Genomic DNA, 43,000 nt, shown 5'->3' with positions numbered 1-43,000 from the left:
CTGCTCGTCTATCTCCTCGCCAACCTCGTGCTGTCCTTCTTCAACGAGGGCGACGAGCCGACCATCTCGTACACCGAGTTCAGCAAACAGGTCGACGCCGGCAACGTCTCGAAGATCTACTCCAAGGGCGACGCGATCCAGGGGCAGCTCAAGAAGGAGCAGGAGAAGCCGGGTGACGAGAAGGGGAAGTACACCAAGTTCACCACCCAGCGCCCCGCCTTCGCCGACGACAAGCTCTGGGACGACCTGACCAAGCACGACGTCACCGTCACCGCCGAGCCCGTCGTCCAGGAGCGCAGCTTCCTCTCGAACCTGCTGATCTCGCTCGCCCCGATGCTGCTCCTCGTGGCGCTGTGGATCTTCATCGCCCGGCGCATGGCCTCGGGGATGGGCGGCGGGGGAGGCATGCTGGGGCGCAAGACGCCGCCCAAGCCGGTCGAGCTCGAGCCCGGCGCGAAGCGCACCACGTTCGAGGACGTGGCGGGCATCGACGAGGTCGAGGGCGAGCTGAACGACGTCGTCGACTTCCTCAAGAACCCCGACGCCTACCGCACGATGGGCGCCAAGATGCCGCGCGGGGTGCTGCTCGCGGGGCCGCCGGGCACCGGCAAGACCCTGCTCGCCCGGGCCGTCGCGGGCGAGGCGGGCGTGCCCTTCTTCTCGGCCTCCGCCTCCGGCTTCATCGAGATGATCGTGGGCGTGGGCGCCTCGCGCGTACGGGAACTCTTCGCCGAGGCCCGCAAGGTCGCCCCGTCGATCATCTTCATCGACGAGATCGACACCATCGGACGCGCGCGGGGCGGCGGCAGCGGCATGGGCGGTCACGACGAGCGCGAGCAGACGCTGAACCAGATCCTCACCGAGATGGACGGTTTCTCCGGGGCGGAAGGCGTCATCGTGCTCGCCGCCACCAACCGCGCCGACGTCCTCGACCCCGCCCTCACCCGGCCGGGCCGCTTCGACCGCGTCGTCAACGTCTCGCCCCCCGACCGCGGCGGACGCGAGGCCATCCTCCGCATCCATACGAGGGCCATCCCGCTCGCCGACGACGTCGACCTCGCCCAAGTCGCCCGTACGACACCGGGCATGACCGGCGCCGAACTCGCCAACCTCGCCAACGAGGCCGCCCTCCTCGCCGTCAAGCGCAAGCAGAAGACGGTCACCCAGTCCGACCTCTCCGAAGCGATGGAGAAGGTCCAGCTGGGCGCCGAGCGGCCGCTGGTCATGCCGGACGAGGAGCGTCGGCGTACGGCGTACCACGAGAGCGGGCACGCGCTGCTCGGCATGTTGCAGCCCGGCGCCGACCCGGTCCGCAAGATCACGATCGTGCCGCGCGGCCGCGCCCTCGGCGTCACGCTGTCGACCCCGGACTCCGACAAGTACGCCTACACGGAGGAGTACCTCCGCGGCCGCATCATCGGCGCCCTAGGAGGCATGGCCGCCGAACACGTCGTCTACGGAGTCATCACCACCGGCGCCGAGAACGACCTGGAGCAGGTCACCAACATCGCCCGCGGCATGGTCGGCCGCTGGGGCATGAGCGAACTCGTGGGACGCCTGTCCGCGCTCCCGAGCGACGCCCAGCAGGCCTACGGACTCTCCGCCGCCCCGCAGACGCTCGACACGATCGACGGCGAGATGCGGCGGATCGTCGACGAGTGCTACGAGAACGCCTGCCGCCAACTGCGCGACCACCGGGACCAGCTGGACGCGCTGGCCGCGGCGCTCCTTGAGAACGAGACCCTGGAGGAGGCGGACGCGTACCGCGTCGCGGGCATCGTGCGGACCACCAAGAGCGGCTAGCCCGCGGCCGGCGGCCACTTTGCGGCTCAGGGCGTACGCGCGATCAGGTACCGGAAGACGTTCGGCATCCACACCGTCCCGTCCCGGCGCCGGTGCGGATGCAGCGCCTCCGTCAGCTCCTTGTCGACCTGCGCCTTGTCCGTCGCGCCGACCGCCGCGTCGAACAGGCCCGTCGAGAGCAGCCCCCGGACCGCGCTCTCCACATCCGCGTACCCGAACGGGCACGCGACCCGCCCCGAGCCGTCCGGCTTGAGTCCCGCCCGCTGGGCGACGTCCTCCAGATCGTCCCGCGCCGCCGGGCGCCAACTGCCCGCACTACGCAGGGGATCGGCGAGCTTGGTCGCCACCTTCATAACGCTGGACGTGGCACAGCGCTCCGGAGGACCCCATCCGGCGAGTACCACCACGGCGCCGTGTCCGGCGAGCGGGGCCGCCGCCTCCAGGAGGCCGGTGAGTCCTTCGGAGTCGCCTGCCATGCAGCCGATCGGCTGGAACGCGGTGACGAGGTTGTACGCGGGCACGCCCGGGCCCGCCGCGTCCGCGGGGCCGCCTTCGACGAGCCGCGCGTCGGTACGCGCGCGTGCCTGCGAGGCGGCCTCCGGAGAGAGCCGCTCGCGCGCGAGGGCGAGCCGTTCGGGAGCCGACGCGTCGACACCGGTGACCGCGGCGCCCCGGGACGCCGCCATCAGCAGGGCGAGCCCGGATCCGCAGCCGAGGCCGAGCAGCCGGGTGCCACCGCCCACGTCGAGCCGTTCGTACACCGCTTCATAGAGCGGGACCAGCATCCGTTCCTGGATCTCCGCCCAGTCACGCGCGCGTGCACCGAGGTCCACACGGGGCGCCGAGCCCGCGCGAGGGAGGTGCGACTGCACGAGTGTTGGTGTCATCGAAAGCGCCCCAATCCGCCGAGAGTTATAGCCGTGCCGGTGATCAACGGTTTCGTCCGCCCCCGTGCAGTGCGCTCGCACTCTCCCCCGTATGCCAGAGAACTCCGCATCCGTCGCGGCGTCCAGGGGTTGTGGGCCAATGCTTGTGCGCCTCTGATGGCCGGTCCCGTAGGGCGGGGCGGTGCGGGACGCCGATGAGACCCCGGGTAACGTCGGCCGAAGGCGGCCCCGGTCCAGGCCGGAGGCGGCGCGAGCCCCGGAGTGAGGGCATTGCCTACGCGCCGGGGCGTACGCGCCGCTACGTACCGGCTTGATGCGAGCTGTGAGGCTTCTCCGCAGATCAGCGCACCCGCCCTCGTCCGGACGCATCAATGGCAACTGACGGGTACGTGCAAATTATTTGGGATGCCCCGGAATGGAACCCCCGGGGCACTCGGCTCGTTGTCACGACGTGAGCACGACACCACCTGTTCTCGCCGCAGAGCTGGCACAGGCGTGGGCCGACATTCAGCGGCACCACCCCGAGCTGCCCGATCTTGCCGCGCCCGAATCCCTGATCGGAGAGTCGTCGTCCGCCTGCGGCGCCGAGCTCTCCTTCGAGCGACTGCTTCACGAGGCAGTCCATGGCATCGCCGCCTCGCGCGGCGTACGCGACACCTCACGCGCCGGCCGCTATCACAACCGGCGGTTCCTGGCGATCGCCGAGGAGCTTGGCCTCGACCATCCCGAGGAGCCACATCCGAGCAGCGGCTTCTCCCTGGTCACGCTCAACCCCGACGCCAAGCGGCGGTATCGCCCGACGATCGAGCGGCTGCAGCGTGCCCTGAAGGCACACACCGCCGCGACGACCGCGGACACCGCGCGCAGCTTCCGGGGCCCGGCCGCCCGGCACGGCTCCTCCGGAGGCGGCGTGCGTGTGAAGGCGGTCTGCGACTGCGGGCGCAATGTCCGCGTGGTCCCGTCCGTGCTCGCCCAGGCGCCCATCATGTGCGGCGGTTGCGGCAAGCCCTTCCGCATCCCGGAAGCGGTCGGTGCGGGCGTGGGCTGAGCAGGAGCGGGGCGCCCGGACCGGGTGCGGGTGCCCCGGCGACGTATGGCACAATGGCTAGCTGTACTCGACAGTCGCATAGGACCCCTCTCTCCTCCGGCTGACGCGTCCATCGGGCACTCGAGTACCGCAACCCCACGCGGCATCCCGTCGTGCCCACCCACGTCAAGACCAGGAGACACCACTCCCGTGGCAGTCAAGATCAAGCTGAAGCGTCTGGGCAAGATCCGTTCGCCTCACTACCGCATCGTCGTCGCCGACTCCCGTACCCGCCGTGACGGCCGGGCCATCGAGGAGATCGGCCTGTACCACCCGGTGCAGAACCCCTCGCGCATCGAGGTCAACTCGGAGCGTGCCCAGTACTGGCTGTCCGTCGGCGCCCAGCCGACCGAGCCGGTCATGGCGATCCTCAAGCTCACCGGCGACTGGCAGAAGCACAAGGGCCTGCCGGCCCCGGCGCCGCTGAAGGTCGCCGAGCCCAAGGACAAGCGCGCCGCGTTCGATGCCTTCACCAAGGGCCTCGAGGGCGACGACGCCAAGGGTGAGGCCATCACCCAGAAGGCCAAGAAGGCTGACAAGAAGGCGGACGAGGCCGAGGCCACGTCCACCGAGTCGACCGAGGCCTGAGCATGCTCGAGGAGGCTCTCGAGCACCTCGTGAAGGGCATCGTCGACAACCCCGACGACGTGCAGGTGGCCTCGCGCAACCTGCGCCGCGGGCGCGTCCTCGAGGTCCGGGTCCACCCGGACGACCTCGGCAAGGTGATCGGCCGTAACGGCCGCACCGCGCGCGCTCTGCGTACCGTCGTGGGCGCCATCGGCGGCCGCGGTGTCCGCGTCGACCTCGTCGACGTGGACCAGGTTCGCTGAACCGGGTTCCCGGAACCACAGCAGCACCGGCGCGGGCCGGGGAGGGCTTCAGGGCCTTCCCCGGCCCGTCGTCGTTGGATGAGGAGAAACGCAGTGCAGTTGGTAGTCGCCCGCATCGGCCGTGCCCACGGCATCAAGGGTGAGGTCACCGTTGAGGTCCGCACCGATGAGCCGGAGCTGCGGCTCGGCCCCGGCGCCGTCCTCGCCACGGAGCCCGCCTCCATCGGCCCGCTGACCATCGAGACCGGCCGGGTGCACAGCGGCCGTCTCCTGCTGCGCTTCGAGGGCGTACGCGACCGCACGGGTGCCGAGGCGCTGCGCAACACCCTCCTGATCGCCGAGGTGGACCCGCAGGAGCTCCCCGAGGAAGAGGACGAGTACTACGACCACCAGCTCATGGACCTCGACGTCGTCACCAAGGACGGCGAGGAGGTCGGCCGCATCACCGAGATCTCGCACCTGCCCTCGCAGGACCTCTTCATCGTGGAGCGCCCCGACGGCAGTGAGGTGATGATCCCCTTCGTCGAGGAGATCGTCACCGAGATCGACCTGGAGGAGCAGAAGGCCGTCATCGACCCGCCGCCCGGCCTGATCGACGACCGCGCCGAGATCGCCTCCGCACGGGACGCCGAGGCGGCCCAGGACGAGCCGACCGCGGAGGGCCAGGCGTAATGCGGCTCGACGTCGTCACGATCTTCCCCGAGTACCTGGAGCCCCTGAACGTCTCCCTCGTGGGCAAGGCACGCGCGCGTGGGCAGCTCGACGTGCGGGTGCACGACCTCAGGGAGTGGACGTACGACCGCCACAACACGGTCGACGACACCCCCTACGGCGGCGGGCCCGGCATGGTCATGAAGACCGACCCCTGGGGCGCGGCCCTCGACGACGTGCTCGCGCAGGGGTACGAGTCCGGGGCCCACGGCCCCGTCATGGTCGTCCCCACGCCCAGCGGCCGCCCCTTCACCCAGGAACTCGCCGTGGAGCTCTCCGAGCGCCCCTGGCTGGTCTTCACGCCCGCGCGCTACGAGGGCATCGACCGCCGCGTCATGGACGAGTACGCGACCCGTATGCCCGTCTACGAGGTGTCCATCGGCGACTACGTCCTCGCGGGCGGGGAAGCGGCCGTCCTGGTCATCACGGAGGCGGTGGCCAGGCTGCTGCCCGGCGTCCTCGGCAACGCCGAGTCCCACCAGGACGACTCCTTCGCGCCCGGCGCCATGGCCAACCTCCTCGAAGGCCCCGTCTACACCAAGCCGCCCCAGTGGCGCGGTCACGGCATCCCCGACGTCCTGCTCAGCGGCCACCACGGCAAGATCGCGCGCTGGCGGCGGGACGAGGCGCTGCGCCGCACCACGCGCAACAGGCCCGACCTCATTGAGCGTTGCGACCCCAAGGCCTTCGACAAGAAGGACCGCGAGATGCTCTCGATCCTGGGATGGCGGCCGGGGCCCGACGGCCGATTTGGGCGGGACCCCGAGGCCATGGAAGAATAGGCCGCTGCTGTACGTCCAGCGTGCGCCCCTGCCACAGGGGGAAAGACGCCCGCCCGACGCGATCAGCTACCGAAATCTCATCTCCCCGTACCGCTGATGACCTGTGGCATCAGCGAAGAAAGCAGACGATCATGGCTAACCTGCTCGACTCCGTCGACAGCGCGTCGCTGCGCAGCGACATCCCGGCGTTCCGCCCGGGTGACACCGTCAACGTCCACGTCCGCGTCATCGAGGGCAACCGCTCCCGTGTGCAGCAGTTCAAGGGCGTAGTCATCCGCCGCCAGGGTGCCGGCGTGCGCGAGACCTTCACGGTCCGCAAGGTCTCCTTCTCCGTCGGCGTCGAGCGCACCTTCCCGGTGCACACCCCGATCGTCGAGAAGATCGAGCTCGTCACCCGCGGTGACGTGCGTCGCGCGAAGCTGTACTACCTCCGTGACCTGCGCGGCAAGGCCGCGAAGATCAAGGAGAAGCGCGACAACTGAGCTTCCGCGCGGGTCCACAGCCGGGCCGGATAGCATCTGGCCCCGATGGACACCGAAGCACAGCACACGGAGCGCGACCGCTCCTCCTCACCCTCCGATTCCGGAGACGTCCCGCACGTCGCCGAAGCATCCGAGGAGACGGAGGAGCGGTCGCGCTCCGTTTTCATGTCGCTCCTCGCCTGGCTCCCGGGCGGCGGGCTCACGCTGACGTTCCTGCTGTGCGTGGGGGCCCTGCTCCTCGTCAGCGCCTTCGTGGTGCAGCCCTTCCAGATCCCCAGCGGCTCCATGGAGCCCGCGTTCCGGGTCGGTGACCGGGTGCTCGTCAACAAGTTGGCGTACCGTTTCGGGTCCGAGCCGCAGCGGGGTGACGCGGTCGTCTTTGACGGCAGCGGCTACTTCGGAGACGCCGACTACATCAAGCGGGTCGTGGGCACCGGCGGAGACCGGGTGGTCTGCTGCGAGGGGGGAGGCATCAAGGTGAACGGCGTACCCGTCGACGAGCCCTACCTGTACCCGGGGGACAGACCCTCGGCGGTGCCCTTCGATGTCGTCGTCCCCGAAGGCAGCCTGTTCCTCCTCGGCGACCACCGCAGCGACTCGCGTGACTCCCGAGACCACCTGGGGGAGCCCGGTGGCGGCATGATCCCCGTGGAGGAGGTCATCGGCCGCGCCGACTGGATCGCCTGGCCGATCGGCCACTGGACCTCCCTGGAGCGTCCCGACAGCTACGCGCGCGTGCCCGAACCGGGCGGCGCGCATGGGTAACCGCGGGCGGACACGCGCCGCGGGCCACCGTGCCGACACCCGGCTGCCCACCGGTACGCGGCCCACCAGCGGGCCCGTGCTGCCGGGCCGGGCCGACCGGCGCAAGCTCGCGAAGAAGGTCAAGCGGCGCAGGCGGCGCTCGGCGATCAAGGAGATACCACTCCTCATAGGTGTGGCACTGCTCATAGCCCTCGTCCTGAAGACCTTCCTGGTGCAGGCCTTCGTGATCCCCTCCGGCTCCATGGAGCAGACGATCCGCATCGGGGACCGGGTCCTTGTCGACAAGCTCACCCCCTGGTTCGGGTCGAAGCCGGAGCGCGGCGACGTCGTCGTCTTCAAGGACCCCGGCAACTGGCTCGAAGAGGAACAGGGCAAGAAGAAGGACGACCCGGTCGTCGTCAAGCAGGTCAAGGAAGGCCTGACCCAGATCGGTCTGCTGCCCTCCGACAGCGAGCGGGACCTGATCAAGCGCGTGGTCGGCGTCGGCGGCGACACGGTTAAGTGCTGCGACAAGAACGACAAGGTCACCGTCAACGGAGTACCGCTCGACGAGCCCTACATCCACCCCGGCGACAAACCCTCGGCCTTCGAGTTCGAGGTGAAGGTCCCCAAGGGGCGCCTGTTCATGATGGGCGACCACCGCAGCGACTCGGCCGACTCCCGCTTCCACCGCACGGAGAAGTTCGCCGGCACGGTCTCCGAGGACCAGGTCGTCGGGCGCGCCCTCGTCATCGCCTGGCCCTTCGGCCACTGGAGCAAACTGGAGGAGCCGGACACGTACGCCTCGGTGCCCGACGCGCGTACGGGGTCGGACAACGCCACAGGCGTGTCGCATAGGGTGGTTCCCGGCGATCGATACGGATTGATCCGACTCCCGACCCCTGCGGAACTCCCGCTCGTTATGGGAGTGGTGGGCCTGCATCGCATCTGGGGCAGGCGGCGGCACGGACTGAGGAGTGGATGTGGGGGATTTGGCGGTCGGCGCACGATCCGGACACGAGGGGCCCGAGGAGCGACCGGGACGATCCGACGAGCCGGGCGTCGAGGCCGCCGCGGGCGGTGCGCACCCCGGGAGTGACCCCGGGGACGGCGACGGGGCGAAGGGCGAGCAGGACGCCAAGCAGCCGAAGAAGCAGCGCTCCTTCTGGAAGGAGCTGCCGCTCCTCATCGGCATCGCGCTGGTCCTGGCGCTGGTGATCAAGTCCTTCCTGGTCCAGGCGTTCTCGATCCCCTCGGACTCGATGCAGAACACCCTCCAGCAGGGCGACCGCGTCCTCGTCGACAAGCTGACGCCGTGGTTCGGCTCCGAGCCCGAGCGCGGCGAGGTCGTCGTCTTCAAGGACCCGGGCCACTGGCTGGACGGCGAGCCCACGCCCGACCCGAACGCGGTGCAGCGGGTCCTCGGCTGGATCGGCCTGATGCCGTCCGCCGACGAGAAGGACCTCATCAAGCGCGTCATCGCGGTCGGCGGGGACACCGTGGAGTGCAAGGGCACCGGACCGGTGAAGGTCAACGGCAAGGCGCTGAACGAGCCGTACGTCTTCCCGGGGAACACCCCGTGCACCGTCGACGACCAGGGCGGCCAGTTCAAGAAGACCATCCCCAAGGGCAAGATCTGGGTCATGGGCGACCACCGGCAGAACTCGCTGGACTCCCGCTACCACCAGAACCAGCCCGGCGGCGGCGCCGTCCCCGTGGACAACGTGGTGGGCCGCGCCATCGTGATCGCCTGGCCGCCCACCCGCTGGGCGACGCTCCCCAAGCCGGACACCTTCGACCAGCCCGGCATCAACGCCCTGGCCGGCGCGGCCCCCGGCGCCCTCGGTCTGGCCGGTGCCGTGCCGCTCGTGCTGTGGCGCAGGCGTCGGCTGACGGTCGCGGCCGCGCGCGGCGCGAGGGTGTCCGGCGGTAGTACCGCCGGGTAGGGTGCCGTCCCAGATCGCCGATCTTCCGCCGCCCGTACGCACGGGCGGCGGGGTCGTCTCCGAGACGGGGGAGCACCGGGATGAGCAGGACACGTCGTACGGACGAGGGCCGGGTCAGGCTCGGCAGCGTGCTGTCGGGCGTCGCCGTGGCCCTCGGCTGTGTGCTCTTCCTCGGCGGGTTCGCCTGGGGCGCGGTGCTCTACCAGCCGTACACGGTGCCCACCGGCTCGATGACGCCGACGATCGGCTCGGGCGACCGGGTGCTCGCGCAGCGCATCGACGGGGACGCGGTGCGCCGCGGTGACGTCGTCGTCTTCGAACAGTCGAGCTGGGGCGACCTGCCGATGGTCAAGCGTGTGGTCGGCATAGGCGGGGACAAGATCGCCTGCTGTGAGAACGGCAGGCTGACCGTCAACGGCAAGGAAGTCGCAGAACCGTATCTCCCGAAGGGCCAGGGCGCCTCGGCCACTGGCATCCCCACCACGACGGTCCCCAAGGGGCGCCTGTTCCTGCTGGGCGACGAGCGCAGCGGCTCCCTGGACTCCAGCGTGCACCTGGGCGACGGGGACCACGGCTCGGTGCCGCGCGACGCGGTGAAGGCGCGGGTCGACGCGGTGGCCTGGCCGATGGGCGAGTCCGGCATGCTGGAGCGCCCGGAGGGCTTCGCGGAGATGCCGGGCGGTATCTCCGAACCCGGACCGCTGCGCCTGGTGGTGACCGCGATCGCGGTGGGCATGGTGCTCATCCTCGGCGGCGCCGCGTACGGCCCGGTGGCAAGGCTCCTTGGGCGCGGCCGCGGCAGGAGCCGTACGGGGGAGGCCGTCGGTGCCCGCTGAAGAGGCGGGGGCCGCTTCCGGGGAGGCCGAGGCGTCGCTGACGGGGCGTCCGCTGCGCAGGGTCGCCCGTGTGGTGCTCCTCGACCCCGACGACCGCATCCTGCTGCTGCACGGCCATGAGCCCGGCGACCCCGCTGACGACTGGTGGTTCACGCCGGGCGGCGGCCTGGAGGGCGACGAGACGCGGGAGCGGGCCGCCCTGCGCGAGCTGCGCGAGGAGACCGGCATCACGGAGGTCGAGCTGGGCCCGGTGCTGTGGCGCAGGGTCTGCTCCTTCCCCTTCGCCGGGCGCCGCTGGGACCAGGACGAGTGGTACTACCTGGCGCGTACGTCACAGACGGCGACCGCGGCCGAGGGGCTGACGGAGCTGGAGCGCCGCAGTGTCGCCGGAGCACGTTGGTGGACGTGCCGGGAACTGACCGAGGCTCATGAGACGGTGTACCCGACCAGGCTCGCCGAGCTGTTTCGCAGACTGCTCGACGAGGGGCCCCCGGACCGGCCCGAGATCCTCGACACGGAAATCGCGTAGGGGCTCGCGGGGCTGACGCACAATAGGGGGACGCACGGCTGAAGGGGAACATGCCATGAGCGCCGAGGACCTCGAGAAGTACGAGACCGAGATGGAGCTGAAGCTCTACCGGGAGTACCGCGATGTCGTCGGTCTGTTCAAATACGTGATCGAGACCGAGCGGCGCTTCTACCTCACCAACGACTACGAGATGCAGGTGCACTCGGTGCAGGGTGAGGTTTTCTTTGAGGTGTCCATGGCGGATGCCTGGGTGTGGGACATGTACCGGCCCGCGCGGTTCGTGAAGCAGGTGCGGGTGCTCACGTTCAAGGACGTGAACATCGAGGAGCTGAACAAGAGCGATCTTGAGCTGCCGGGGGGCTGAGGTGCCCGGCGCCGGATTGCGGGGGTGCTGAGCCGCTGAGTTCACTCGGTGGGGTGGCGGAGTTTTCCACAACCGGCGAGTAGTGCACCAAGATCCAATAGCTCCGGGCCGATCCGTGACTGTGGGTGCCGGAGGTGGTGCCGACATGAACGCACGGGGAGCACTCGGCAAGTACGGCGAAGACCTGGCCGCGCGGCGGCTGGTGGACGCGGGGATGACGGTCCTGGAGCGCAATTGGCGCGCGGGCAGGACCGGCGAGATCGACATCGTGGCGATGGACGGCGAGGCCCTTGTCGTCTGCGAGGTCAAGACGCGCAGGGCGGGCCTGGCCGGCTCCGCGCTCTTCGAGCATCCGATGGCGGCCGTGGGCCAGATCAAGGCGGAGCGGCTGCGGCGGCTGGCGGAGCGCTGGATCGAGGAGCGTGGCGGCCCACCACCGGGCGGCGTCCGCATCGATCTGGTCGGCGTGCTGATCCCGCGCCGCGGTGCCCCCGTGGTCGAGCACGCCCGGGGGGTGGCGTGATGGGATTCGCGCGCACGTGCTCCGTGGCGCTGGTCGGCGTCGAGGGCGTGGTCGTCGAGGTGCAGGCCGATCTGGAGCCGGGCGTGGCCGCGTTCACGCTGGTCGGGCTGCCGGACAAGAGCCTGACGGAGAGCCGGGACCGGGTCAGGGCCGCCGTGGTCAACTCGGGCGGGGAGTGGCCCCAGAAGAAGCTCACGGTGGGGCTGAGCCCGGCGTCGGTCCCCAAAGGCGGCAGCGGCTTCGACCTCGCCGTCGCGTGCGCGGTCCTCGGGGCGGCCGAGCGGATCGATCCCAGAGTGCTCGCCGACATCGTGATGATCGGTGAACTGGGGCTCGACGGGCGGGTTCGCCCGGTCCGCGGAGTGCTGCCGGCGGTCCTTGCCGCGGCGGACGCGGGGTACGAACAGGTGGTCGTCCCGGAGTGCACGGCCGCGGAGGCCTCGCTGGTGCCGGGGGTCTCGGTCCTCGGGGTGCGCAGCCTGCGGCAGCTCATCGCGGTGCTCACCGACGAGCCGGTGCCGCAGGAGGAGCCGGACGAGCCGGGGCGGCCCGACCCGATGCTCGCCGGGCTCTGCGTGCCCGGCACCGGTGTGGGCACGGGCCTCGGCGGCGCGACGGACGACGCCCACGCGCTGGACCTGGCCGATGTCGTCGGGCAGGCCTCGGCGAGGACCGCCGTGGAGGTGGCGGCCGCCGGAGCACACCACCTCTTTCTGCAAGGGCCGCCGGGCGCGGGCAAGACCATGCTCGCGGAGCGGCTGCCGGCGATCCTGCCCCGGCTGACCCGCGAGGAGTCCCTGGAAGTGACGGCGGTCCACTCGGTGGCGGGCATGCTCCCGCCGGGCAAGCCGCTGGTGGACCTCGCGCCGTACTGCGCGCCGCACCACTCCGCGACGATGCAGTCGCTCGTGGGCGGCGGCAAGGGACTGGCACGGCCAGGAGCGGTCTCGTTGGCTCATCGAGGGGTGCTTTTCCTTGACGAGGCGCCGGAGTTCAGCAGTCAGACCCTGGACTCCCTGCGCCAGCCGCTCGAGTCCGGCCATGTGGTGATCGCTCGCAGCGCGGGGGTGGTGCGGCTGCCCGCGAAGTTCCTGATGGTGCTCGCGGCCAATCCCTGTCCCTGCGGGCGGCACACCCTGCTCGGCGACGGCTGTGAGTGCCCGGCCTCCGTGGTCCGCCGCTATCAGGCCCGCCTCTCCGGGCCACTGCTCGACCGGGTCGACCTGAAGGTCGAGGTGGAGGCCGTCACCCGGTCCGAACTGGCCGGGTACGGCACGAAGGGTGAGTCCACGCGGACCGTCGCCGACCGGGTGCGCGCCGCGCGCGAGAGAGCGGCGGCCAGGCTGTCCGGCACCGGCTGGCGGACCAACAGCGAGGTCCCCGGGCACGCGTTGCGCACCCGATGGCCCGCCGCCCCGGGAGCGCTGGACGCGGCCGAGCTGGACCTGGAGCGCGGCTTCCTGACCGCCCGTGGGCTCGACCGCGTCCTGCGGGTGGCGTGGACCGTGGCGGACCTCGCGGGGCACGACCGGCCCTGCGCGCAAGACGTCGCCCTGGCGCTCCAGCTGCGCACGGGGATCTCGCGCGGGGTGCCGATGTCGCTCGGGGTTTCGAGGTGAGCCTCGGGCCGCCGACGGACGAGGAGCGGCTGGCCCGGGTCGCCTTGACGCGGGTCATCGAGCCCGGGGACGTGGTCGGGGGCAGGTGGCTGCGGGAGGCCGGGGCCGTCGAGGTGCTGCGCAGGATCGGTGGGGAGGAGGAGCGGTTGCCGGGGGTGACGGCGCGGCGGTGGGAAGGGCTGCGGGCGCGGGCCGCCCGAGTGCGGCCGGAGCGGGATCTGGCGGCGGCGCGGGACGTCGGGGCGCGGTTCGTCTGCCCGGGGGACGCGGAGTGGCCGCTGCCGCTCGACGATCTCGGGGACGCCCGGCCGATCGGGCTCTGGGTGCGCGGACAGCCGTCATTGCGGATATGGGCGGTGCGGTCGGTGGCCGTCGTCGGAGCCCGGGCCTGCACGCAGTACGGCGCGCATATGGCCGCCGACCTCGGCGCCGGGCTCGCGGAGCGCGGCTGGGTCGTCGTCTCCGGCGGGGCGTACGGCGTGGACGGCGCCGCACACCGCGGGGCGCTTGGGGCGGGTGGTGCCACCGTGGCCGTGCTGGCCTGCGGCGTGGACCGGCCCTATCCTCGCGGGCACACCCAGTTGATCCGACGGATCGCGGAACAGGGTCTGGTGGTCGGGGAGTTGCCGCCGGGGGACCATCCCACGCCGAGCCGGTTCATCCTGCGGAACAGGGTCATCGCCGCGCTGACCCGGGGGACGGTGGTGGTGGAGGCCGCCTACCGCAGCGGGGCGCTCGCCACCGCCCGCGCCGCCCAGGAGTTGGGGCGCTTCGCGATGGGGGTGCCGGGGCCCGCGACCAGCGGGCTCTCCGCGGGCGTGCATGAACTGCTGCGGGGTGACGGCGCCCTGGTGACCGACGCCGCGGAAATCGTCGAGCTGGTCGGTGACATGGGTGAGCTGGCCCCTGAGCGGCGGGGGCCCGTCCTGCCGCGCGATCTGCTCGCTCCGGGGGCGGCCCGGGTCCTTGCCGCCCTGCCCGCGAGGGGCCGGGTGACGGCGCGGGAGATCGCGGTGGGGGCGGGGACGACAGAGGACGACGCGGTAGGGCGCCTGTACGAACTTCAACCGTTGGGGTTCGTCGAACGACACGGCGACGGCTGGCAGTTGACACGCCAGGCGTTTGGGTCCGTCTTCGCCGCTGGAGGTGAATCGTGACCGAGCGTGTTGCGCCGGACGGATGACGCCCGACAGCCTTGGGAAATCGCGCAGTTGATACGGCGGCCTCGTCACACAGTGCGACGGACGCGACCCCGCGGGGTGCTCAGCGGAACGTATCTGCGCACGCGCGATCCCATAGTCTTCGCACACTGCGACCTTTCAGTCACGCTACGCTCACAAGGATTCCGACGCGGACAGGCAAATCAGCGGACAGGCAATCAGACGGACGACCTCATTCACCCCACGCACACCCCCCACCGCGCGGGCGCGAGCGGCAGCCGCGAATCCGCCGCCCCGCGCGACCTCATCGACCCACGCGACCTCACCAGTTCACGGCAGAACGGCTCAAGGCGACGAATGCCCCAGCACACCTCAGGGTCCGACCGGGCGGCGGTCCCTCCCGCCGCCCGTAGCGGCGAGCGGGAGCGGCCTCCCGCCCCCTCGTCGCTGGACGAGTTGTGGCGGTCGTACAAGGCGACAGGCGACGGGCGGCTGCGGGAGCAGCTGATCCTGCACTACTCGCCGCTGGTGAAGTACGTCGCGGGCCGGGTGAGCGTGGGGCTGCCGCCCAATGTGGAGCAGGCGGACTTCGTCTCGTCCGGGGTGTTCGGTCTCATCGACGCGATCGAGAAGTTCGACATCGAGCGGTCGATCAAGTTCGAGACCTACGCGATCACGCGTATCCGTGGCGCCATGATCGACGAACTGCGGGCGCTCGACTGGATCCCGCGGTCCGTGCGGCAGAAGGCACGCAACGTCGAGCGTGCCTACGCCACCTTGGAGGCGCAGCTGCGGCGCACCCCCTCGGAGGGCGAGGTCGCCGCGGAGATGGGAATCGCGCTGGAGGAACTGCGCGCGGTTTTCAGCCAGTTGTCGCTGGCGAACGTGGTGGCGCTCGAGGAGTTGCTGCACGTCGGCGGGGACGGCGGCGACCGGCTGAGCCTCATGGACACGCTCGAGGACCACGCGGCCGACAACCCCGTGGAGGTCGCCGAGGACCGGGAGCTGCGCAGGCTGCTCGCACGGGCGATCAACACACTGCCCGAGCGCGAGAAGACCGTCGTGACGCTCTATTACTACGAAGGGCTCACGCTCGCCGAGATCGGCAATGTGCTCGGGGTGACCGAGAGCCGGGTGAGTCAGATCCACACGAAATCGGTGTTGCAGCTGCGGGCGAAGCTGGCCAGTTTTGGCCGCTGAGGTCGCGCGGGGAGTGAGCTGAATCGTCCCTGCCCGCGGCATGTGCGCGCGGCAGCGACTCCCGCGCGGGGCCCGCCGTCCGTAAAGTGGAGCCGTGCCAAGGATTCGAGCGGCCTCTGTGGCCGAGCACCGGTCGATGCAGCGCGGGGCCCTGCTGGACGCCGCGAGGTCCCTGCTGTCCGAGGGCGGTACGGAGGCGTTGACCTTCCCCGCTCTCGCGGAGCGCACCGGGCTCGCCCGGTCGTCCGTGTACGAGTACTTCAGGTCGCGGGCGGCCGTGGTCGAGGAGCTGTGCGAGGTCGACTTCCCCGTCTGGGCCGCGGAGGTCTCGGCGGCGATGGAAGGGGCGCGGTCCCCCGAGGGCCAGGTCGAGGCGTATGTGCGGCGGCAGCTGGCCCTGGTGGGGGACCGGCGCCACCGTGCCGTGGTCGCCATCTCCGCCAGCGAGCTGGACGCCGGGGCCAGGGAGAAGATCCGGGCCGCGCATGGCGGGCTCATCGCGATGATCGTCGAGGCGCTCCAGGCCCTGGGGCACGAGCAGCCCCGGATGGCGGCGATGCTGCTCCAGGGGATCGTGGACGCGGCCGTGCGGCGGATCGAACTGGGCGCCGCGGAGGACCCCTCCGCCATCACGGAGGCGGCGGTCTCGATGGCTCTGCGCGGGGTGCGCGGCTGAGGTCCCTGGGCCCGTGAGGCCCCGCTCACGACGTCGGTGGTCCGGTCAGTGGGAGCAGGCGGGACGGGCCGGGGTGCAGTAGCCGGGGCGGGAGCAGGGCCAGCGGGTCCAGATAGGCGTCGGCTCTGCGCAGGCCCCAGTGGAGGCAGGCCTCTGGGCAGTGGCCCGTCGGGCGTTCCAGGGTGCCGACCTGTTCGCCCGCGGTGACCTCGGCGCCCTTCTTCAGCGTGGCGCGCACCGGCTCGTACGTCGTGCGCAGCGAGGGCGCTCCGGTGCCGTCCAGCTCCACCGAGACCACGCCTCTGCCCGCCACCCGGCCCGCGAAGGAGACCCGGCCGGGTGCCACCGCCCGCACCGGGGTGCCCGGGGGCGCGGCGAGGTCGACGCCCCGGTGGCCCGCGCCGTACTCGGTCGAGGGTGGATCCCACGCGCGTACGAGAGCGGGGCGGGTGCCCGCGGGGGCGGCCACCGGCCAGGTCGTGGCCACCGGGGAAACCGGGGGCGGGCTCGGGAGTGGGTTCAGGGCGGTCGCCAGCAGTGCGGTCAGTGTCGTCAGGAGCAGTTCCAGGCGCATGGCAGAACCGTCCCGCGTCCCGGCGTTCCGCAGGGATCATGGTCGGGATCTGTGGAGTACCGGCCGGTTGTGGAAAGCCGTGTCACCCGTCGGGGGGAAAGTGGCGAGCGGATCCGTCACCAGGTCACGGGCAGCGGCGTCATCCGGCGCCCCGCGGGTCCCGTACACTTCTTGTGGCGATCCGGGTCACCGGGTCGACTTCGCACGCCCCGACATCAGGCCCTCACAGGCCGGTGTCAGCGCCCCTCGGTCCCTAGGTCTCTAGTGGCAAGGCGCACAGCGGGCGTCAGGCGCGAGTGCCGTCCGGCACACGCGGCACAACCGAGAATCTCAAGGAGAGCGGCCATGGCCGTCGTCACGATGCGGGAGCTGCTGGAAAGCGGCGTCCACTTCGGTCACCAGACCCGTCGTTGGAACCCGAAGATGAAGCGCTTCATCTTCACGGAGCGCAACGGCATCTACATCATCGACCTGCTCCAGTCGCTGTCGTACATCGACCGCGCCTACGAGTTCGTCAAGGAGACCGTCGCCCACGGCGGCACGGTCATGTTCGTCGGCACGAAGAAGCAGGCGCAGGAGGCCATCGCGGAGCAGGCCACCCGCGTCGGCATGCCCTACGTCAACCAGCGCTGGCTGGGCGGCATGCTCACCAACTTCTCGACCGTCTACAAGCGTCTGCAGCGCCTCAAGGAGCTCGAGCAGATCGACTTCGAGGACGTCGCCGCTTCCGGTCTGACCAAGAAGGAGCTTCTCGTGCTCTCGCGCGAGAAGGCCAAGCTGGAGAAGACCCTCGGTGGTATCCGCGAGATGTCCAAGGTGCCCAGCGCCGTCTGGATCGTGGACACCAAGAAGGAGCACATCGCGGTCGGTGAGGCCCGGAAGCTCAACATCCCGGTCGTCGCCATCCTCGACACCAACTGCGACCCCGACGAGGTCGACTACAAGATCCCCGGCAACGATGACGCGATCCGCTCCGTCACCCTGCTCACCCGCGTGATCGCCGACGCCGTCGCCGAGGGCCTCATCTCCCGCTCCGGCGTCGCCACCGGTGACTCGAAGCCGGGCGAGAAGGCCGCCGGCGAGCCGCTCGCCGAGTGGGAGCGCGACCTCCTCGAGGGCGAGAAGAAGGCCGACGACGCCGAGGCCCCCAAGGCCGAGGAGCCGAAGGCCGCCGAGGCCGAGGCCGAGGTTCAGAAGTCCGCCGAGACGGAGAAGGCCGCCGACGCCGAGCAGGCCGAGGCTCCCGCCGCCGCCGCGGACGCCGAGCAGGCCTGACCTCACAGGTTCGGTAGTTGACGGCGGGGGCCCGATCGGCCCCCGCCGTTCACCCGTAGACCTCCGTAGATCTTTCAAGACTTCGAGAGAGAATTTCGATCATGGCGAACTACACCGCCGCTGACGTCAAGAAGCTCCGTGAGCTCACGGGCGCCGGCATGATGGACTGCAAGAAGGCGCTCGACGAGGCCGAGGGCAACGTCGACAAGGCCGTCGAGGCGCTCCGCATCAAGGGCCAGAAGGGCGTCGCCAAGCGCGAGGGCCGCTCCGCCGAGAACGGCGCCGTGGTCTCCCTCATCGCCGACGACAACACCTCCGGTGTCATCGTCGAGCTGAAGTGCGAGACGGACTTCGTCGCCAAGGGCGAGAAGTTCCAGGCCGTGGCGAACAACCTCGCCGCCCACATCGCCAAGACGTCCCCGGCCGACATCGAGGCGCTGCTCGCCTCCGAGATCGAGGCCGGCAAGACCGTCCAGGCGTACGTCGACGAGGCCAACGCCAACCTCGGCGAGAAGATCGTCCTGGACCGCTTCGCGCAGTTCTCCGGCGCCTACGTCACCGCGTACATGCACCGCACGATGCCCGACCTGCCCCCGCAGATCGGTGTCCTCGTCGAGCTGGACAAGGCCGACGCCGACGTCGCCAAGGGCATCGCGCAGCACATCGCCGCCTTCGCGCCGAAGTACCTCTCCCGCGAGGACGTCCCGGCCGAGGTCGTCGAGTCCGAGCGTCGCGTCGCCGAGGAGACCACCCGCGCCGAGGGCAAGCCCGAGGCCGCGCTCCCGAAGATCGTCGAGGGTCGCGTCAACGGCTTCTTCAAGGAGGCCACCCTCCTCGGCCAGCCGTACGCGCTGGACAACAAGAAGTCGGTCGAGAAGGTTCTCGCCGAGGCCGGTGTCTCCCTGAAGCGCTTCTCGCGCATCAAGGTCGGCATCTGAGTCCGTACCGCGATCGACGGTAGACCCCGCTAGGGTCGACAGCGGTCGCCCGCGTGGGGAACCCCGCACAGGGAGCCCATACGCGATGTACGACCGCAGGATCTGACGAGGAGGCCACTGCCGAGCATGGGATGCGAACGACACCCCACCGGCAGTGGCCTTCTTCGTATGTGTGTCAAGTAAGAGAAGCGAGAACACCATGACCACCAAGGCCGACTCGAAGAGTGACGACGACAAAGGCGCCGGACGCTTCCTGCTGAAGCTCTCCGGCGAGGCGTTCGCCGGCGGGGGCGGCCTCGGGGTCGACCCCGACGTGGTGCACGCCATCGCGCGCGAGATCGCGGCCGTGGTCCGCGACGGCGCCCAGATCGCCATCGTCATCGGCGGCGGCAACTTCTTCCGCGGCGCCGAGCTCCAGCAGCGCGGCATGGACCGGGCCCGCTCGGACTACATGGGCATGCTCGGCACGGTCATGAACTGCCTCGCCCTCCAGGACTTCCTGGAGAAGGAGGGCATCGACAGCCGCGTGCAGACCGCCATCACCATGGGCCAGGTCGCCGAGCCGTACATCCCGCTGCGCGCCGTGCGCCACCTGGAGAAGGGCCGCGTGGTCATCTTCGGCGCCGGTATGGGCATGCCGTACTTCTCCACCGACACCACCGCCGCGCAGCGCGCCCTGGAGATCGACGCCGAGGCGCTGCTCATGGGCAAGAACGGCGTGGACGGCGTCTATGACTCCGACCCGAAGACCAACCCCGACGCGGTGAAGTTCGACGCCCTCGGCTACGGCGAGGTCATCACCCGCGACCTCAAGGTCGCCGACATGACCGCGATCACGCTGTGCCGGGACAACAAGCTGCCCATCCTCGTCTTCGAGCTGCTCTCCGAAGGCAATATCGCCCGGGCCGTCAAGGGTGAGAAGATCGGCACTCTCGTGGGTGACCAGGGAAGCCGGGCCTGACCCCGGAGACCTGGGTCAGTCTCAAGAGACGGACGCGAGACGTCACTTGAGAGGGATGGACAAAGCCCTGCCGGTCGGACACCGTGCAGGAAAGACACGCGACGCAGCCGGCCGCCCCGTGCTAGCCGGGCCTACTCAGACACGCAGGAGCAAGTGGTGATCGAAGAGACCCTCCTCGAGGCCGAGGAGAAGATGGAGAAGGCCGTCGTGGTCGCCAAGGAGGACTTCGCCGCGATCCGCACCGGCCGTGCGCACCCGGCGATGTTCAACAAGATCGTGGCGGACTACTACGGCGCGCTGACGCCGATCAACCAGCTGGCCTCGTTCTCGGTGCCGGAGCCTCGGATGGCCGTGGTGACCCCGTTCGACAAGAGCGCGCTGCGCAACATCGAGCAGGCGATCCGCGACTCCGACCTCGGCGTCAACCCGAGCAACGACGGAAACATCATCCGGGTGACGTTCCCCGAGCTGACGCAGGACCGCCGCAAGGAGTACATCAAGGTCGCCAAGACCAAGGCCGAGGACTCCAAGGTCTCGATCCGCTCCATCCGCCGCAAGGCCAAGGAAGCCTTCGACAAGGCGGTCAAGGACGGCGACATCGGCGAGGACGAGGGCCGTCGTGCCGAGAAGGACCTCGAGGACCTCACGTCGAAGTACGTCACCCAGGTGGACGAGCTGCTCAAGCACAAGGAAGCCGAGCTGCTCGAAGTCTGAGGCTCAGTCCGAGGAATCAGGAATCCGATCCGTGAACGACTCTTCCTGGGGGGCGCGGCCCACAGCCGGGTACTGGGTGCCGCCCGACCAGGGGTCTGGTCAGGGGGCGCCCCCGGCAGGTCCCGCGTACGATGCGCAGGACGTGCTGCTGCCGTCCGTGACGCAGCCGATGCCCGTCGTGCCCGACACCCCCGCGCCCCCGCAGGAGCCCATGCCCAGCGCCTCCCAGCCCGCCCCGGCAGCGCCGCAGCCAGCGCCGAAGAAGAGCGCGGGCCGTGATCTCGGTGCGGCCATAGGAGTCGGTGTGGGCCTCGGCGCGGTGATCATCGCGTCGCTCTTCATCGTCAAGGCCGTCTTCATCGGCGTCATAGCGGTCGCCGTCGTGGTCGGCCTCTGGGAACTCACCTCCCGCCTCGAGGAGCGCAAGGGCATCAAGGCGCCGCTCGTGCCGCTCGCGGTGGGCGGCGCGGCGATGGTCGTCGCCGGGTATGTCCGGGGGCCCGAGGGCGCGTGGGTCGCGATGGCGCTCACCGCGCTCGCGGTCCTGGTCTGGCGCATGACCGAGCCTCCCGAGGGCTATCTGAAGGACGTCACGGCAGGCGTCTTCGCGGCCTTCTACGTTCCCTTCCTCGCGACGTTCGTGGCGCTGATGCTCACCGCGGACGACGGGGCGTGGCGGGTGCTCACGTTCCTGCTGCTCACCGTCGTCAGCGACACCGGCGCGTACGCGATCGGCTGGCGCTTCGGCAAGCACAAGCTGGCGCCGCGCATCAGCCCCGGCAAGACCCGTGAGGGCCTGTTCGGCGCGGTGGGGTTCGCGATGGGCGCGGGCGCGCTGTGCATGGAGTTCCTGATCGAGGACGGCGTGTGGTGGCAGGGGCTGCTCATCGGCCTCGCGGTCGCGGCGAGCGCCACGCTCGGTGACCTCGGCGAGTCGATGATCAAGCGGGACCTCGGCATCAAGGACATGGGCACGCTGCTGCCGGGCCACGGCGGCATCATGGACCGGCTCGACTCCCTGCTGCCGACGGCGCCGGTGGTCTGGCTCCTGCTCGTGGTCTTCGTCGGGTCGGGCTGACCGACCGATTACCGGTCTGACCTGCGCAGATGTAGGTAAGGGGCTCGTTGTCCACAGGGCGGCGGGCCCCTTGTCGTATGTCTGCGACACTGGAAGGACCATGCCTGTACCCGGAGAACTCACCTTCGTCGCGCCCCGCGGAGCCAAGAAGCCGCCGCGGCACCTCGCCGACCTCACGCCCGCCGAGCGCAAGGAAGCCGTCGCCGCCATTGGCGAGAAGCCGTTCCGCGCCAAGCAGCTCTCGCAGCACTACTTCGCGCGGTACGCCCACGACCCGGCCGAGTGGACCGACATCCCCGCCGGTGCGCGCGACAAGCTCCGGGAAGCACTGCTGCCCGACCTGATGTCCGTGGTGCGGCACATCAGCTGCGACGACGACACCACGCGCAAGACGCTGTGGCGCCTCTTCGACGGGACGCTCGTCGAGTCGGTCCTGATGCGCTACCCCGACCGGGTGACCATGTGCATCAGCTCCCAGGCGGGCTGCGGCATGAACTGCCCGTTCTGCGCCACGGGCCAGGCGGGTCTCGACCGGAACCTGTCGACGGGCGAGATCGTCCACCAGATCGTCGACGGCATGCGCGCCCTCAGGGACGGCGAGATCCCCGGCGGGCCCGCTCGTCTGTCGAACATCGTCTTCATGGGCATGGGCGAGCCGCTGGCCAACTACAACCGCGTGACCGGCGCCATCCGCCGCCTCACCGACCCCGAGCCGGACGGCCTCGGTCTCTCGCAGCGCGGGATCACGGTGTCGACGGTGGGGCTCGTGCCCGCCATCCACCGGTTCTCCGACGAGGGCTTCAAGTGCCGCCTCGCGATCTCGCTGCACGCCCCGGACGACGACCTGCGCGACACCCTCGTACCGGTCAACACGAAGTGGAAGGTGCGGGAGGTCCTCGACGCGGGATGGGAGTACGCGGCCAAGTCCGGGCGCCGTCTCTCCATCGAGTACGCGCTGATCCGCGACATCAACGACCACGCGTGGCGCGGTGACCGCCTGGGCCGGCTGCTCAAGGGCAAGCCGGTGCACGTGAACCTGATTCCGCTGAACCCGACGCCGGGTTCGAAGTGGACGGCGTCGCGGCCAGAGGACGAGAAGGCGTTCGTGGAGGCCATCGCCGCCCATGGGGTGCCGGTGACGATCCGGGACACCCGGGGCCAGGAGATCGACGGGGCGTGCGGTCAGCTCGCGGCCGCCGAGAGGTAGTCTGGCGGTCGTACGCCTCGTACACACGATCGCGTACGGCACGTACCCACATCTGCATATTCCGACAGGGGAGCGCCACAGCGCTGAGAGTGCGGCACCTTGGACAGGTGGGCCGCAGACCCTCTGAACCTCGCCCAGGTCATTCTGGGTAGGAAGTTCGGGCATTACTCAAGCTGTTGCGCCCTGCCCGCAGGCGTTTCGCCGGCGGGCAGGGCCGCGTCTCTTCCTGGACACCCAGGAGGACATTCCAGTGAGCACCAAAAAGGTCACGTTCACCGCCGTCGCGGTGGGCATCGGGCTCGTCGCCGTCTCGGCGTGCGGCGGCTCCGGCGGCGATTCCACCAAGGGCGACTCCAAGAGCGTCACGCTCGTCACGCATGACTCCTTCAACGTCTCCAAGGACGTACTGAAGGACTTCGAGAAGCGGTCCGGGTACCAGGTCAAGGTCCTCAAGGACGGTGACGCGGGCGCCGCCGTGAACAAGGCGATCCTCTCCAAGGACAACCCCCAGGGCGACGTCTTCTTCGGCGTCGACAACACGCTGCTCTCCAGGGCGCTCGACCACGGGCTCTTCCAGTCGTACGAGGCCAAGGGCTCGGACAAGATCAAGCCCGAGTACCGCGTCGACCAGGGCAAGCACCGGGTGACGCCCGTGGACAGCGGCGACATCTGTGTGAACTACGACAAGAAGTACTTCGCCGACAAGAAGCTGGCGCCGCCGAAGTCCTTCGACGACCTCCTCGAGCCGCGGTACAAGAACCTGCTGGTCACCGAGAACGCCGCGACCTCCTCGCCCGGGCTCGGATTCCTGCTCGGCACCGCCGCGAAGTACGGCGACAAGGGCTGGGAGAGGTACTGGAAGCGGCTCGATGCCAACGGCGTCAAGGTCGTCGACGGCTGGGAGCAGGCCTACAACGAGGAGTTCTCCGGGTCCGCGGGCGGCAAGAAGGCCAAGGGCGACCGGCCGCTCGTCGTCTCCTACGCCTCCTCGCCGCCCGTCGAGGTGCTGTACGGCAAGCCGCAGCCGAAGGAGGCCCCGACCGGCGTCGCGACCGGCACGTGCTTCCGTCAGGTCGAGTACGCGGGTCTGCTCAGCGGCGCCGGGAACACCAAGGGCGGCAAGGCCCTCCTCGACTTCCTCGCGGGCGAGGAGTTCCAGGCGGACATGCCGCTGAACATGTTCGTGAACCCGGTGCGCGAGGGCACGAAGCTGCCCGAGCTGTTCACCGAGCACGGCGTGAGGGTCGACAAGCCGCAGACCATGGACCCGAAGAAGATCGCCGAGAACCGCGAGCCGTGGATCAAGTCGTGGACCTCGCTCGTACGGAAGTGACGAAGCCCCGCTCCCGCGCGGGCTTCGGCCGGGGGAGCGCGGCGCGGCTCGGTCTGCTGGCCCTGCCCGTCGCGTTCTTCGCGGTCTTCTTCGCCTATCCGGTCACAGCGATCGTCGCGCGAGGTCTGCACGTCGACGGGGTCTGGCGGTTCGGGCGGATCGCGGAGGTCCTTGGGCAGTCCGACATCCGGCACGTCCTGTGGTTCACGACCTGGCAGGCGCTCGCGTCGACAGCGCTCACGCTGGTGATCGCGCTCCCCGGCGCGTATGTCTTCGCGCGCTTCGACTTCCCCGGCAAGCAGGTGCTGCGGGCGGTCGTGACCGTGCCGTTCGTGCTGCCGACAGTCGTCGTCGGGACCGCGTTCCTCGCGCTGATCGGGCGGGGCGGGCTCCTCGACGAGCTGGGGGGCGTACGGCTCGACACGACCGTGTGGGCGATCCTGCTCGCGCACGTGTTCTTCAACTACGCGGTCGTCGTGCGCACGGTCGGCGGGCTCTGGTCGCAGCTCGACCCGCGGCAGGAGGAGGCCGCGCGGATGCTCGGCGCCTCACGCTGGACGGCCTGGCGGACCGTGACGCTGCCCGCGCTCGGGCCTGCCGTCGCGGCCGCCGCGCTCATGGTCTTCCTCTTCACCTTCACCTCCTTCGGTGTCGTGCAGATCCTCGGCGGGCCCGCGTACTCCACGCTGGAGGTGGAGATCTACCGGCAGACCGCCCAGCTCCTCGACCTGCCGACGGCCGCCGTCCTGACGCTCGTGCAGTTCGCGGCGGTCGGCCTGATCCTGGCTGTCCACGCGTGGACGGCGCGGCGGCGCGAGAGCGCGCTGAAGCTGGTCGACGCCTCGGCCGTGGCCCGCCGCCCGCGTGGGGCCGGACAGTGGTCGCTGCTCGGCCTGGTCGTGGCCACGGTCGCGCTGCTGATCCTGCTGCCGCTCGGCGTGCTCATCGAGCGCTCCTTCGACGGTCCCGACGGCTACGGACTCACGTACTACAGGGAGCTGACCTCGGCCGAAGGCGGTGCCTTCCTCGTGCCGCCGATCGAGGCGGTCTGGAACTCACTCCAGTACGCGCTCGTGGCCACGGCCCTCGCGGTCGTCATCGGCGGGCTCGCGGCCACCGCCCTGACCCGGAGAGCCGGTCGCCTCGTACGAGGGTTCGACGCGCTGCTCATGCTGCCGCTCGGGGTCTCCGCGGTGACCGTCGGCTTCGGCTTCCTGATCACGCTGGACGAGCCGCCGCTCGATCTGCGGGCCACCTGGATCCTGGTGCCGCTCGCCCAGGCGCTGGTCGGCGTGCCCTTCGTCGTACGCACCATGCTGCCCGTGCTGCGCGCGGTCGACGGGCGGCTGCGCGAGGCGTCGGCCGTGCTCGGCGCCTCGCCGCTGCGGGCGTGGCGGGAGGTCGACCTGCCGATGGTGCGGCGGGCGCTCCTGATCGCCGCCGGGTTCGCCTTCGCCGTGTCGCTCGGTGAGTTCGGGGCGACCGTCTTCATCGCGCGGCCCGACAACCCGACGCTGCCGGTCGCCGTGGCGCGGCTGCTCGGGCGGGCCGGGGACCTCAACTACGGCCAGGCGATGGCCCTTTCGGCGATCCTCATGGTGGTGTGCGCGGTGTCGCTGCTGCTCCTGGAACGCATCCGTACCGAACGCACCACGGGAGAGTTCTGATGGGTCCGCAGCCAACTCCGGCCGCCTTGCTGAGACTGCGTGAGGCGACGGTCCGGTTCGGGGCGCGGGCCGTGCTCGACGCCGTGGACCTGGAGGTCGCCGAGCACGAGATCGTCTGCGTGCTCGGGCCGAGCGGCAGCGGCAAGTCGACACTGCTGCGGGCGGTCGCCGGGCTCCAGGCGCTGGACGCGGGGCGGGTCGAGCTGGGCGGACGCGACCAGCGTGGGGTGCCCGCGCACAAGCGGGGCGTCGGCCTGATGTTCCAGGACCACCAGCTCTTCCCGCAGCGCGATGTGGCGGGCAATGTCGCCTTCGGGCTGCGCATGCACGGCGCCTCGCGGGGCGAACAGGCCGACAGGGTGGCCGAATTGCTCGAACTGGTCGGGCTGCCGAAGGCGCAGCGGCGCGCGGTCGCCTCGCTCTCCGGGGGCGAGCAGCAGCGGGTCGCCCTCGCGCGGGCGCTGGCGCCCCGGCCCCGCCTGCTGATGCTGGACGAGCCGCTGGGCCAGCTCGACCGCTCCCTGCGCGAACGCCTCGTCGTCGAACTGCGGGAACTCTTCGGCGAGTTGGGCACGACCGTGCTGGCCGTCACGCACGACCAGGGCGAGGCCTTCGCGCTCGCCGACCGGGTCGTCGTCATGCGGGACGGGCGGATCGCCCAGTCCGGCACGCCGCTCGAGGTGTGGCAGCGGCCTGTGGACGAGTTCGTCGCGCGGTTCCTGGGCTTCGACAACATCGTCGGGGCGACGGTCACCGGCGACACGGCGGACACGGTGTGGGGCAAGATCCCCGTGCCGGCCGGCGTCCCCGCGGGGCGGTGCGAGGTGCTTGTGCGGCCCGCCGGGGTGCGGCTCGTCGGCGCCGACGAGGGGCTGCCGTGCGCGGTGACGGCGCGCACCTTCCGCGGCACCCATGTCGCCGTGCACCTCCAGCCCAAGGAGGGCCCGCGCCTGGAGGCGGCGTGCGCGCTGCGCCGAGCGCCGGGGGTCGGGGAGACGGTCGGGATCACCTTCGACGCGGAGGACGTGGTCGTCCTCGGGGGCGGGGGCGACTCCGGGGACACGGCGCTCCGGAAGGGCTGATGGCGTACGCCCGCGCGGAAGGGCCGGGCGTGGGTGCGGCGGGAGTGGGCCGGGGGCTGTCCTACTAGGCGCTCGCGGGGCTGCTCGAGGCGTGAGCCACGCCCGAGAGCAGGGCGTCCAGCGCGGCCGGTGCCTCCTCCACCCGGTCGACCAGCGCGATCCGCGACTCCATGGACCTGCCGCGGGCCAGCGACTGGAGCAGGGGCCAGACCGGGAGGTGGGCCGTCCAGTGCGCGCGGTCGACCAGGACCATCGGGGTGGGCTCGCCGCGCGACTCGTAGTAGTTGGGGGTGGCGTTGTCGAAGACCTCCTGGACCGTGCCCGCGGCCCCCGGCAGGAAGACGACGCCCGCGTTCGAGCGGGCCAGCAGGCCGTCCTCGCGGGTGGCGTTGGCGAAGTACTTTGCCAGGTGGGACGCGAAGGCGTTCGGCGGCTCGTGGCCGTAGAACCAGGTGGGGATGCCCACCGACGCGCCGCCCGAGGGCCAGCGCTCGCGGACCGCGAAGGCCGCCCGTGCCCACTCGGTCACCGAGGGCGAGAAGGACGGGGCCTTGGCGAGGAGTTCCAGGGCCTCGTCGAGCATGCCGTCGGCGAAGACGGAGGCGTACGCGCCGAGGTTCGCCGCCTCCATCGCGCCGGGACCGCCGCCCGTCGCGACGGTGAACCCGGCGCGGGCCAGCGCACGGCCGAGGCGCGCGGCGCCCGCGTACGCTTCCGTGCCCCGTGCCATCGCGTGGCCGCCCATCACGCCCACCACGGCCGCCCCGGCGAGCAGTTCGTCCAGGGCGTCGGAGATCGAGTCGTCGTGTATCGCGCGCAGCATCGAGGAGAAGACGTCGCCGTCGGCCTTCGTCCGCTGGAACCAGTCGTACGCACGGGCGTCCGGCGTCGCGTCGTACCCGCCGTCGGCGAGGCCCGAGAAGAGGTCGCCGGGGGTGTAGAGCAGCCCGCGGTAGGGGTTGAACGGCAGGCCGGGGACGGGCGGGAAGACCAGCGCGCCCGAGACCCGCACCTTCGCCGCCGCGTCCTCGCGCATGGGGCAGCCGAGGAAGACGGCGCCCGCGACATCGGCGGTGAGGAGGGCCGAGGTGCGCTCGGTCAGGTCGACGGCCTGGACGCGGCAGCCGGCGAGCGCGCCGCGCCGCCAGACCTCGTCGAACTCGGCGAGGGTCTCGATCTCACGGTCCTCACCGGTGGGCGGGGCGAAGGCGGGTTCGTCGGTCGGCTGCATCCGCCCATACTAGGAGTCCCGTCTGAAGCGGCCGGGTGCGGGAACTTGGGTCCTTGGACGTCACGGATCGCGGTGCGACAGGGCATCGTGGCCCCGCGGGCGCGGCCGGCGGGCTCACTGCGTATTTTTGTACGGCCGTGAGCAGACGGTGAAGATTGTGGAAGTCGGTTGACGGCCCCGACAGGCGCGTGTGGTGTCTGTCGGGGCGGTCCTTTGTCGTGGTATCCGAGCGAAAGAGGTCATCATGGCTGAGGCGGCGGTCGAGAAGGGGCGCTCGGTGCCACGATCGCGGTCCTCTCGTGGGGGCGGCGGGGTGGGCGAGCCGGAGCTGCGGCAGTTGCTGGCGGGACTCACGGCCGTACGGGACGGGGACTTCGGCACGAGGCTGCCGGACGAGGGCGACGGACTGATCGGTGAGATCGCCGACGTCTTCAACGGCATGGTCGACCAGCTGTCGCTCTTCACCTCCGAGGTGACCCGCGTGGCCCGGGAGGTCGGCACCGAGGGGACCCTCGGCGGGCAGGCCATCGTGCCCGGTGTCTCCGGGACGTGGGCGGATCTCACCGATTCCGTGAACGCCATGGCGGGCAATCTGACGACCCAGGTCCGGGACATCGCCCAGGTGGCGACCGCGGTGGCCAAGGGCGACCTGTCGCAGAAGATCGACGTGGACGCCCGCGGGGAGATCCTGGAGCTGAAGGACACCGTCAACACGATGGTCGACCAGCTCTCCGCCTTCGCCGACGAGGTGACCCGCGTCGCCCGCGAGGTCGGCAGCGAGGGCCAGCTCGGCGGCCAGGCTCAGGTGCCGGGCGTCGGCGGCGTCTGGCGGGACCTCACCGACTCGGTGAACCTGATGGCGGGCAACCTCACCGGCCAGGTCCGCAACATCGCGCAGGTCACGACGGCCGTGGCCAAGGGCGACCTGTCACAGAAGATCACCGTCAACGCCCGCGGCGAGATCCTGGAGCTGAAGAACACCATCAACACGATGGTCGACCAGCTCTCGTCCTTCGCCGACGAGGTCACCCGCATGGCGCGTGACGTGGGCACCGAGGGCATCCTGGGCGGCCAGGCCGACGTCAAGGGCGTCTCGGGCACCTGGCGGGACCTGACGGACTCGGTCAACAGCATGGCGGGCAACCTGACGGCCCAGGTGCGCTCGATCGCCCAGGTGGCGACCGCGGTGGCCGGGGGCGACCTGTCGCAGAAGATCAAGGTGAACGCCCGCGGGGAGATCCTGGAGCTGAAGGAGACCATCAACACGATGGTCGACCAGCTCTCCGCCTTCGCCGACGAGGTCACCCGCGTCGCCCGCGAGGTCGGCACCGAGGGCAACCTCGGCGGCCAGGCCACCGTCCGCGGGGTCTCCGGCACGTGGAAGGACCTCACCGACAACGTCAACGTCATGGCGTCCAACCTGACGGGCCAGGTGCGCTCCATCGCCCAGGTCGCCACGGCGGTGGCGCGGGGCGACCTCTCGCAGAAGATCACCGTCGAGGCGAAGGGCGAGGTCGCCGCGCTCGCCGGGGGCATCAACACCATGGTCGACACCCTCTCGGCCTTCGCCGACGAGGTCACGCGCGTGGCGCGCGAGGTCGGCACCGAGGGCCAGCTCGGCGGCCAGGCCCGCGTCCCCAACGTGGCGGGCACGTGGAAGGACCTCACCGACAACGTCAACTCGATGGCGAACAACCTGACCAATCAGGTGCGCAACATCGCCCTCGTCACCACCGCGGTGGCCAACGGCGACCTGTCGAAGAAGATCGACGTGGACGCCCGCGGCGAGATCCTGGAGCTGAAGACGACCATCAATACGATGGTCGACCAGCTCTCGGCGTTCGCCGCCGAGGTGACGCGCGTGGCACGCGAGGTCGGCAGCGAGGGCAGACTCGGCGGCCAGGCCGAGGTCGAGGGAGTGTCGGGCACCTGGAAGCGCCTGACCGAGAACGTGAACGAACTGGCAGGCAACCTCACCCGGCAGGTGCGCGCCATCGCCGAGGTGGCGAGCGCCGTGGCCGAGGGCGATCTGACGCGCTCCATCACCGTCGACGCCTCCGGCGAGGTCGCCGAACTCAAGGACAACATCAACACCATGGTCGAGTCGCTCCGCGAGACGACCATGGCCAACCAGGAGCAGGACTGGCTCAAGTCCAACATCGCCCGCATCTCCGGGCTGATGCAGGGACACCGGGACCTCGCCGTCGTCGCCGAGCTGGTGATGGACGAGCTGGCCCCGCTCGTGGGCGCCCAGTACGGAGCCTTCTACCTCGTCGAGGAGGCGGCCGGCTCCGCCGAGCTGGCTCTGGTCGGCTCCTACGGCCGGCCCATCGACAGCGTCGGCCGCCTGCGCTTCCGGCTCGGGGAGTCCCTGGTGGGGCAGGCGGCGCGCAGCAGGCGGCCCATCGCCGTCAACCACCTTCCGGCGGACTACGTCAGCATCTCGTCCGGGCTCGGCCAGGCCGCGCCGGGCAGCTTGATGGTCGTACCGATCCTCGTCGAGGACCAGGTCCTCGGCGTCATCGAGCTGGCGTCGTTCGAGCAGTTCACCCCCGTACACCGGGACTTCCTCGAACAGCTGATGGAGACGCTGGGGGTGAACGTCAACACCATCGTCGCCAACGCGCGCACCGACGAACTCCTTGGGGAGTCGCAGCGCCTTACGGCCGAACTCCAGGAGCGCTCGGCGGAGTTGCAGGTCCAGCAGGACGAACTCCAGCGCTCCAACGCCGAACTGGAGGAGAAGGCGGCCCTGCTCGCCGCCCAGAACCGCGACATCGAGACGAAGAACCTGGAGATCGAGCAGGCCCGCCAGGAACTGGAGGCGCGGGCGCAGCAGCTCTCCCTCACCTCGAAGTACAAGTCGGAGTTCCTGGCCAACATGAGCCATGAGCTGCGCACCCCGCTGAACAGCCTGCTCATCCTCGCCCAGCTGCTCGCGCAGAACCCGACCCGCAACCTCACCGCGAAGCAGGTCGAGTACGCGGGCATCATCCACTCGGCCGGCTCCGACCTGCTCCAGCTCATCAACGACATCCTCGACCTGTCCAAGGTCGAGGCGGGCAAGATGGACATCAACCCCGAACAGGTCGCGCTGCACAAGCTGCTGGACTACGTCGAGGCGACCTTCCGGCCCATGACGACCCAGAAGAACCTCGACTTCACCATCAGCACCGCCCCCGACGTGCCGTCCGACCTGCGCACCGACGACTCGCGGCTGCGCCAGGTCCTGCGCAACCTGCTCTCCAACGCGGTCAAGTTCACCGAGCGAGGCAGCGTCGAACTCCGTATCGAGAGGGCCGGGGAGAGCGAGGTGCCGACCTCCGTCCGGCGTGGCGAGGCGATGCTGGCCTTCCGGGTGAAGGACACCGGCATCGGCATCGCCGAGCACCAGCTCGAAGCCATCTTCGGCGCGTTCCAGCAGGCCGACGGCACCACGAGCCGCAAGTACGGCGGCACCGGCCTCGGCCTGTCCATCAGCCGGGAGATCGCCCACCTCCTGGGCGGCGTGGTCGTCGCCGCGAGCACGCCGGGGCAGGGCAGTACGTTCACCCTCTACCTGCCCGTGACCCGCACCGAGTGGGAGGCCTCGGCCGAGGCCAAGCCGATCGCCCGGGCCACGCCCGTCCGTGCGGCGGACGCGGGGCAGGCCGCCCAGGCCGCCCCGGAGCCCCGCCGCAAGCGCCGGCTGCTCGTGGTCGAGGGGCGATCGCGTGGCCTGCTGTCCCTGGTCGCCGAGAGCGCGGTCGCCGACCTGTCCGGCAGCCAGGAGCTGTCCGCGAAGTCGGCGGAGGCGGGCATCGAGGTCATCACGGCGGTCGGCGCGGTGGAGGCGGCCGAGAGCCTGGCCGCTGGCGCCTGCCACTGCGTCGTACTCGAACTGGACATGCCGAAGGACGAGGCGCTGCGGTTCCTCGACGCGATGGACGGCGACACCGCGGTGACCTCGGTGCCCGTGCTCGCGCACAACAGCCGCCGCCTGGACCCGGCACACGAGCAGCGGCTCCAGTCCCGTTCGCACGCGCGCCCCCTGGAGCTGATCTCCAGCCTGGACGAGCTGCGCGAGCGCATCGCGCTGCACCTCTCCGCCGAGCAGCCCGGGGACGTGGTCCCGCTGGTGCGGGGGGAGGAGATCGGCGATCCCCTCCCGTCGGCCGTCGGCGGCGGTTTCTCCGGGCGGGTCGTGCTGGTCGTGGACGACGACGCCCGCAACCTCTACGCCATCAGCGGCATCCTGGAGATGCACGGCATGCGGGTGCTGCACGCCGAGAACGGCCGCAAGGGCATCGAGACCCTGCGCAGGAACCCGGAGATCGACCTGGTTCTGATGGACGTGATGATGCCCGAGATGGACGGGTACGCGGCGACCACGGAGATCAGGCAGGACCCGGCCTACGCGGCACTGCCCATCATCGCCGTGACGGCGAAGGCGATGCCGGGCGACCGGGAGAAGAGCCTGGCGTCGGGGGCCAGTGACTACGTCACCAAGCCCGTCGACGCCAATGACCTCATCGCTTGTATCGGGCGCTGGCTCGGTGAGGAGTCGGTGGCGCGATGACCACCTCGAAACCCCTTGAGGGCGCCGCTGCCGCACCGGATCCCGGCGGCGCCGCTGCCGCGAACCCCGACGGCTCGGCTGTCGCACCGGGCCCCGACGGTTCCGTTGCCTCGCCCGGCCCCGACGGCTCCGCTGCCGCCCCCGGCCCCCACGTACCCGAACCCCGCGCGGAGAGCACCGACGTGGGAAGGCTCGCGGCGACGGTGGAGCGGCTGCGCGGTGAGATCGCCGCCGCGCAGGCGGCGGCCGACGGCCGTGCCCTGATCGAACTCGCCAAGGGCGTGCTGATCGAGCGGCTGCGGTGCGGCCCCACCGTGGCCGCGCAGCAGCTGGCCTCGCTGGCCGAGGAGGCGGGCCTCTCCCCGCTCGAACTGGCCGCGGAGATCGTCAACCAGTCGTCCCAGGACCAGCTCACCGAACTCGCCAGCGAGTTCGCGAGCCGGGCCAACGACGACCCGCCCCCGGAGCAGCCCGAGCCCTCCATCGGCGTCCGTCTGCGTACGGCGGAGAGCGGCGCCCTCGCCGCGGGCGACACCCAGGCGGCGGCCTCCTCGCTCCTGGCGCATGCCCTGGCCCCGCTGGGCGCTGTCGCGGTCGCCGTGTGGAGCGCGGGAGCCGACGCGTCGCTGGCCCTCGCGGGGCACGCGGGCTTCAGCGAGGGCGAGGCCGACCGGTGGCGTTACGTGCCGCCGGGCGTCTCCACCCTGGCCCGCCGTGCGCTGATGGAGCGCCAGCACGTGCACATCACGGACATGTCCGCCGAGGGGCTGCCGTCCATCGGCCGGGGACGCCACCCCCGCGGCGGGCGCGTCGCGCTCCCGGTGGGCACCGGCGGCCGGGTCAACGGCGTCCTGGAGATCTGCTGGCCGGATCCGCTGGAGCCGCAGCCGCCGCAGATCCTGCGCCAGCTCGACGCACTGGCGGAGCTGTGCGCCCACACCCTGGAGAGCCGCCCGGACGTGACGGCCCCGCCCTCGGTGGAGACGTGGGTGCCCAGGCCCGACCTCTCCGAACTGGTGGAGCTCGCGGAGGGCCTGTACGACCCCGCCCTGGTCCTCGTGCCGTACGTGGGCGCGGACGGGCGGTTGACGGACTTCCGTGTCCACCACGTCAACAGCAGCTTCGTCGACCCCGCGGGCCGCCCGCGCAGCGCGGTGAACGGGGCGCTGCTGCTGGAGGCCTACCCGATGGCCGTCGGTGACAGCGAGCTGTACGAGAAGATCGAGCGGGTGTACGCGACCGGTGAGCCGTTCCGTACCCGCCGGATGACCCTGACCGCGCTGGTCGGCCAGGTCTCCCTCGCCGCGGTCGCCGATGTCAGCATCAGCCGCCATGGCAGCTGTGTGCTGCTCATCTGGCGCATAGAGGACGAGGCGGCCCGGCTCGCCCATCTCCTGCAGCACGCCCAGCGCCTGGGGCGGATCGGCGGCTTCGAGGAGAACGTCGTCACGGGCGAAGTCACCTGGAACGATCAGCTGTTCGACCTGTACGGCCGACCGCACGACGCGCACCCCGTGCCCCTGGAGGCGCTGACCTCGTACGCCCATGTCGACGACGCCACCACAATCCGCCGCTTCCTGCGCGCCGTGCTCCACCACCGCAGGTCGTCCTCGGCCGCCTTCCGTCTCGAACGGCCCGACGGCGTCACCCGGCACATGCGGGTGATCGCCGAACCCGTCCTCGACGCCGACGGCAGACTGCTCTCCGTGCGCGGCGCCTACCAGGACATCTCCTCCCAGCACTGGACCGAGGTGGCACTGGCGGCCACCCGCGACCAGCTGGCGCACACCGAGCAGCAGGCCGCCGAGAGCGACCGGCTGACGCTGCAGCTGCAGCACGCGATCATGCCCCCCACCCAGGCGCCGCTGAGCAGTCCGGGCCTCCAGATCGCCGTGCGGTACCGGCCCGCGGAGTCGGAGTCCATGGTCGGCGGGGACTGGTACGACGCGGTGACCCTGCCGTCGAAGCAGATCATGCTGTGCGTGGGGGACGTGGCCGGACACGGCATCGAGGCCGCCACCAGCATGGTGGTCCTGCGCAATGCCATGCGCGGCCTCGCCGTCACCGGGGCCGGACCCGCGCAACTGCTGTCCTGGCTGAACATCGTGGCCCACCACCTGACCGCCCACGTCACCGCCACCGCCGTGTGCGGTCTGTACGACCCGGAGCGGCACACCCTGCGCTGGGCGCGCGCCGGGCACCTGCCACCGGTGCTGCTGCGCGGGCAGCAGGCGGCACCCCTGCCCGCCACCGGGGGCATCCTGCTGGGCGCCCTCGCCGACGCCGACTACGAGGAGCGGGAACTGCGGCTGGAACCGGGCGACACCCTGCTGATGTACACCGACGGCCTCGTCGAGCGCCGTGACGAGTCGGTCCAGGACTCCCTGGCCAGGCTGCTGACCTCGGCGGGCCCCCCGGCCGCGCATCTTGAACAGCAGCTCGACAGGCTCCTGACGCACAGCGCCTCCGACACCGACGACGACACCTGTCTGATCGGTGTGCGGGTCACCTGAGCCAGGGGCGCCAGGAGCGCCGCGGACAACAGGGATAATGGGCGTACTGGGCACGATGTTCTGGAGGGAAGCGGGAGGACGATGTGAACGACCCGCATGAGAGGAATGCGAGGGCGGATGAAGCGGCGCCTGGGAGCGAGCAGCTGAGAATCTGCCCTCTGACCGACCGGGCCGGCGTGGAGGTGGCCGGTGAGGTGTGTCTGCCCACACGCGCGGTGTGGGAGCAGGCCTTGGAGCGGGTGGCCCAGCGGCACCACGGCTCGTATCACTTCGATCTCTCGGGACTGACCTTCATCGACATGGCCGGAGCCACGGCCCTGGCCGTGACCGCCCAGAGTCTCCACGGCGAGCAGCGGCTCGTGCTGAAGAGCCCGCCACCCGCCCTGAGCCGTCAGCTGGAGCTGTTCTGGCCTGATCTGTCTGCAATCGAGGTGGCCGTTTCATGAGTGCCATGACCGAGACCGAACCCTTCGTCCACCCGGCGCTTTTCTACCGAGGCGAGCGGGAGTACGTGGCGGGCACCGTGCCGTTCCTCCTCGAGGGTCTGGACGCGGGCGAGGCCGTGGCCGTGGCGGTCCCCGAGGCCAATCTGGAACTTATCCGCGGCGAGTTGGGGGCACGGGCCGATCAGGTCAAGCTGCTCGACATGACGCAGGTGGGACGCAATCCGGGCCGGATCATCCCGCGGGTGCTGCGCGCCTTCGCCGACGCCCACCCCACGGGACGGGTACGGATCATCGGCGAGCCGATCTGGGCCGGGCGCACCGCGACGGAGTACCCCGCCTGCGTACAGCACGAGGCGCTGATCAACCTGGCCTTCCAGGGCCGGGCGGTGACGATCCTCTGTCCGTATGACGCGGTGGGCCTGGAGGAGACCGTCCTCGCCGACGCCTACGCCACGCACCCCACGATCATCGAGTCCGGTACGGAGGGCACCAGCGCGGCCTACGCACCCGAAGCGGTGATCTCGCGCTACAACGAGCCCCTGAGAGCACCCGACGACGTGCCGCAGATGCGCTACACCGCGCAGACGCTCCCCGACGTACGGCACTACGCCACCCGCCGCGCGGCCGCGCTCGGCATGCCCGAGTCCCGGTTGCAGGATTTCGCCCTCGCCGTGGCCGAGCTGACGACCAACAGCGTGGTGCACGGGCAGGGCTCCGGTGCGCTGCGGGTCTGGTCCCAGGACGGCTCCGTCGTCTGCGAGGTGCGTGACGCCGGGCTCCTCGCCGACCCGCTCGCGGGCCGCCGCCCGCCGCCCCCGGAGCAGCGCGGAGGGCGGGGACTGCTGATGGTGCACGTGCTCGCCGACCTCGTCCGGATCCACACCGCCCCGGACGAGGGCACGACCATCCACGGTTACTTCCACTGCTGACCGTCGACGCCGCGTCCGGTGCGGGCTGCCCCAGGGGCAGCCGCGCCGGGCTCAGCATCAGACCTCAGCCCTGGACCTCAGTCCTGGAGTCAGCTCTGGACCTCGGAGGGGTCCATCCACATGAACTCCCAGGTGTGGCCGTCCAGGTCGTCGAAGGAGCGGCCGTACATCGTGCCGTAGTCCTGGACCTTGCCGGACGTGGCACCGGCGGCGATCGCCTTGTCGGCGATCTCGTCGACCTTCTCGCGGCTCTCGGCGCTCAGACACAGCAAGGCCTCGCTGGTCTTCGTGGAGTCCGCGATCTCCTTCTCCGTGAAGTCCGCGTAGCGCTGCTTGGACAGCATCATCGCGACGATGGTGTCGCTGATGACCACGCACGCGCAGTCCTCCGTGGTGAACTGCGGGTTGAGGGTGTAGCCGAGCCCGGTGAAGAACTTCTTCGTCGCGTCGACGTCGTTCACGGCGAGGTTCACGAAGATCATCTGCTGGTACATGAGCGTCTCTCCCAGTGCGAGTGTCCGGATGCGGTACGCGTGTTCCGCGGTACGCGTCTGTCGTACGCAGGGTTAGACGTGCGTTCGACCCCGGACTCATCGCTCGCCGCGATTTTTTTCGTACGAGTTCTCAGCGCCCCAGTGGCAGCGCGGCCAGCTCGGCGACGATCCAGGTCAGCGGGGCGAAGACGGCGGTGAGGGCGCCCGCCCGCAGCGCCGCCGAGCCGCGGAGCATCGTCGCGGGCGCCCCGAGCCGCAGCAGCGCCGCCGTCGTGTCCGCCCGGGACTGCCGGGCCTCGACGGCCGCCGTGGCGAGCGTCAGCACGGCGCAGCCCGCGACGAGCAGCGCGCCCAGGGTGGTGAGCGGGCCGACGCCGGGGCGCGGGCCCGCGTACAGGACGGCCGAGGCGTACGCGCCCGAAGCCACCGCGCACAGCACGCCGAGCGGCCGCCCGATGCGCCGCGCCTCCTCCTGGAGGACGCGCCCGGCGAGCAGCCGCACCGCGCCGGGCCGCGCGGCCTGGAGCACGCGGCCGCACAGGTAGGTGAGGCCGGGGCCCGCGAGTGCGAGGCCGACCGCGGTCAGCGCCCATCCGGCGAGGATGCCCGCGGGGTTGCCGTCCGCGCCGCCCGGCACCGGGAGGCCGACGCCGGGCCCGCCGCCCCGGCCGCTGGCGTACATCTCCACGGCGAGGCCCGCCGCGAGCAGTGCGACGCCCCAGGGCAGGCCGCTCGGCGCGGGGGCCGGTGCGGCGGGCTCCTCGACGCCGCCCGCCTTGGCGGGGCGGGGCCGCAGTGCGGCGGCGCTCGCGGCCGAGGCGGCGAGCGGGACCACGGTGAGCAGGGTCAGCGCGGCGGCGAGCGGCAGCGGCCGGCCGGCGGCGAGCAGTTCGGCGGCGGCCCCGTCGAAGGGCAGGCCGGACAGGTCGCCGCGCAGATGGAGGAAGACGAGCAGCGCCACCATGGAGCCGAGGGCGCAGGCCACGGCCGTGGAGATCGCGGCGAGGACCATCAGCCGGGCCGGGCCGAGGCCGATGGCGGAGAGCCCGGCGCGCGGCCGGGTGCCGGGGTCGGTGCGGGCCACGGCGACGGCGAAGTACACGGTCGCGGCGATCGGCGCGACGCACCAGGCGAGCCGCAGCACGGAACCGGCTCCCGGGTGCTCCATCGCGTACGCCAGGGTGCACAGCAGCAGGAATCCCGTACCCGCGGCCGCGGCGGCGACGAGGAGCCGCCGCAGCTGGACGAGCGGGTGCGCCCCGCGGGCTAGACGGAGAGCGAGCACGCGGCCCGGCCTTCCGCGTCGGTGGGGCCGGGGCCCGCGGCGGGCGCCGGACCCGGCGGGGCGTCCGTGTCGGGCAGGTGCACCGTCTTGACGCGCCGCCCGTCGAGAAGGGTGACCGCGCGGTCGGCGAGGGCGGCCAGCTCCGGGTCGTGGGTGGCGAGGACGACCGTGATGCCGTGGGAGCGGGCCGCGGTCGTCAGGGTGCGCAGGACGTGGGCGCGGTCGGCGCGGTGCAGGGGCGCGGTCGGCTCGTCCGCGAAGATCACCGACGGCGTGGTGACCAGCGCGCGGGCGACGGCGACGCGCTGGCGCTCGGCCTGGAGGAGGGCGTGCGGGCGCTTGCGGGCGCAGCCGCCGATGTCGAGGCGCTCCAGCCACTCCTGGGCGGCGGGCTTGGCGGTGCGGTGCGAGGCGCCGCGCAGCATCAGCGGCAGGGCGACGTTCTCCCGGGCGGTCAGCTCGGGCACCAGGTGCGGCTCGGGGTCGATCCAGCCGAACCGGTCGCGGCGCAGGCGCTCCCGTACCAGGGGTCCCATGGTGTGCACCGGCGTGCTGTTGAACCACACCTCGCCCTGCTGGGGCAGCAGCTGGCCCGACAGGCAGCGCAGGAGAGTCGTCTTGCCGCTGCCGCGCGGGCCGCTGACGGCGAGGATCTCGCCCTCGCGGACACCGAGCGAGACGCCGGTGAGGGCGGGGGAGCCGTTGTGTGTGACATGCAGGGCGCGTGCCCACAGCACGTCGTTGTCCGGCGGGGCCACCATGGCGTACACCTCGGTTCAGATCAGTTGCCTCCCCCGTACGGGGGAACGAAGGCGGGGCCGATCGGTCACTGGGCACGCTAGGGATTCGGGCGGACCTGCCCGGAAACGACGCGGCCCTGGGGCGCCCGTTCTCACTCGAACGGGCGCCCAAGGGCCGGTACTGATCGGACGATCACCTCAGGTGATCACCGGTCACAGCTTCGTCCAGGCCTCCGTGAGCACCTGCCGCAGGATGCCCTCGATCTCGTCGAAGGTCTCCTGGGTGGAGATCAGCGGCGGGGCGAGCTGGACGACCGGGTCGCCGCGGTCGTCGGCACGGCAGTACAGGCCGTTGTCGTAGAGCGCCTTCGAGAGGAAGCCGTACAGGACGCGCTCGGTCTCCTCGTCGTTGAAGGTCTCCTTGGTGGCCTTGTCCTTCACCAGCTCGATGCCGTAGAAGAAGCCGTTGCCGCGGACGTCGCCGACGATCGGCAGGTCGTGCAGCTTGCGCAGGGTCTGGTAGAACGCGTCCTCGTTGTCGAGGACGTGCTGGTTGAGACCCTCCTTCTCGAAGATGTCGAGATTGGCGATGCCGACCGCGGCCGAGACCGGGTGACCGCCGAAGGTGTAGCCGTGCAGGAAGGTGTTGTCGCCCTTGTAGAACGGCTCGGCGAGCTTGTCCGAGATGATGCAGGCGCCGATCGGGGAGTAGCCCGAGGTCATGCCCTTGGCGCAGGTGATCATGTCCGGGACGTAGTCGAACTTGTCACAGGCGAACATCGTGCCGAGGCGGCCGAACGAGCAGATGACCTCGTCCGAGACGAGCAGCACGTCGTACTTGTCGCAGATCTCGCGCACCCGCTGGAAGTACCCGGGCGGGGGCGGGAAGCAGCCGCCGGCGTTCTGCACCGGCTCCAGGAAGACGGCGGCGACCGTCTCGGGGCCCTCGAAGAGGATCTCCTGCTCGATCTGGTCGGCGGCCCAGCGGCCGAAGGCCACCGGGTCGTCGCCGTGGATCGGGGCGCGGTAGATGTTCGTGTTCGGCACCTTGTGCGCGCCCGGGACGAGCGGCTCGAAGGGGGCCTTGAGGGCCGGCAGGCCGGTGATGGACAGGGCGCCCTGCGGGGTGCCGTGGTAGGCGACCGCGCGGGATATGACCTTGTACTTCGTGTGGTTGCCGGTGAGCTTGTGGTACTGCTTCGCCAGCTTCCACGCGGTCTCGACGGCCTCGCCGCCACCGGTGGTGAAGAAGACCTTGTTGAGGTCGCCCGGCGCGTAGTTCGCGAGGCGCTCGGCCAGCTCGACGGCCTTGGGGTGGGCGTAGCTCCACACCGGGAAGAAGGCCAGCTCCTGCGCCTGCTTGTAGGCGGTCTCGGCCAGCTCGTGACGGCCGTGGCCGGCGTTGACGACGAAGAGGCCGGAGAGGCCGTCAAGGTACTTCTTGCCCTTGTCGTCGTAGATGTAGGTGCCCTCGCCACGCACGATGGTGGGCACGGGTGCGTTCTCGTAGTCCGACATGCGGGTGAAATGCATCCACAGGTGGTCGTACGCGGTCTGGCTGAGGTCCTTGCTCACGGCTATCGGGTTCCCCACATATAGGTCTGCTTCTTGAGCTTGAGGTAGACGAAGCTCTCGGTGGAGCGCACGCCGGGGAGGGCGCGGATGCGCTTGTTGATGACTTCCAGGAGGTGGTCGTCGTCCTCGCAGACGATCTCCGCCAGGAGGTCGTACGAGCCCGCGGTCATGACCACGTACTCGGCTTCCGGCATGGCCGTCAGCGCGTCCGCGACCGGGTCGAGGTCGCCCTCGACGGTGATGCCGACCATCGCCTGTCTGCGGAAGCCCACGGTGAGCGGGTCCGTGACGGCGACGATCTGCATCACGCCCTGGTCGAGCAGCTTCTGGACCCGCTGGCGCACGGCCGCCTCGGACAGGCCCACGGCCTTGCCGATGGCGGCGTACGGACGGCGTCCGTCCTCCTGAAGCTGCTCGATGATCGCCAGGGAGACGGCGTCCACGGGCGGGGTGCCGTTCCCACTGCCGCTGCCGCCCGGGTTGCCGGTGCGGGAGCCGCGAGGGCTGCTGGGGTCTGCGCTGCGACTTGCCACGACTTCACTCTGCACGACGTCTCGTCACTTCCGCAAGGCCAGATCGATGAATTTCGTTGTCTGGGACTTCGATCGTCACGGATTCCGCAGTTCTGGGCCACTGGGTATGTTGAAAGCGTCGGTATAGCGACTACTGTGGGTGTCTCATCCACTGGACATCTGACTGGAGGGCCGGAAGTGAGCACCGAGCTGCGCCGTCTGCGCAACTACATCAACGGAGAATTCCGGGACGCGGCCGACGGACGGACCACCGAGGTGATCAATCCGGCGACCGGCGAGGCCTACGCCACCGCGCCGCTGTCGGGCCAGGCCGACGTCGACGCCGCGATGAAGGCCGCGGCGGACGCGTTCCCCGCCTGGCGCGACCAGACGCCCGCCGAGCGGCAGAAGGCCCTGCTGAAGATCGCCGACGCGTTCGAGGAGCGTGCCGAGGACTTGATCGCCGCCGAGGTCGAGAACACGGGCAAGCCGATCGGACTCACGCGGTCCGAGGAGATCCCGCCGATGGTCGACCAGATCCGCTTCTTCGCGGGCGCGGCCCGCATGCTCGAAGGGCGCGCCGCCGGCGAGTACATGGAGGGCCTGACCTCCATCATCCGCCGCGAGCCGATCGGCGTCTGCGCGCAGGTCGCGCCGTGGAACTACCCCATGATGATGGGCGTATGGAAGTTCGCCCCGGCGCTCGCGGCCGGTAACACGGTCGTGCTGAAGCCGTCCGACACCACGCCCGCCTCGACCGTCCTGATGGCCGAGATCATCGGCTCCATCGTGCCGCCCGGCGTCTTCAACGTCGTCACGGGCGACCGCGACACCGGCCGCGCCATGGTCGAGCACCCGACCCCCGCGATGGCCTCCATCACCGGCTCCGTCCGCGCCGGCATGCAGGTCGCCGAGTCCGCCTCCAAGGACCTCAAGCGGGTCCACCTGGAGCTGGGCGGCAAGGCGCCCGTCGTGGTGTTCGAGGACACCGACATCGCCAAGGCCGTCGAGGACATCTCGATGGCGGGCTTCTTCAACGCGGGCCAGGACTGTACGGCCGCCACGCGCGTGCTCGTCCACGAGTCCATCCACGACGAGTTCGTGACGGCGCTCGCCAAGGCCGCCGCCGACACGAAGACCGGCCAGCCGGACGACGAGGACGTGCTCTACGGCCCGCTCAACAACGCCAACCAGCTGAAGCAGGTCTCCGGCTTCATCGAGCGGCTGCCCGCGCACGCGCGCGTGGAGACCGGTGGCCAGCGGGTCGGCGAGAAGGGCTACTTCTTCGCGCCGACCGTCGTCTCCGGCCTCAAGCAGGACGACGAGATCATCCAGAACGAGGTCTTCGGGCCCGTCATCACCGTGCAGCCCTTCACCGACGAGGCGCAGGCCGTGGAGTACGCCAACGGCGTCGACTACGCGCTGGCGTCCTCCGTGTGGACCAAGGACCACGCGCGGGCGATGCGGATGTCCAAGGTGCTGGACTTCGGGTGCGTCTGGATCAACACGCATATTCCTCTCGTTGCCGAGATGCCTCACGGTGGGTTCAAGAAGTCGGGGTACGGCAAGGATCTCTCGGGCTACGGGTTCGATGACTACACGCGCATCAAGCATGTGATGACGTCCATCGAGGGGTAGTTCCCCGCGGGTGGGTGGGGGTTGCTCGCGCAGTTCCCCGCGCCCCTTCGGGGCGCCCCCCGCGCTAATTG

Annotated in this window: 40 protein-coding genes; 32 read left to right on the top strand and 8 right to left on the bottom strand. The window is 70.7% G+C overall.

The features are described 5' to 3' along the window. The coding region (gene ftsH / locus GKQ77_RS02945) for an ATP-dependent zinc metalloprotease FtsH (RefSeq protein WP_258020754.1) at nt 1-1,803 on the top strand (1,803 nt) is incomplete at its 5' end. A 26-nt stretch (nt 1,804-1,829) separates the two neighbouring features. Here ftsH and GKQ77_RS02940 read toward each other — a convergent pair. Next, nucleotides 1,830-2,690: an SAM-dependent methyltransferase gene (locus tag GKQ77_RS02940; RefSeq protein ID WP_219686990.1), complete on the bottom strand. Its 861-nt coding sequence runs from the start codon at nt 2,688-2,690 to the stop codon at nt 1,830-1,832. A gap of 451 nt (nt 2,691-3,141) precedes the next feature. Here GKQ77_RS02940 and GKQ77_RS02935 point away from each other — a divergent pair, with 451 nt between their 5' ends. From GKQ77_RS02935 to GKQ77_RS02855, 17 genes are all read left to right on the top strand, one after another. Next, on the top strand, nt 3,142-3,738 hold the full coding sequence (locus tag GKQ77_RS02935) for a hypothetical protein (protein ID WP_125515356.1): 597 nt from the start codon (nt 3,142-3,144) through the stop codon (nt 3,736-3,738). A 189-nt stretch (nt 3,739-3,927) separates the two neighbouring features. Beyond that, nucleotides 3,928-4,365 carry a 30S ribosomal protein S16 gene (rpsP, locus tag GKQ77_RS02930; protein WP_125515357.1) on the top strand — a complete coding sequence of 146 codons (438 nt, stop codon included), beginning with the start codon at nt 3,928-3,930 and terminating at the stop codon, nt 4,363-4,365. A gap of 2 nt (nt 4,366-4,367) precedes the next feature. Then, the gene (locus tag GKQ77_RS02925; RefSeq protein WP_014176063.1) at nt 4,368-4,607 is read left to right on the top strand and encodes an RNA-binding protein; all 240 of its coding nucleotides are present in this window, start codon (nt 4,368-4,370) and stop codon (nt 4,605-4,607) included. A 93-nt stretch (nt 4,608-4,700) separates the two neighbouring features. Continuing rightward, entirely contained in the window at nt 4,701-5,279 is a 579-nt protein-coding gene (gene rimM / locus GKQ77_RS02920; protein ID WP_219686988.1) for a ribosome maturation factor RimM, read from the top strand. Continuing rightward, on the top strand, nt 5,279-6,100 hold the full coding sequence (gene trmD / locus GKQ77_RS02915) for a tRNA (guanosine(37)-N1)-methyltransferase TrmD (protein ID WP_219686987.1): 822 nt from the start codon (nt 5,279-5,281) through the stop codon (nt 6,098-6,100). The genes rimM and trmD overlap by 1 nt, the downstream gene beginning before the upstream one ends. A gap of 131 nt (nt 6,101-6,231) precedes the next feature. Beyond that, nucleotides 6,232-6,582 carry a 50S ribosomal protein L19 gene (rplS, locus tag GKQ77_RS02910; protein ID WP_030787595.1) on the top strand — a complete coding sequence of 117 codons (351 nt, stop codon included), beginning with the start codon at nt 6,232-6,234 and terminating at the stop codon, nt 6,580-6,582. Nucleotides 6,583-6,627: 45 nt separating this feature from the next. Beyond that, nucleotides 6,628-7,347 (top strand): signal peptidase I, encoded by a 720-nt coding sequence (lepB, locus tag GKQ77_RS02905; protein WP_219686986.1) that lies wholly within the window; start codon nt 6,628-6,630, stop codon nt 7,345-7,347. Further along, a complete protein-coding gene (gene lepB, locus GKQ77_RS02900; protein WP_219686985.1) occupies nt 7,340-8,425 on the top strand; it encodes a signal peptidase I in 1,086 nt (361 codons plus the stop codon). The genes lepB (GKQ77_RS02905) and lepB (GKQ77_RS02900) overlap by 8 nt, the downstream gene beginning before the upstream one ends. Beyond that, the gene (gene lepB, locus GKQ77_RS02895) at nt 8,310-9,272 is read left to right on the top strand and encodes a signal peptidase I (protein WP_219686984.1); all 963 of its coding nucleotides are present in this window, start codon (nt 8,310-8,312) and stop codon (nt 9,270-9,272) included. Before lepB (GKQ77_RS02900) ends, lepB (GKQ77_RS02895) begins: the two co-directional genes overlap by 116 nt. A gap of 80 nt (nt 9,273-9,352) precedes the next feature. Beyond that, a complete protein-coding gene (gene lepB / locus GKQ77_RS02890) occupies nt 9,353-10,108 on the top strand; it encodes a signal peptidase I (protein WP_219686983.1) in 756 nt (251 codons plus the stop codon). After that, on the top strand, nt 10,098-10,637 hold the full coding sequence (locus GKQ77_RS02885) for an NUDIX hydrolase (protein WP_372459821.1): 540 nt from the start codon (nt 10,098-10,100) through the stop codon (nt 10,635-10,637). Before lepB (GKQ77_RS02890) ends, GKQ77_RS02885 begins: the two co-directional genes overlap by 11 nt. 55 nt (nt 10,638-10,692) lie before the next feature. Beyond that, the gene (locus tag GKQ77_RS02880) at nt 10,693-11,001 is read left to right on the top strand and encodes a DUF2469 domain-containing protein (protein WP_003965949.1); all 309 of its coding nucleotides are present in this window, start codon (nt 10,693-10,695) and stop codon (nt 10,999-11,001) included. Between the two features lie 145 nt (nt 11,002-11,146). Continuing rightward, entirely contained in the window at nt 11,147-11,524 is a 378-nt protein-coding gene (locus tag GKQ77_RS02875; protein WP_219686982.1) for a YraN family protein, read from the top strand. Then, nucleotides 11,524-13,143: a YifB family Mg chelatase-like AAA ATPase gene (locus GKQ77_RS02870; protein WP_219686981.1), complete on the top strand. Its 1,620-nt coding sequence runs from the start codon at nt 11,524-11,526 to the stop codon at nt 13,141-13,143. The genes GKQ77_RS02875 and GKQ77_RS02870 overlap by 1 nt, the downstream gene beginning before the upstream one ends. Beyond that, a complete protein-coding gene (gene dprA, locus GKQ77_RS02865; RefSeq protein ID WP_219686980.1) occupies nt 13,140-14,300 on the top strand; it encodes a DNA-processing protein DprA in 1,161 nt (386 codons plus the stop codon). Before GKQ77_RS02870 ends, dprA begins: the two co-directional genes overlap by 4 nt. Nucleotides 14,301-14,660: 360 nt before the next feature. Beyond that, nucleotides 14,661-15,503 (top strand): RNA polymerase sigma factor WhiG, encoded by an 843-nt coding sequence (gene whiG / locus GKQ77_RS02860; RefSeq protein ID WP_219686979.1) that lies wholly within the window; start codon nt 14,661-14,663, stop codon nt 15,501-15,503. A 118-nt stretch (nt 15,504-15,621) separates the two neighbouring features. Further along, nucleotides 15,622-16,179, top strand: coding sequence for a TetR/AcrR family transcriptional regulator (locus GKQ77_RS02855; protein ID WP_219686994.1), 558 nt, complete (start codon nt 15,622-15,624; stop codon nt 16,177-16,179). 25 nt (nt 16,180-16,204) lie between these two features. Here GKQ77_RS02855 and GKQ77_RS02850 read toward each other — a convergent pair whose 3' ends face one another. Then, nucleotides 16,205-16,753 (bottom strand): M23 family metallopeptidase, encoded by a 549-nt coding sequence (locus GKQ77_RS02850; RefSeq protein WP_219686978.1) that lies wholly within the window; start codon nt 16,751-16,753, stop codon nt 16,205-16,207. A 345-nt stretch (nt 16,754-17,098) separates the two neighbouring features. Between GKQ77_RS02850 and rpsB the strand changes: the two genes are divergently transcribed. The 9 genes from rpsB to GKQ77_RS02805 all read left to right on the top strand — a co-directional run bounded on the left by rpsB (nt 17,099) and on the right by GKQ77_RS02805 (nt 27,008). Continuing rightward, complete coding sequence (gene rpsB / locus GKQ77_RS02845; protein WP_219686977.1) at nt 17,099-18,028, top strand: 30S ribosomal protein S2; 930 nt, start codon at nt 17,099-17,101, stop codon at nt 18,026-18,028. Between the two features lie 101 nt (nt 18,029-18,129). Then, on the top strand, nt 18,130-18,966 hold the full coding sequence (tsf, locus tag GKQ77_RS02840; RefSeq protein ID WP_219686976.1) for a translation elongation factor Ts: 837 nt from the start codon (nt 18,130-18,132) through the stop codon (nt 18,964-18,966). 199 nt (nt 18,967-19,165) lie between these two features. After that, nucleotides 19,166-19,927: a UMP kinase gene (gene pyrH / locus GKQ77_RS02835; protein ID WP_125515376.1), complete on the top strand. Its 762-nt coding sequence runs from the start codon at nt 19,166-19,168 to the stop codon at nt 19,925-19,927. A gap of 156 nt (nt 19,928-20,083) precedes the next feature. Further along, on the top strand, nt 20,084-20,641 hold the full coding sequence (gene frr / locus GKQ77_RS02830) for a ribosome recycling factor (RefSeq protein WP_219686975.1): 558 nt from the start codon (nt 20,084-20,086) through the stop codon (nt 20,639-20,641). Nucleotides 20,642-20,672: 31 nt separating this feature from the next. Then, on the top strand, nt 20,673-21,719 hold the full coding sequence (locus GKQ77_RS02825) for a phosphatidate cytidylyltransferase (protein ID WP_219686974.1): 1,047 nt from the start codon (nt 20,673-20,675) through the stop codon (nt 21,717-21,719). A 100-nt stretch (nt 21,720-21,819) separates the two neighbouring features. Beyond that, nucleotides 21,820-22,926: a dual-specificity RNA methyltransferase RlmN gene (rlmN, locus tag GKQ77_RS02820; RefSeq protein WP_055534624.1), complete on the top strand. Its 1,107-nt coding sequence runs from the start codon at nt 21,820-21,822 to the stop codon at nt 22,924-22,926. Between the two features lie 250 nt (nt 22,927-23,176). Beyond that, a complete protein-coding gene (locus GKQ77_RS02815) occupies nt 23,177-24,259 on the top strand; it encodes a thiamine ABC transporter substrate-binding protein (protein ID WP_219686973.1) in 1,083 nt (360 codons plus the stop codon). Further along, complete coding sequence (locus GKQ77_RS02810) at nt 24,235-25,926, top strand: ABC transporter permease (RefSeq protein WP_219686993.1); 1,692 nt, start codon at nt 24,235-24,237, stop codon at nt 25,924-25,926. Before GKQ77_RS02815 ends, GKQ77_RS02810 begins: the two co-directional genes overlap by 25 nt. Next, on the top strand, nt 25,926-27,008 hold the full coding sequence (locus GKQ77_RS02805) for an ABC transporter ATP-binding protein (RefSeq protein WP_219686972.1): 1,083 nt from the start codon (nt 25,926-25,928) through the stop codon (nt 27,006-27,008). The genes GKQ77_RS02810 and GKQ77_RS02805 overlap by 1 nt, the downstream gene beginning before the upstream one ends. 64 nt (nt 27,009-27,072) lie before the next feature. On the opposite strand, the gene GKQ77_RS02800 is transcribed toward GKQ77_RS02805, so the two are convergent. Then, nucleotides 27,073-28,239 (bottom strand): LOG family protein, encoded by a 1,167-nt coding sequence (locus GKQ77_RS02800; protein WP_219686971.1) that lies wholly within the window; start codon nt 28,237-28,239, stop codon nt 27,073-27,075. A gap of 244 nt (nt 28,240-28,483) precedes the next feature. Between GKQ77_RS02800 and GKQ77_RS02795 the strand changes: the two genes are divergently transcribed. From GKQ77_RS02795 to GKQ77_RS02780, 4 genes are all read left to right on the top strand, one after another. After that, complete coding sequence (locus GKQ77_RS02795; RefSeq protein ID WP_219686970.1) at nt 28,484-32,797, top strand: HAMP domain-containing hybrid sensor histidine kinase/response regulator; 4,314 nt, start codon at nt 28,484-28,486, stop codon at nt 32,795-32,797. Then, nucleotides 32,794-35,310, top strand: coding sequence for a SpoIIE family protein phosphatase (locus GKQ77_RS02790; protein ID WP_219686969.1), 2,517 nt, complete (start codon nt 32,794-32,796; stop codon nt 35,308-35,310). Before GKQ77_RS02795 ends, GKQ77_RS02790 begins: the two co-directional genes overlap by 4 nt. 83 nt (nt 35,311-35,393) lie before the next feature. Further along, nucleotides 35,394-35,756: an STAS domain-containing protein gene (locus tag GKQ77_RS02785; RefSeq protein WP_308117528.1), complete on the top strand. Its 363-nt coding sequence runs from the start codon at nt 35,394-35,396 to the stop codon at nt 35,754-35,756. Then, nucleotides 35,753-36,685: an anti-sigma factor RsbA family regulatory protein gene (locus GKQ77_RS02780; protein ID WP_372459820.1), complete on the top strand. Its 933-nt coding sequence runs from the start codon at nt 35,753-35,755 to the stop codon at nt 36,683-36,685. The genes GKQ77_RS02785 and GKQ77_RS02780 overlap by 4 nt, the downstream gene beginning before the upstream one ends. Nucleotides 36,686-36,774: 89 nt before the next feature. Here the strand turns inward: GKQ77_RS02780 and GKQ77_RS02775 are convergent, their stop codons facing one another. The 5 genes from GKQ77_RS02775 to GKQ77_RS02755 all read right to left on the bottom strand — a co-directional run bounded on the left by GKQ77_RS02775 (nt 36,775) and on the right by GKQ77_RS02755 (nt 41,327). Continuing rightward, entirely contained in the window at nt 36,775-37,179 is a 405-nt protein-coding gene (locus tag GKQ77_RS02775) for a VOC family protein (protein ID WP_219686967.1), read from the bottom strand. Between the two features lie 130 nt (nt 37,180-37,309). Beyond that, on the bottom strand, nt 37,310-38,464 hold the full coding sequence (locus GKQ77_RS02770; protein ID WP_219686966.1) for a hypothetical protein: 1,155 nt from the start codon (nt 38,462-38,464) through the stop codon (nt 37,310-37,312). Beyond that, nucleotides 38,446-39,225 carry an ABC transporter ATP-binding protein gene (locus GKQ77_RS02765; RefSeq protein ID WP_219686965.1) on the bottom strand — a complete coding sequence of 260 codons (780 nt, stop codon included), beginning with the start codon at nt 39,223-39,225 and terminating at the stop codon, nt 38,446-38,448. The genes GKQ77_RS02770 and GKQ77_RS02765 overlap by 19 nt, the downstream gene beginning before the upstream one ends. A 192-nt stretch (nt 39,226-39,417) precedes the next feature. After that, nucleotides 39,418-40,797 (bottom strand): aspartate aminotransferase family protein, encoded by a 1,380-nt coding sequence (locus GKQ77_RS02760; protein WP_219686964.1) that lies wholly within the window; start codon nt 40,795-40,797, stop codon nt 39,418-39,420. Further along, nucleotides 40,782-41,327 (bottom strand): Lrp/AsnC family transcriptional regulator, encoded by a 546-nt coding sequence (locus tag GKQ77_RS02755; protein WP_219686963.1) that lies wholly within the window; start codon nt 41,325-41,327, stop codon nt 40,782-40,784. Before GKQ77_RS02755 ends, GKQ77_RS02760 begins: the two co-directional genes overlap by 16 nt. 162 nt (nt 41,328-41,489) lie before the next feature. On the opposite strand from GKQ77_RS02755, the gene GKQ77_RS02750 reads away from it, so the two are divergent. Continuing rightward, nucleotides 41,490-42,929 carry a gamma-aminobutyraldehyde dehydrogenase gene (locus GKQ77_RS02750; protein ID WP_219686962.1) on the top strand — a complete coding sequence of 480 codons (1,440 nt, stop codon included), beginning with the start codon at nt 41,490-41,492 and terminating at the stop codon, nt 42,927-42,929. Nucleotides 42,930-43,000: the final 71 nt, after the last annotated feature.

The sequence above is a fragment of the Streptomyces anatolicus genome, from assembly GCF_019400875.1.
Classification (GTDB): Bacteria; Actinomycetota; Actinomycetes; order Streptomycetales; family Streptomycetaceae; genus Streptomyces; species Streptomyces anatolicus.
Note: the sequence above shows the minus strand (reverse complement) of the source record. Positions and strands in the feature narration are given on the sequence as shown.

Bases quoted from the DNA above. Each gene is read 5' to 3' on its own strand.
- GKQ77_RS02875 (WP_219686982.1), top strand. From the start codon at position 11,147: ATGAACGCACGGGGAGCACTCGGCAAGTACGGCGAAGACCTGGCCGCG.
- tsf (WP_219686976.1), top strand. From the start codon at position 18,130: ATGGCGAACTACACCGCCGCTGACGTCAAGAAGCTCCGTGAGCTCACG.
- GKQ77_RS02775 (WP_219686967.1), bottom strand. From the start codon at position 37,179: ATGTACCAGCAGATGATCTTCGTGAACCTCGCCGTGAACGACGTCGAC.
- lepB (WP_219686986.1), top strand. From the start codon at position 6,628: ATGGACACCGAAGCACAGCACACGGAGCGCGACCGCTCCTCCTCACCC.
- lepB (WP_219686983.1), top strand. From the start codon at position 9,353: ATGAGCAGGACACGTCGTACGGACGAGGGCCGGGTCAGGCTCGGCAGC.
- GKQ77_RS02880 (WP_003965949.1), top strand. From the start codon at position 10,693: ATGAGCGCCGAGGACCTCGAGAAGTACGAGACCGAGATGGAGCTGAAG.
- GKQ77_RS02850 (WP_219686978.1), bottom strand. From the start codon at position 16,753: ATGCGCCTGGAACTGCTCCTGACGACACTGACCGCACTGCTGGCGACC.
- rpsB (WP_219686977.1), top strand. From the start codon at position 17,099: ATGGCCGTCGTCACGATGCGGGAGCTGCTGGAAAGCGGCGTCCACTTC.
- GKQ77_RS02870 (WP_219686981.1), top strand. From the start codon at position 11,524: ATGGGATTCGCGCGCACGTGCTCCGTGGCGCTGGTCGGCGTCGAGGGC.
- GKQ77_RS02795 (WP_219686970.1), top strand. From the start codon at position 28,484: ATGGCTGAGGCGGCGGTCGAGAAGGGGCGCTCGGTGCCACGATCGCGG.
- GKQ77_RS02925 (WP_014176063.1), top strand. From the start codon at position 4,368: ATGCTCGAGGAGGCTCTCGAGCACCTCGTGAAGGGCATCGTCGACAAC.
- rplS (WP_030787595.1), top strand. From the start codon at position 6,232: ATGGCTAACCTGCTCGACTCCGTCGACAGCGCGTCGCTGCGCAGCGAC.
- GKQ77_RS02790 (WP_219686969.1), top strand. From the start codon at position 32,794: ATGACCACCTCGAAACCCCTTGAGGGCGCCGCTGCCGCACCGGATCCC.
- trmD (WP_219686987.1), top strand. From the start codon at position 5,279: ATGCGGCTCGACGTCGTCACGATCTTCCCCGAGTACCTGGAGCCCCTG.
- whiG (WP_219686979.1), top strand. From the start codon at position 14,661: ATGCCCCAGCACACCTCAGGGTCCGACCGGGCGGCGGTCCCTCCCGCC.
- rlmN (WP_055534624.1), top strand. From the start codon at position 21,820: ATGCCTGTACCCGGAGAACTCACCTTCGTCGCGCCCCGCGGAGCCAAG.
- GKQ77_RS02940 (WP_219686990.1), bottom strand. From the start codon at position 2,690: ATGACACCAACACTCGTGCAGTCGCACCTCCCTCGCGCGGGCTCGGCG.
- pyrH (WP_125515376.1), top strand. From the start codon at position 19,166: ATGACCACCAAGGCCGACTCGAAGAGTGACGACGACAAAGGCGCCGGA.
- GKQ77_RS02800 (WP_219686971.1), bottom strand. From the start codon at position 28,239: ATGCAGCCGACCGACGAACCCGCCTTCGCCCCGCCCACCGGTGAGGAC.
- GKQ77_RS02765 (WP_219686965.1), bottom strand. From the start codon at position 39,225: ATGGTGGCCCCGCCGGACAACGACGTGCTGTGGGCACGCGCCCTGCAT.
- GKQ77_RS02780 (WP_372459820.1), top strand. From the start codon at position 35,753: ATGAGTGCCATGACCGAGACCGAACCCTTCGTCCACCCGGCGCTTTTC.
- GKQ77_RS02805 (WP_219686972.1), top strand. From the start codon at position 25,926: ATGGGTCCGCAGCCAACTCCGGCCGCCTTGCTGAGACTGCGTGAGGCG.
- lepB (WP_219686985.1), top strand. From the start codon at position 7,340: ATGGGTAACCGCGGGCGGACACGCGCCGCGGGCCACCGTGCCGACACC.